We start from the raw sequence: 56,591 nt of genomic DNA on the forward strand, positions 1-56,591 counted from the left end.
TGGCCACGGTTGGGCTCGGTCGCGTCCGGCTTCATCTCGTTCTCGGCGGTCACCATGTTGAACTCGCGTCCGGCGATCGTGCTGTAGGTCGAGTCACCGAGACGGCTCGCCGCGATCGCCGTGCCGAAGTACCGGCCCGACTGCGCGGCGGCCGCGCCCAGGGTGCTCGCCGCGTTCGCCGGCGGGATCACCATCATGACGCCCGCGGCCGCGACGATGGCAGCGGCACCGAAGATCATCGATCGGACCCGCCATGATCGACCGCCCGGGGAACCGGCGGAATGGGCAGGGAAAGCGGTTGCCACAATGGCCTCCATTCTCGATTCTGCGTACCGGCGGCCGAGTACCGCACGCCGGCGGATCGCAGCCGCCGTGCATGCGAGGGGAAGTCGGTGTATCGCGCCGCCCGGACCTGATAACGATGTACTTCAATTGCACGTCATGCTGGCACGGCAACACTCCCGAAACAATGGATTCCGGAGAACTTCCGGAAACTTCCAGCCCCTCGGCGGCGGAAGAATGCCATGGTTTGAACCATTCGTCAGAATATTTGTCCCATATATCGGGGCTTGAGAGATCGGGCCGCGATAGTTTTCCTCGGGCGGCCCGCCTCCGGGCAACGGTGTCAAGCCGAAAGTTACGGGATCTGAAGATCCTCAACTTCCTACTGAATTGTTGTTATGAACGGCGGCCGGTCGCGTTGGCGTAGCATTCACTTGAATCTATGGGAGCGCTCCCGTAACGTTCGCGACATCGCGCTGTTAACGTTCACTTCCCCCATTGCCCGAGCATTCCCTCTCCCGAAGGGTTCCCTTCTCATGCCCATCCCCAGGCACGGTCGTCTCATGCTTCTCGCGACCGCCGCGGCGGGTGTCGTCGTCGCGGCGAGCGTCGCCGTGATCGGCACCGCGGACGCGGCGTCCACGCTCGGCGCGTCGGCCGCGCAGAGCGGCCGTTACTTCGGCGCGGCGATCGCGGCCGGCAAGCTCGGCGACTCCACCTACACCGGCATTCTCAACCGCGAGTTCAATGCGGTGACCCCGGAGAACGAGATGAAGTGGGACGCCACCGAACCGTCCCAGGGCCGGTTCACGTACACCAACGGCGACCGGATCCTCAACCAGGGCATCTCGATGGGCGCCAAGATCCGCGGGCACGCCCTGCTCTGGCACGCCCAGCAGCCGTCGTGGGCGCAAGGACTCTCCGGCAGCGCGCTGCGCAGCGCCGCGTTGAACCATGTCACCCAGGTCGCCACCCACTACAAGGGCAAGATCTACGCCTGGGACGTGGTCAACGAGGCCTTCGCCGACGGCGGCAGCGGCGGTCGCCGCGACTCCAACCTGCAGCGCACCGGCAACGACTGGATCGAGGCCGCGTTCCGCGCCGCCCGGGCCGCCGACCCCGGCGCCAAGCTCTGCTACAACGACTACAACACCGACGGCGTGAACGCGAAGAGCACCGGCGTGTACAACATGGTCAAGGACTTCAAGGCCCGCGGGGTGCCGATCGACTGTGTGGGTTTCCAGTCGCATCTGGGCACCGGCATCCCCGGCGACTACCAGTCCAACCTGCAGCGTTTCGCCGACCTCGGAGTCGAGGTGCAGATCACCGAACTGGACGTCGCGCAGGGCGGCAACCAGGCCAACATCTACGCCACGGTGACCAGGGCGTGCATGGCGGTGTCCCGATGCGGCGGCATCACCGTGTGGGGCATCCGCGACAGCGACTCCTGGCGTACCGGCGAGAACCCGCTGCTGTTCGACTCCTCGGGCAACAAGAAGGCCGCGTACACGTCGGTGTTGAACGCCCTCAACGCCGGCGGCCCCACCAACCCGACGACGCCGGTCACCACCACCCCGACGAACAGCCCGCCGACGAGCAACCCGCCGTCCGGGGCCTGCGCCGCCGGCGTGTCGCTGAACTCCTGGAACGGCGGCTACGTCGCGACCGTCCGGGTCACCGCCGGTTCGGCCGCGGTCAACGGCTGGACAGTCAGCCTGGCCCTCCCGTCGGGCAGCGCGGTCACCAGCACCTGGAACGCCACCAACAGCGGTACGACGGGCACGGTCAGCTTCCGCAACGTGAGCTACAACGGCCAGATCCCGTCCGGCGGATACACCGAGTTCGGCTTCCAGGGCACCGGCGCCGGACCGACCGCCACACCCTCCTGCGCGGCCGGCTAGCCCGGCCCATCTCCCCGTGCTCTCCGGTCCGGGCCCTCGGGCCGGAGAGCGCCCCCGAACGAGGAGTCACCGCATGAAAAGACAGTTCTGGCTGGCGTCCGGCCTCACGCTCGCCGTCGCGGCCGGCCTCACCGCGGTCGCCACCACCGCCGAGGCCGCCGCCGGATGCCGGGTCGCCTACACCGTGACCAGCCAGTGGCAGGGCGGCTTCGGCGCCGACGTGACCATCACCAACCTCGGCGACCCGCTCACCGGCTGGCAGTTGTCCTGGACCTATGCCGCGGGCCAGACGGTGACGCAGCTGTGGAACGGCACGGTGACCCAGTCCGGCTCGCAGGTGACCGTCACCAACGCCGCGTACAACGGCGGCGTCGCCACCGGCGGCACGGCGAGCTTCGGCCTCAACGGAAGCTGGACCTCCAGCAACCCGGCGCCGGCCGGGTTCACGCTCAACGGCGTCGCCTGCACCGGATCCACCGCGCCGACCACCCCCGCGACCACCGCGCCGACCACCCCCGCGACCTCGGCGCCGACCACCACCCCGGCGACCTCGGCGCCGCCGACCAGCGCGCCGAGCACCTTTGCCAATCCGGTCGTGTGGCAGGACTTCGCGGACGGCGACATCATCCGGGTCGGCGACGTGTACTACTACTCGGCGTCGACCATGCACTACTCGCCCGGCGCGCCCATCCTGCGCTCCTACGACCTGGTCAACTGGGAGTACGCCGGGCACTCGGTGCCACGGCTGGACTTCGATTCGAACGCGTACGACCTCAACGGCGGCCGCGCGTACGTGAAAGGCATCTGGGCCTCGGCCTTCAACTACCGGCCCGCCAGCAGCACCTACTACTGGCTCGGTTGCACCGAGTTCAACCGCACCTATGTCTACACGTCCACGTCGATCGGCAGCGGCTGGTCGAAGAAGGCCCGGATCAACAAGTGCTACTACGACGCCGGGCTGCTCTTCGACAACGACACCCCGTATGTCGCCTACGGCAACAGCACGATCAGCGTGGCGCAGCTGTCCGGGGATCTGACCTCGGAGGTGCGGTCGCAGACCGTCTACACCACCCCCTCGAGCATCGGCACGCTGGAGGGCTCGCGCATGTACAAGCGCGGGAACTACTACTACATCTGGCTCACCCGCCCGGCCAACGGCCAGTACGTGCTGCGCTCGACCAGCCCGTGGGGACCGTACGAGCAACGCCAGGTCCTGCTGAACCTGCCCGGCCCCATCTCCGGCGGCGGCGTGCCGCATCAGGGCGGGCTCGTGCAGACGCAGAACGGCGACTGGTGGTACATGGCGTTCACCGACGCGTACCCCGGTGGGCGGATGCCGACCCTGGCCCCGATCACCTGGAGCAGTGACGGCTGGCCAGTCCTGCAGACCGTCAACGGCCGGTGGGGCGCCAGCTATCCGAGGCCGAACCTGCCCTGGCACCCGCTTGCCTCGATGACCGGGTCGGACAGTTTCACCGCCGGAACGCTGGGACCGCAGTGGGAGTGGAACCACAACCCCGACACCAGCAAGTTCAGCGTCGGCAACGGGCTGCGGCTGTCCACGGCCACGGTTACCAGCGATCTGTACAACGCGCGCAACACCCTGACCCGCCGGATCCAGGGCCCGTCCTCGACCGCGACGATCCAGCTGGACTACGCCGGCATGGCCAACGGCGACCGGGCCGGCCTGGCGATGCTGCGCGACCAGTCGGCCTGGATCGGCATCCGCAAGGACAACGGCGCCACCCGGGTGTCGATGACCAGCGGGCTGACCATGTCGACCAGCGGCTGGACCACCACCGGCACCGGCGCCGAGCAAGCCGGCGCGACGGTGTCCGGCGGAAGGATCTGGCTGCGGGTGTCGGCCAACATCCAGCCCGGCTCCGGCCGGACCGCCACGTTCTCGTACAGCACCGACGGCAGCACCTTCACGTCGCTCGGGCCCGCTTTCACGCTCAACAACGACTGGCAGTTCTTCATGGGCTACCGGTTCGGCGTCTTCAACTACGCCACCACCGCGCTCGGCGGTTCCGTCACCGTCAACCAGTTCGTCGTCTCCTGAATCTTCGTCGTCTCCTGAATCGAGGAATCGTGATGTCCATCCGTAAACTCGCCGGGGGAGTGGCGGCGGCCGCACTGGCTGCCGCCGCGGCCCTGGCGATCGTGACAGCGGTGCCCGCGGACGCGGCCGTCACCGCCGGCTGCGGCAAGGCGCCGACGCTGACCAGCGGCACACGTACGATCTCCAGCGGCGGCCAGAACCGTTCGTACATCCTCCGGGTCCCGGACAACTACGACCGGAACAAACCGTACAAGCTGATCTTCGCCTTCCACTGGCTGAACGGAACCGCGAGCAACGTGGCGAGCGCCGGCTACTACGGGCTCCAGGGGCTGTCCAACAACTCGGCGATCCTGGTCGCGCCGCAGGGCATCGACAACGGCTGGGCCAACACCGGCGGCCGGGACCTCACCCTCGTCGACAACCTGACCTCGTTGATCGAGGGCGACCTGTGCGTCGACACGACTCAGCTGTTCGCCCTCGGGTGGAGCTACGGGGGATCGATGAGTTACGCCGTCGCGTGCGCCCGGCCGACGGTCTTCCGCGCGGTCGCGGTGCTCTCCGGCGCCAACCTCAGCGGCTGCAGCCCCGGCACCCAGCCGGTCGCCTACCTCGGGATCCACGGCATCCACGACAGCGTGCTCAACATCTCGCTCGGCCGGTCGATCCGGGACACGTTCGTCCGGAACAACGGGTGCACGGCGCAGAACCCGCCCGAGCCCGCCCAGGGCAGCCTCACCCACATCGTGACGGCGTACGCGGGCTGCCGCGCCGGATACCCGGTGGCGTGGGCGGCGTTCGACGGCGACCACACCCCGGAGCCGGTGGACGGGTCCACCTCGACCAGCGGGGCCCGGACCTGGGTGGGCGGCGAGGTCTGGAAGTTCTTCTCGCAGCTGACCAGCACCACGTCGTCCTCGCCGTCGACGCCGACCTCGCCTTCGACGCCGACCTCGCCGAGCTCGTCGCCCACCGCCCAGCCCGGCGCCTGCGCGGCCGTGTACCGGATCACCGGGCAGTGGCAGGGCGGATTCCAGGCCGAGGTCACCGTGACCGCCGGCGCCGCACTGACCGGGTGGCGGGTGAGCTGGACGTTCGCCAACGGCCAGACGATCACCCAGATGTGGGGCGGCCGTAACACCGCCGCCGGCGGCGTGCAGAACGTCGCGAACGAGACCTGGAACGGCAGCCTCGCCGCGGGGGCGTCCACGACGTTCGGCTTCCTCGGCACCTGGAACGGAACCAACAGCGCCCCGTCGCCGACCTGCACCTCGGCCTAGCCGACGGCGGAGATGACCTGCCCCGTGTCTCGATGAGGCCCGGCGCCGCAGGGGGATGAGGGGTGCCGCCGGATGGTCCGGCGGCACCCCGTCCGCGTGGGCTGGGCGGCGGCATCCGCGACGCGGAGCCAGCCATCTGGAGCCAGTCCGGCGCTGATGACTGTCCGGCGGGTGCCGTCGGGTCAACCGAGGGCGCCCGCCGGACACTGTGCGAGACGGGAATTGCGGCTTGCGGGGACGTCAGGCGGTGCTGCAGGTGCTGCCGTTGAGCGCGAACGCCGACGGCTTGCCGGCATTACCGGTGTGGGTGGCCTGGAAGCCGATGGTCACCGAGCCGTTGGCGAGGATCGCGCCGTTGTACGCCGCGTTCCTGGCCGTCACCTGGCCCGAGGCCGGCGAGTAGGTGGCGTTCCAGCCGGACGTGATGGTCTGGCCGCCGGGCAACGTGAAGACCAGCGACCAGCCGTTGATGGCGGTGGCGCCGGTATTGGTGATGGTGAGGTTCTCGGTCAGGCCGGTGTTCCACGCGTTCACGGCGGCCGTCACCCGGCACGCGCTCGAGGACGGCGGGCTCGTCGGCGGGGTCGTCGGGGGCGTGGTGGGCGGTGTGGTCGGGGGCGTGGTGGGCGGAGTCGTCGGTGGTGTGGTCGGCGGGGTTCCGCCGGCGAGGCCGAAGAACGAGATCGCGTATGCGGCCATGCCGGTTCCCGGCAGGCTGTGCCCGGCGCCCTGGATGCTGTACGCCTCGACCTGGACTGTGCCGGAGCTGTCGGCATAGCGCCGCCGGTTCCAGCCCGCCTGCGGCGTGTCGCTCGACGACGGTGTCTGGCTCAGCCCGAACACGTTGGTCCACTGGTCGATCTCTTCCTGCAGCAGCGAGTACGGCACGAGGGTGTCGCTGGTGCCGTGCCACAGCTGGACGCGGGGACGGGGCCCGCTGTACCCCGGGTAGGCCTGCCGCACGGCGTCGCCCCACTGCTGCGGGCTGCGATCCATGCTTCCACCGGTGCACTTGCTCGAGCCGGGCGGGTAGTCGGCGGCGTTGGCGAAACAGTTGAACGGCACGCCCATGAACGCCGCGCCCGCCTTGAAGACGTCGGGGTAGAGGGCGAGCATCTCGTTGGTCATCATGCCGCCGGAGGAACTGCCGGTCGCGTAGACCCGGTTCGGGTCGGCGCTGTACTGGCGTTCGGCGTACGTGACCATCGAGACGATCGACACCGGATCGCTGCCGCCGCCACGCCGTTTGGCGGCGTCCGACCAGGTGTCGAAGCAGTTGCCGAAGCCGGCCTGCTGGGTCGCGCTGGGATAGATGACGAGGAACCCGTACCGGTCGGCGAGCCCGGCGAACTCGCTGCCGGAGTAGAAGCCCGGTCCCGAGCCGCCGCAGCCGTGCATGGCGACCACGACGGCGGGGTTGGCCGGACGCACATCCGGGACGTAGATGTGCATGCGCATGCCGCCGGGGTTGTCCCCGAAGTTGGTCACCTCGGCCAGCGAGGCGGCGAACGCGGGCCGCACCCCCGGCACGGCCAGCCCGGCGACGGCGAGGGCGGTGGCCGCGGCGAGCAGGAGCTTGCGTCTGATCTTCATAGCCTGACTCCTTCGTGTCCCGCGCGCAGGCGGGGATGGCCGTGCGCGCGGTGGACTGCGCGGACGGCTGCCGCTGCGGCAGGTGGGGATAGGAAGTACGCGTGGGGGCGCCGGCCGAGGAAAGGCCGCGCCGAGGTGGTGCATGACATGCCGTGTGTATCGCGCATCAGGACAACGTGCGTGACCCCGGTCCACCACCATCGCGTGACACATATCCTTCACCCGGGACCGAAAACTGTCAATCGACAAACCTCGATCAACTGAGGTCGTCGGCCCCTTAGAGTCGTTCTTGTGACCAGCCCGTACGACATCGACGAGATCTTTCCGCAGGACGCGGCCGGCCCGGTGCGGCTGCCACGGCGGCAGGCCGGCAACTCGCCGCAGGGCCTGACGGTCACCTTGCTGGCGGACTACACGCTGCGATCGCGGGCCTGGCTCCCGTCCGGGGCCATCGTGGCGCTGCTGGCCGAGGCCGGTGTCAGTGAGGCCGGCGCCCGGACGGCGATCAGCCGGCTGGCCCGCCGCGGCGTGCTCGAGGGCCACCGCCGGGGCCGGCGCAGTTCCTACCGCCTGACCCCGGCGGCGGCTGCCTTCCTGGTCGTGGGCGGCAGCGCCATCGTCTCGCCGGCCGGCACGCGGCCCTGGGACGAGCAGTGGACGCTGATCGCCTTCTCGCTGCCGCAGGAGGAAGGCACGCTCCGGCGCGGGCTTCGCAGCCAGCTCCGGTGGATGGGCTACGCGCCGCTCTACGACGGGCTGTGGATCTCCCCGCACGACGTCAGCGAGAAGACCAAGTCCCGCCTCGCCGAGCTCACCCTGGGAACCTTGACCGTCTTCCGCGCCCGGCACGTGGAACTGGATGCCGCGATCCGCCGGAATCCCCTCGACGCCTGGGACACCGCCGACATCGCCCGGCAGTACGAATCCTTCATCCGGCGCTGGACCGCGACGCTGCCTCGGGCGGTCGCCGGACAGATCATCGGCGCCGACGCCGTCCGCGCTCGCACCGAGGTGATGGACACCTACCGGCGGCTGCCCATCCTCGACCCCCAGTTACCCGCCCGGCTGCTGCCGCCGGGATGGTTGCGCGAGCCCGCGCGGAACCTGTTCACCGCCGTCTACGACGGCTTGGCCGAGGCCGCCCAGGACCACGTGCGCGCGGTGGCGAGCCGGTACGCCGAGGGCAAGCTCGCCGGGATCGGCGCGCACACCGTCGCCGACCTGGTGACCGGCTTCTCCTGAGCCGGCGATGCGGTCGGCCGTTGATCGACCCCGGCTGTAGAGTGCTTGTCGTAAAGCGCTTTGCGGCGGCGGGCCGCGGCGACGGGACGAACCGGGGCGGGGCGTTGGCGGCGGGACATCGAGTCACGATCTACGAGGTCGCCGAGCGCGCGCAAGTCAGCATCTCGACCGTCTCCAACGTGCTGAACAAGCCTGACCGGGTCAGTCCGGCGACCCGCGAGCGGGTGCTCGCGGTCGTCGACGAGCTGGGTTTCGTGCCCAAGGTGCAGGCGGTGAGCCTGGCCCGGCAGGGTACCGGCCGGATCGGCGTGATGGCGCCGTTCACCTCGTACGGATCCTATCTGCGACGGCTGTCCGGACTGCTCACGGTGGCGACCGAGCTCGAGATCGACGTGGTGGTGTTCGATCACGAGTCGGCCGCCCTGGCCTCCTCGCCGGTGCTGGCCAGCATGCCGGTGCACGGGCGGCTGGACGGCTTGATCGTGATGGGCCTGCGTATCGAGGACGCGATCGCCGACCGCCTGCGCGAGCGGCGCCTGCCCACGGTGGCGGTCGACGCCGACAGCGCGTTGTTCAGCCGAGTCGTGATCGACGACCGCGGCGGGGGGCGGTTGGCCGGCGAACATCTGCGTGACCGCGGCCATCGCCGGGTCGGTTACGTACTCGAGCGGCAGGTCTCGGACTACGAGTCGCAGGCGATCAAACGCCTGGCCGGGTTCCGTGAGGTGGTCGCCGGGGCCGGTGGCGAGGTTTCGGTGACCCACAGCGACAACTCCGTCGACGCCGCCCGGCGGGCCGCTGCGGACCTGCTGGACCGGGCCGACCGCCCCACGGCGGTCATGGCGCACCACGACGCGCTCGCTGTCGGCGTGTTGCTCGCGGCGCGTGACCGCGGGCTGCGCGTCCCGCAGGACGTCGCCGTCATGGGCTTCGACGACGGCGAGATGGCGACGGCCGCCGATCTGACCACCGTTCGCCAGCCGTTCGAGGAGTCCGGCAGTACCGCTCTGAGTGTGCTGCTCGGTCATCTCGGGGGGTTCGACCTGCGATCGACGACCGTGCTCGACGTCCGCCTGGTCGAGCGCTCGACCACCTGACCGGCGATCCAGCCCCCGCGCGGGGTGCCCGGCGACCACGGAAAAAAGTGCTTCTAGAGAATCTCTTGACACTGTCTTCGCCGTGCGGTTTCGTGCATGTAACGCGGAGATGCTCGCTGCGCCCGCTGGTTCGCCGAGGAGGTGCCGTGGACCTGGATCCGGCCGTACGGAAGTTTCTGGACACCAAGCCCGACTCGGGCGACGCGGACCAGCCCATCGCGTCCCGTCGCGAGCTGATCCGGCAGGGCTCCGATTTCCTGTTCGACGCGTTCGGGCAGGAGGTGGAGCCGGTGCCGCTGGAGCGCGACTTCACGCTGCGCCGTCCGGGCGCCGAGATCCGGGTCCGGGTGTACCGGCCCGGCGCCGGGCACGACCTTCCGATCCACGTCTTCCTGCACGGTGGCGGGTTCTGGCTCGGCTCCATCGACGAGCGGGTCAACGAGGCGATCTGCCGCGACCGCAGCCGGCGCGCCGGCTGCGTCGTGGTCGCCGTCGACTACCGCCTCTCCCCGGAACACCGGTTCCCGATTCCGGTCGACGACTGCTCGGCCGGGTTGCTCTGGGCCTACGAGAACGCGTCCGAGATCGGCGGCGATCCCGCGAACATCTCGATCGGCGGAGTGTCGGCCGGCGCGACACTCGCCGCCGCAGCGACGCTGGCGGCTCGCGATCGGCAGGTTCCGGCGCTACGGCTGCAACTGCTGGAGGTTCCCGCGCTGGATCTGACGCTGCAGGGAATGCGTAACTCCGGGGTAGGGGATGAATACGGCATTACGGTCAGCGAGATGGAACTGTGCCGTGACCTCTATCTGCCTTCCGCCGAGAGCGCGCGAGATCCGCTGGCCTCGCCGTTGCATGCCGGTGATCTCACCGGGTTTCCGCCCACGCGGATCATGACTGCGCAGTTCGATCCGCTGCGCCACGACGGTGAGCGGTTCGCCGCCCGGCTCGGTCAGGCCGGGGTCGACGTGTCCCACCGCCGGTATCCCGGGGCGGTTCATGGCTCGCTGGCCCTCACTCGTACCTGGCCGCCCGCGCAGCAGTGGCACGACGACGTGGTAGCGGCGCTCCGCGAGGCGCACGCCCGCTAGGTTCCGCACTTCCGGCAGACCTGAATCCACCGGCCTCCCTCCGGCCGGAGAATAACTTCTCGCAAGGAGTAGCAATATGTCAGCAAAAAGGATAAGAAAACCTCTCCTGGCGGCGCTGGGCTGCGCCGGCCTGGTGTTCGCGACCGCCTGCAGCGCGCCCGGCAGCGGCACCGGCACGACCGGCACGGCCAGCAGCACGGCCGCCGTGGCCACGTCATGCGGAAGCGAGCCGGTCACGCTCAAGGGGTATTTCGAGACGGGCTTCCCGCTGCCCAAGCAGCTGGCCGACGAGTTCACCAAGCAGTTCCCGAACGTCAAGTGGGACATCCGTGAGGACCAGTTCGCGGTCATCACGCAGAACGCGCCGCGGGTGCTGGCCGACGACCCGCCGGACCTCATGCGCCTGCCGCAGGTTTCCGAGCTGGTCAAGGACGGTCTGCTGAAGAACCTCGACGGCTACGCGCAGGCGTACGGCTGGGACAAGTGGCCCGCCTCGCAGCTGGAGCAGATGCGGGTCGGCTCCAACGGCCAGCGTGGCGACGGCCCGCTCTACGCCCAGGGCTTGAACTTCAGCATGACCGGCCTGTTCTACAACAAGAAGCTGGCCGCGCAGATCGGCATGACCCAGCCGCCCGCCACGCTGGCCGACCTGGACTCCGTGCTGCAGAAGGCCAAGGACGCCGGCATCACGCCGATCAACCAGTTCAACGGCGGCGCCACCGGCGGCCTGGCCTTCCCGCTGCAGAATCTGATGGCCGCGTACGGCGAACCGGGCCCGATCAACGACTGGATCTTCCAGAAGCCCGGCGCCACCATCGACACGCCCAGCAATCTGCAGGCCACTCAGCACCTCGAGAAGTGGATCAAGGCCGGGTACTTCGCGTCCGACATCAACTCGCAGGACTACGCGACGATGATGAGCCGGTTCATCGCGGGCAAGGCGTTGTTCATCTTCGACGGGGACTGGGAGTCCGGCAACCTGGACAAGCAGATGGCCGGCAACGCCGGCTTCTTCCTGATGCCACCGCCGCAGGCCGGCGGCAAGCGGGCCGCGATGTCGGCGCCGCTGACGTACGGGATCAGCGCGAAGGCCGCGCACGCCGACTGCGCCGCGTTCTTCCTCAATTGGGTGGCGGCCAACCAGAAGGCCCGCGACATCGACGTGTCGGTGGGCGGCTCGCACCCGATGGGCCCCTCCGACGCGTACATGCCGGCGGTCAAGGAGGGCACCGTCACCGCCGCGACGCTGGAGGCCGGCGCCACCATCGGCAAGGACAACGGGTCGATGGACTTCATCGCCAACGCGACCGGCGCCATCTACGCCAAGAGCTGGACGCCGCAGCTGCAGAAGCTGGCGGCCGGCCAGCAGACCCCGGACGCCCTGCTGAAGTCGGTGCAGAAGGACTACGTGAGCCAGGTCAAGGGCTGATGCCGGCTCCAGTCACGGGGCGGCGCGCACGACGCGCGCGCCGCCCCGGCGCCTGGCTGGGCTGGCTGTTCGTGGCCCCCGCGGCTGTCATGTACGCCGTCTTCGTCCTGCGCCCGCTCGGCCTCACCGTCCAGTACTCGTTCTACGACTGGAACGGCATCGGCGCTTCCACGTGGGTCGGGCTGGAGAACTACACCCGCCTGTTCACCGAGCCCGAGCTGTTCGCGACGATCGTGCACGCCTTCGAGCTGATCCTGTTCTTCAGCCTGATCCCGGTGCTGCTGGGGCTGTTCGTGGCGGCGACCATTCGCGGCATCGCGCAGAGCCGCCTCGCGGTGGTCGCCCGCACGGTGCTTTTTCTGCCGCAGGTCATTCCCCTGGTCGCGGCCGGCATCATGTGGAGCTGGCTGCTGTCCTCCACCGGCCTGGCGAACGAGTTGCTGTCCGCGGTCGGCCTGGGCGGCGTCACCCGCGCCTGGCTCGGCGACTTCGACACCGCCCTGCCGGCCGTCGGCGTGATCGGCGCCTGGGTGCTGGTCGGCCTGTGCACGCTGCTCCTGCTGGCGGGGATGAGCAAGATCGATCCCGCGCTGTACGAGTCGGCCCGCCTCGACGGCGCCGGACCGGTCCGCGAGTTCTTCGCCATCACGCTGCCCAGCCTCCGCCAGGAGATCGGCGTCTGCGTCACGGTGACCGTCATCGCCGCCCTGGCCAGCTTCGACGTCGTCTACATCTCCACCCAGGGCGGCCCCGGCAACTCCACGATGGTCCCCGGGCTCGAGATCTTCTACCTGGCGTTCTCGGAGCGCGAGGTCGGACGGGCCTCCGCGCTGGCGGTCGTGCTCGTCGTCCTCGTCCTGGCCTGCGTCCTGCCCATCCAACGGCTCACCAGGGACGGATCCCGATGATCGTCAATCGCCGCGAAGCCCTGACCGGGCGCATCCTGCTCGTCCTGCTGATGGCGATCACCGTGGTGCCGTTCCTCAGCCTGTTCGTCACGGCGCTGCACCCCGCCGGGACGTACCCGTCCGGGTTGTCGTGGCCGGCCCAGCCGCACTGGGGGAACTTCGCCGATGCGTTCCAGGCCGCGCACATGGGCGAACTGCTGCTCTCCAGCGTTCTGATCGTGGCCGGCGTCGTCCCGATCTCGTTGCTGCTGGGCACCATGGCCGGCTTCGCCTTCGGTCACCTCCGCATGCCCGGCCACCGCGCCGGATTCCTGATCTTCGTGCTGGGCCTGACGCTGCCGTTCGAGGGCATCATCACGCCGCTCTACTACCAGATCCGCGACCTCGGGCTGCTCAACACCCGGTGGGCGATCATCCTGCCGCTGATCGGCCTGTTCATGCCGTTCTCGGTGCTGTGGATGCGGGCGCACTTCGTCGCCATGCCCGACGACCTGTCCGAGGCCGCGCGCATCGACGGGGCCACGACCTGGCAGCTGTTCTGGCGCGTCCACATCCCGCTGGCCCGCCCGGCGCTGTCGTCGCTGGCGATCCTGCTGTTCCTCTGGACCTGGAACCAGTTCCTGCTGGCCATCGTGCTCGTCGACGACCCGGCGAAACGGACGATGGCCGGCGCGCTCGGCGCCTTCCAGGGCCAATGGGGCACCGACATCCCGCTGCTGTGCGCCGGATCGTTGCTCATCCTCGCCCCCACACTGGCCGTCTTCCTGATCTTCCAGCGCCGCTTCGTCGCCGCGCTGCTGCAGGGCTCGATCAAGGGATGACCCGCATGACCACCACGCAGCGCATGACCGGCGCCCAGCGCCGGGAGTTCATCCGTTACACCGACACGCGGCGCTGGCCGCTGCTCGGGCGCTTCCCGATCGAGGAGGACCTGCACGCCGAACTGCTCGCCCAGATGCTCGACTGCCCGCGCGACACCGTACGGTCGATCGTCGGCGAGCTCACCGGGCTGGCCCGCGAGACCGCGGCCGAGATGCTGGCCGGCGCCCGCTTCCGCGACATGGTCCGAGCGCTGCCGTTCCGGCCGCAGGAGCGGATCGTCGCGGTCGGCGACTCCATCACTGCCGACCGGCTGGGCTGGTTCGAGCTGCTGTCGGGCGCGGTGGCGCTGGACGGACGACCCACCGGTGAAATGATCAACCTCGGCGTCAGCGGGAACACCACGGCCGACGTCCTCGAGCGATTCGACCTGCTCGAGGCCGCCCGCCCCAGTCACGTGCTGCTCATGGTCGGCACCAATGACGCCCGCTCACACGGGCGCGCTGTCGCGTACCGCATGGCCACGCCGGCGGAGACCGAGCGCAACCTCCGGGCGCTCGTCGACCTGATCGTCACCGGGCTCGGCGCCGCCGTCACCGTGATCACCCCGCCCGCGGTCGACCAGCGTCGCATCGACGCGTCGTTCGCCGATGCCGCCGTGGGATGGCGCGCGGACGACATCGCCGAGGTCGCCGGCGTCATCCGCAACGTCGCGCCGACCGGCGTCGACCTGCACGGCCACACCCGCGATCACATCGCGGGTGACTTCCTCGAGGCCGACGGCGTGCACCCCACCCCGGCCGGGCAGCGGCTGATCCTGACCCACATCGTCGCCGCTCTGGCTGCGGGGCCCGGATGACTCGCGGCTTTCCCCGCCGGGTGCGGCTCATTGGCCGGCATCATTGGCCGGCCGCCTCGTAACAACTTTCAGTACGTTCTCGAGCGTGGTTCAGCCCAATGGCGGGCGAACGAAGAAGGAGCCGTCCGACCGGAATGCCGTGCTTCCGTCGTACTGGTCGATCCACATTTGATCGCCGACGTGGCGCAGGAAGAAGCCCCGGTAGTTGAACGACTCCAGCGACAGCGAGCCGCTGACGAAGCCGGTCCGGGCGCAGAACGTCGCGTCCTGCCGGAACAGGACGGTTCCTTCGTCCGGGCTCAGCCGCAGCCGGAACGACGAATGCCGGAAGTAGGTGCCGTCCGGGCGGCGGAACGAGAAGCACGACGGGTCGGCCAGTCCCGCGACCACCTGCAGGCCGGCCCGTTCCCGGGCCGCCGCGTCGTTCCCCGGCCCGACCGCGGTCAGCACCCCCGAGCCGTCGGCCACGGCGACGTATCGCCCGGCGATCCCGGCCGATTCCAGCGACACCCGCCCGATCGCCAGCGTTCCGGCCGAGGAGCCGGCCGCGGGCGCGGCCGTTCCGGTCAGCCCGTGCGGAGGCGACGCCGAAGTGGCCCATCCGGTCGTGGGCAGCGTGACGCCGACGGCCAGGACCCCGGCGGTGACCGTCGCCGCGACCGGGTGCGCCGCGGCCGCCTGGATCGCGCGGCCCAGCCACGTCGCGACGCCCGCCGCGACCTTGACCCCCGAGCCGGCGGCCGCGGCGCCGGAGAGAGCCTTGATCGCCAGGGCGGCTCCGAGCGCGGCCGGGACGGGCAGCAGGACCAGGCCGGCGAGCAACCGGTCGCTGGGCAGCAGGCGTCCGGTGGCGCGTGCGCACACGGGGCAGGACGGGACATGACGTCCGAGCCGCTTTCGCCAGTACGGGCTCGGCCTTCCGTCCCACTCGGCCGCGATGTCGCCGAGCAGGTCGCAGCCGGGCATGGCCTCGAGCGCGGCCACGATCTGCCGGCTCGCCTCCAGCTGCTCACGCATCCGCTGCATCCGTACCCCGGCATGCGCGACGCTCGTCCCCAGCGCCCCCGCAACGTCGGTGCGGGACAGTTCGCCGATCATCTCCAGCCACCACAGCGAGAACGCCGCCCGCTCGTCGGCGCCCATCCATCGCAGCGCGTGCCCGACCTGCTGCCGTTGACTGGACAGCTCGACCCGCAGCAGCGCCGGCCCTTCCACATCGGCGCCGGGATCGGGGCGGCCGAGCGCCGTGTCCAGCGGCGCCGAGCGGCGGGCCGCGCTGTCCACTCGCGCCAGGTGGCTGCCGATCTGGCGTACGGCGATGGCGGCCAGCCAGGGCCGGAAACTGGCCGCCGACCGCAGGTCGGGAATCTGCCGCAGCGCCCGCACCAGCACGTCCTGCACGACGTCGTCGGCGGCCGCGTCACCGGGCAGGGCCCGTCGGACGAGGTTGTAGACCATCGGTAGGTGACGGCCGAACAGCTCGTTCAGCGCGGCCCGGTCGCCGGCCCGCGCGGCGACGACGAGTGCCTCCTCGCGACCGGGAAACGGCTGAGCCAATGGATGTCCTGACTCCGGAAAGGAATAGTGAACGCTCACAATCTGTGCCACATGCTATGAGCGTCGCACCGCACATTCAAGACGATAGTCGCGGGTGACCTGGCCGGTTACGTTTCAATCCGTTGGTCGAATTCCATTCTCGGGCACCGAGAGAAAGTGAATGCCGCCGGCAAGGCCGGCGGCATGGACTCGCGATTCAGATCAGGCCGGCAGGTCCACCGGCGCCGGGGCCGTCCGGTTGACGGTGGTGCCGTCGCCGACCTGGCCGGCCGGGTTGTAGCCCCAGCACCACAGGCTGCCGTCGGTGCGGGCCGCGCACGCGTGGTAGGCGACGTCGAAGCTGTTCGTCCACGTGGTGGCGGTGCCGACCAGCGTCGGGGCGTACCGGTTGACCGTCGTGCCGTCGGCGAGCTGCCCGGCCATGTTGTTGCCCCAGCACCACAGCGTGTGGTCGGTGCGGGTCGCGCAGGTGGTGTTGAAGCTTGCGCCGACGGCGGCCCAGGTGGTTCCGTCGCCGACCCGCATCGGTGTCGTCTGGTACGTCGTGGTCGCGCCGAGCTGGCCGTATCCGTTCTCGCCCCAGCACCACAGTGTCCCGTCGGACCGGACCGCGCAGGTGAAGGCGTAGCCGGCCGTCACACCGGTCCACGTTGTGGCGGTGCCGACCTGCGCCGGGACCGCCGTGTAGCTCAGGATGCCGATGCCGAGCTGTCCGGTCGTGCTGTCGCCCCAGCACCACAGCGTTCCGTCGGTGCGGGTCGCGCAGGTGTGCGCGAAGCCGGTCGTGACGTTCGACCACGTGGTCGCCGTGCCGACCTGCACCGGCGAGGTCGCGTAGTAGACGTCGAGGCCGACGCCCAGCTGGCCGAGCCGGTTGAAGCCCCAGCACCAGAGGGTGCCGTCGGTCCGGACTGCGCAGGTGTGGCTGTCGCCGGCGCTGACCCGGGCCCAGGTCGTGGCCGTGCCGACCTGAACCGGGGTGTTCCGGTCCGTGGTGGTGCCGTCGCCGAGCTGACCCCGGCGGTTGCTGCCCCAGCACCACAGGCTGCCGTCGGTGCGTACCGCGCAGTTGAAGCTGGTGCCGGCGTCCACGGCGGCCCAGGTGGTGGCATCGCCGACCCGGGCCGGGGTGGAGTGGCCCGAGGGCGTGCCGTCGCCGAGCTGACCGCTCTCGTTGCTGCCCCAGCACCACAGGCTGCCATCGCCGCGGACCGCGCAGGTGTGCGAGTAACCCGTGGCGACGGTGCCCGGCCCGGGGCTGGCGGCCGCGATGGCCGTCCCCGTCGTTCCCCAGCCCAGCACCGCGATCGCGACGGCCGTCAGTGCCGCCGCGATGATCGATCTTCTCATGTGGTTCCCCCAGCGAGTTGACGCGTGAACGGTGGGGGCGACGTTGCCCCGGCGGGTCCGGGCCACCCACCAGTTCATAGCACTGACGTCGCGACATTGACCAGGAGCAATGCACAAAGTGCCGCGCGACTCCGGCTCGGCAATCGTCGTAACGGTTTTTCAGCAACCGTCTCGACAACGATAATGGATCGGAAGTTTCGCTCGCCGAGGCCGTGTTTGGTATTGACCCGGCCGACTTCAGCTCGTAACCTGCCGCTAACGACACCAAAAGGTATCGATGAATCTCCGAAACTTCCGCGGCTTGCGTGTTCCGGCCGCCGATTCCACGTGTGTATGAGCAGGTGCCGAAAGGGGAGCTCACGGTGACGGGTCAAGCGCGCTTTGGTCGCAGATCATTCCTAGAACTGACCGCCGCGGCCGCCGCCGGGGCGGTCCTCGCCGGTTGCGGCGACGACGACGGCGGCAAACCGGGTTCGGCCAAGAAGATCCGGTGGTGGCACATCGCCAACACCGACCCGATGCTGTCGGCGTGGGCGCAGATGGCTCACCAGTTCGAGGCCGCCCACCCCGGCGTGAAGTTCGAGATCACGCCGCTGGAGAACGAGGCCTTCAAGACCAAGCTGACCACCGTCGTCCAGGCCGGCGATCCACCGGACATCTTCCACACCTGGGGCGGCGGGGTGCTGTTCCAGCAGGCCGACGCGGGGATGGTCAAGGACATCACCGCGGACGTCGGCGCCTGGAAGGGCACGCTGATCCCGACCGCGCTCGACGCGTACACGAACGGCGGGAAGACGTACGCGTCCGCGGTCGACACCGGGATGGTCGGCTTCTGGTACAACAAGGAGCTCTTCGACCGGGCCGGGGTGAGCACCCCGCCGGCCACCTGGGCGGACTACCTCGAGGCCGTCCGCAAGCTGAAGGCCGCGAAGATCACGCCGATCGCGCTGGCCGGCAAGGAGAAATGGCCGGGCCACTACTACTGGGCCTACCTGGCCATGCGGGTCGCCGGTCTGGACGCGCTGCGGCAGGCCGGCGCCGACAAGAACTTCAACACGCCAGACTTCGTCGCGGCCGGTGACCGTCTGGCGGAGCTCGTCGCTCTGCAACCGTTCCAGACCGGCTACCTCGCCGCGGGATACTCCACGGCCGACGGTCAGGCCGCGACCATGGGCAACGGCAAGGCCGCCATGGAGCTTATGGGCCAGTGGGCGCCGGTCGTCGAGCGGGACAACTCGGCCGGCAAGAAGGGACTCGGCGGCAAGCTCGGGTTCTTCACGTTCCCGGCGGTCGACGGTGGCAAGGGAAAGATCACCGACGCGTTCGGGGGCGGCGGTGGTTTCGCGGTCGGCAAGGACGCGCCGCCCGAGGCGATCGAATTTCTGAAGTTCATCGCCCAGCCCGAAAACGCCCGCATCGAGGCGAAGACCGCGGGCGTGCTGCCGGTGGTCAAGGCCGCGCAGGACGCCGTGACCGATCCCAACCTCAAACTGGTGGGCGACACGATGGTCAACTCGACTGGGTTCCAGCTCTATCTGGACCAGGCCTACGCCCCCGCGGTCGGTCAGCAGGTCAACGACAGCGTGGCCGAGCTGCTGGCCGGCAAGTCGTCTCCGCAGCAGGTCGTCCAGGCCATCACCACCGCGGCCAAGCAGGGCTGACGAGCGGTGCTCACCGACGAACGCCGGCCCGCGCCGGCCGCGCCGCCGCCGGTCGAGGCCGCCCCGCGCCGGCGCCGGCGGCCGTGGCTCACCATCGTGGCCTTCCTGAGCCCGGCACTGGTGCTGTTCCTGCTGCTCGTGCTCACCCCGATCGTGGTTGCCGCTTACGGCAGCTTCTTCAACTGGAACGGCTTCGGCGCGCCGACGCAGTTCGTCGGACTGGAGAACTTCCACCGGTTGCTGGCCGACGACATCTTCGCCGGCGACCTGCGCCGGGCGCTGCTGCTGGTGGTGCTCTCGCTCGGCATCCAGCTGCCGGTGTCACTCGCCCTGGCCATGCTGCTCAACCAGCCGTTGCGCGGCCGCCGGGCGTACCGAATGCTGTTCTTCACGCCCTTCGTCCTGTCCGAGGTCGTCACCGCGGTTCTCTTCACGATGATCTTCTCGCCCAACCAGGGCCTCGCGAACCATGTCACCCGGCTGATCGGGCTCGGCGACCTCGGCGCCACCTGGCTGGCCGACCCGGACACCGTGATGTACTCGCTGTTCCTGGTCATCTCGTGGAAGTACTTCGGATTCCACACGATCCTGTTCCTCGCCGGCCGGCAGGGGATCCCGCAGGAGTTGCACGACGCGGCCGCCATCGACGGCGCCGGCGGCTGGCAGGCGTTCCGGCACATCACCCTGCCCCTGCTCGGGCCCACCATCCGGATCTGCGTCTTCCTCTCGGTGCTCGGCACGATCCAGCTGTTCGACATGGTGTGGGTGCTCACCGGCGGCGGCCCGATCCGATCGTCGGAGACCCTGGCCGTGACGATGTTCCAGGAGGGCTTCAAGCGGTTCCACGTGGGCTACGCCAGCGCGATCAGCATGGCGATCTTCCTGATCAGCCTCGCCTTCGGCCTGCTGTACCAGCGTTTCGTCCTGCGCCGCGATCTCGAGGGCGCGATCACGACGATGGGAGACCGGCGATGAGTCACGCCACCGGAGCGCGCCGGGCCCGGCACGGCGCCCTGCATCTGCTCAGCATCCTGGTCGCCGCCGTGGTGGTCGTGCCGATCGTCTTCGGCGTCCTGGGCGGGTTCAAGGACAACGGCCAGCTGTTCACCAACCCGTTCGGGCTGCCCGACCCGTGGGTGCCCGGCAACTACCTCGACGCGCTGCGCTCCTCGGCGTTCTGGCAACAGGCCACCAACAGCCTCGTCATCGCCGTCGCGAGCACCTTCCTGGTGGTCGGGGTCGGCGCCATGGCCGCGTACATCTTCGCCCGCTACGCCTTCCCGGGGCGGGAGTTGCTGTTCATGCTGTTCGCGATCGGGCTGATGTTCCCGTTCGCCGTCGCGATCCTGCCGCTGTTCATCCTGCTGCGCGAGATGAACCTGCTGAACAACCCGCTCGGCGTCATCCTGCCGCAGGCGGCGTTCGGCCTGCCCATCACCATCGTCATCCTGCGCAGCTTCTTCCGCGGCATACCGGCCGAGGTCGAGGAGTCCGCGGTGCTCGACGGCTGCGGCCCGTTCCGCTTCTTCTGGCGGATCCTGCTGCCGATGGCCAGGCCCGCCCTCGGGACCGTCGCGGTCCTCGCCGTGGTGGGCAGCTGGAACAACTACCTGCTCCCGCTGATCGTCTTCAGCGACTCCCAGTGGTGGACGCTGCCCCTGGGCGTCCAGCAGTTCCAGTCGCAGTACTCGGCGGACACCGCACGCATCCTCGCCTACGTCACCCTCGCGGTGCTGCCCTCGCTGGTGTGTTACGCCTTCGCCGAGCGGCAACTCATCAGCGGCCTCACCAGCGGGATCGGCAAAGGGTAACAGGGGTTCGGGTCAAGGGGTCGGACCCTGAGCGGAGACGGTCGCGCCGATTCCCTTTATCTGCCACCGCGACCGGGCGGCGGGGGCGATGGCGGTCGATGCGCCGGGCGCCTGGGGACGCTCTGCGTAGCCGTCGACGACGACGCTGCGGTGCACGAACGCGTCCTGCGTCCACGGGATGAACTCCAGCAGCGGGGTGGTCTCGCTGAGGAACGTGCCGGCTAGATGCTGGTGCACCTGCATCATGTCGCCGGCGTGGGGGACGACGCGGAGGCCTTCGGCGGCGGCGTGCTGGGCGACCTGCATCCATTCGGTCACGCCGCCGACCCGCGTCACGTCGACCTGGATGACGCGCAGGGCGCGGGCGGCCAGGAAGTTCGCGAAGGCCTGGTACGAGTACAGGCTCTCGCCGGCGGCGATGTCGACCGGGCGCGCCGCCTGCAGACGCCGGTGGGCCGTGATGTCGTCGGCGTGCACCGGCTCCTCGAACCAGTCCATGCCCACCTCGGCCAGCACCGGCAGCATGCGGTTCGCGGTGCTGAAGTCCCAGCGCTGGTTCGCGTCGCACATCAGGGTGATGTCGCTGCCGACGGCCTGGCGCGCGGCGCGGACCCGGGCGGCATCCTCCCGCCAGTTCGCCTTGCCGACCTTGACCTTGACGCGCTGCCAGCCGCGGTCGACCAGCGAGCCGAGGTCGCGGGTGAGCTCGGCGACGCTGAGGTTGAGCCAGCCGCCGTCGGTGTTGTAGGTCTCGATGGGGCCGGCGGCGCCGCCGAGCAGGCGCCACAGCGGCAGGCCGGCGCGCTGGGCGGCGAGGTCCCACAGCGCGATGTCCACCATCGACAGAGCCATGTGTACGGGTCCGGCCCGGCCGATCCAGTGTGTCGGCAGCCAGTAGAGACGCTTCCAGGTGCCGAGGATGTCCTCGGACGACGCGCCGAGCAGGGCCGGCGCGTAGTAGTTGTCGATCACCTGGGTCAGCAGTTCGGCGCCGCAGTGCACGCCGGAGATCCCGGTGCCGACCCGGCCGTCGGCCGTGCGGATCTCGACGACCGGGACCGTCCAGGCCGTCAACTGGGCGGTCGCGTCGGACAGGGTCTGTGGCAACGGCACCGCGAGGGCGTACGTCCCGACGGAGGTGATCACGGCTCCCTCGTCGCCGGGGGCCAGCTCGGCCAGCGAGGGGGAGAGCAGCCCCCGGACGTCGTGTGCCATGTCGTGCTCCTCGTCAGGTGCGTGGTTCCGGGAGGGCCGGGAACTCCCCAGTCGCCGGCCCTCCCGGAGGTCATCGGGTGGTGTAGCGGATGACGTCGGTGCGCATCACGTCGCCCGACACCTTGACCGCCTTGAAGGTGTGCTGCCCGTTCTTCAGTCCGGAGGCGCTGAACGCCTTTTGCTGGGTTGCGCGGACGGCGCCGTGGGTGTCGACGCTGCGGACGAGCTTGCCGTCGATGTAGACGTCGACGAGCCCCTGGTCGGGTGCGGTGGCGGTGATCCAGTCGACGCCGGTGCCGGTGAACGTGTACGAGACCGCGTCGCCGTTGCGCGAAGTGGCGTGTACGTCGTCCAGACGGTCCCCGCGGAACGCGAAGTCCAGCTGGGCCGCGCCGACCGGAAGGCCGGCGAGGTAGGCCGAGCGCAGGGTCACGGTCGACCCCGACAGGGTGTAGTCCCTGCCCGGCGTCAGGGCCGCGCCGCCGTTCGAGACGCCGGCGAACTCGCTGCCGTCACGCAGGAGCGCCACCGGTACGTCGGCGGGCGCCTGGCGGTCGAACGATGCCGTGGGCGGGTCGAGCAGGCTCGGCTGCAGGACGTCGATCCGGTCGACCAGCATGAAGGAGCCGGACTTCTTGACGGCCCGGAGCGTGTGGCTCCCGTTGGGCAGGTCGTTCACCGTGAAGACGGTCTGCTGCGCGAGGCGCGGCTGCCCCTGGTCCCGTCCCGTGTTCACGGTCTTCACGAACTGGCCGTCGACGTAGATGTCGACGTTGCCCTGGGACGTGTCCATCTCGGTGAGGTACGAGACTCCGGTGCCCTGGAACGTGTATTCGAACGCGTCGCCGTCGCGCTCGGTGTAGTGCACGCCGTCGCCGTAGTCGCCGAGCCCGCGACCGGTGCTTGTCGACCACGATCCCACGTATGCGATGCCCTGGTCGGTGTCGTCGTGGGTGATGGTGCGGACCGGGCCGGTCGTCGACGGCGGCGCGGTGGCGCCGGTGTCGGTGACGGTCAGGGCGAGCGGCTGCGAGGTGGCGGCGACCTCGTTGCCGCCGTTGCGGGTCCAGGCGCCCTGGTAGCCGACGCGCAGGGCGTCGTCGTTGACGGCGACGGACGCGCTGGACTGCGGCGTCACCTTGAGCAGGCGTACGCCGTGGATCGGCACATCGGCGGCGGTGAACTTGCCGGCGAAGCGGCCGAGGTCCGTGCGGGCCCACAGGTCGCGTACGGTGGCGGCGCCGGTCAGCCCGATGTCCGAGAAGTTCGCGGTGATGTCCTTGTCGGTGCGGCCGAGGTTGAACAGCGCGACGGTGTAGCTTCCGTCGGCGTCGAGCGCGTACCAGATCGGTTGCTGCGCCGACGCGTTGACCGGGCGCGCCGGGGTTCCGGCCTGGTCGACCGCGATCACTTCCGGATTGGTGACCAGGCTCAGGCCGTACGCGTCAAGGTTTGTCAGGTCGTTGCCCAGATAGAGCGGCGCCGCCGAGATGGACCACAACGTCATCGCGGTCCGTCGCTCGTCCTTGGTCAGGCCGTCCATCGAACCGTTGCCGACATCCAGCGAGTCGAGGTCGTTCCACCCGCCGTTCCCGCCGTTGCGCCACCAGGTCGCCAGGTCGGGGAAGAGCCGCGCGATGTTCTGCCACTGGGTGAGCGCGTCGTTGGCGCAGTAGCACTCGACGTCCCAGTCGATCCGCCAGCCGTTCGCCTTGGACCGCCAGTAGTCGGCGTACTTGGGGTCGAGCGCCCAGGACAGCTCGAACCAGATCTTGTGCTTCTTGAGGGCCGACGACCACGCGGCGACGTCGTCGCGGGCGTCGAGCGAGAGATCGCTGATCCCGGAGCCCGGCGTGACGCTGTCGAACTTGACGAAGTTGACGCCCCACTGGGCGAACAGGTCGGCGATCGAGTCGATGTACTTCTGCGAGCACGGATTCGAGAAGTCGATCTTGTAGCCGATGTTCCAGTAGTCGGCCTGCTGCGTCGGCTGCTTGACGATGTCGTGGGTGGTGCAGCCGGGCGCGCCGGCGATCGGCAGGCTCGCGTCGTACACGGCGGCCGAGATGCCGGGGATCATGTAGAGCCCGAACTTCTGGCCGTTGGCGTGGACGTGGTCGATGACCTTCTGGAAGTCCTTCATGGGTTTCGGCCGGCCGTTGGCGTCGACCCCGTCGTTCCAGCCTGCGTCGACGTTGATGTAGTTGTAGCCGTACTTCTGGAGCTTGGCGTGCATGGCGTCGGACTGACTGATGAGCTGGTCGGGCGTGATCCACTTACCGTTGCCGGAGTAGACCTGCATGCTGTAGCTGCTCCAGCCCATGTACGGCTTCACGGCCCACGGGTCGGGGGCTGAGGCGGCGGTCGGGGCTGTTGTTGTGGCGGGTGCGACGGCCGCCCGCGCGCCCGGCGGTGGACTCGGCTTGGGTCCGGTGTCGGCCTGCGCCGGATAGGCGCCGGCGCCCAGGAGCAGGAGCATCGCGGCGCCCAGGACGGCCGCGGAACGAGTTGACCTCAATGTCATACCTTCCTGGTTTGGGGTGCGGGGTATCGCCGGGCGGCGGTGGGCCGTCCGGTTCTCGTCGGTTTTGTCAGGTTCTTCTCAGGATGCGACGAAGGCCTGGATGCTGACGGTGGCGGCGCCGCGCGCCCACTCCTCGAAGGGCAGCGGCCGGATGGAGAGCGGGCAGTCGGTGGCGGCGCCGAACGCCTGGCGCTCGAAGCCGGCGCGGATGTGCGTCTCGAACAGGTCGTACGCGGCCAGGCCCTCGCCGGAGACGACGATGCGGGCCGGGCCGACCAGGTTGGCCACGGCGGCGATGCCGCAGCCGATCGCGTTGCCGGCCTCGGCGAACACGGCGCCGACCCGCTCGTCGCCGCCGCGGGCGAGGGCCACCGCGTCGTCGAGGCCGAGCTCCGGCCGGCCGGAGCGCTCCCGGGCCCGGCTGACGATGGCGTGGGTACCGGCGATGGCCTCGACGCAGCCGCGCCCGCCGCAATGGCACACGGGGCCGCCGACGTCGACGCCGATGTGGCCGATCTCGCCGGCGACGCCGTGCGAGCCGGAGACGAGCCGGCCGTTGACGACCAGGCCGCAACCGATGCCGGTGCCCACGGTGATCAGGGCGAATGACTCGGCCCCCACGCCCTCGCCGAACCAGTGCTCGGCGGTGGTCAGCGCCTTCACGTCGTTCTCGACCGTGACCGTCAGCCCGGTGATCTTCTCGGCCAGATCCTGCAGCGGTACGTCGTGCCAGTGCAGGAACGGCGAGTACCGCACCAGGCCGGTGGCGCGGTCCACGTCGCCGGAGACGGCCAGGCCCAGCCGGCGGGTACGGGTGCGGTAGTCGCCGGGACCGTCGAGCAACTCGTCGACGAGGTGGCCGAGTTCCGTGAGGACCTGCTCGACCTCCGCGTACGGCAGGGGGCGGTGGGCCGACGCCCGTACCTGTGCGCCGAGATCGCAGACCACGCCGATCAGCTCGTCGGCCGTGATCTTCACGCCGACGAAGAACTCGCGATCGGCCCGGATGGCGAGGGGGCTGGCCGGCCGGCCGGCGCCCGGGCCGGACCGCTCGGTTGCGGCCAGCTCCTGCAGGTAGCCCTGCTCGATGAGCGGCCGCGCGGCCTTGGTGACGGCGGCCGACGACAGTCCGAGCCGGCGGGCGAGACCGACACGACTGAGCGGTCCCTCGGTCAGAACCGCCGTGAACACGGCGGTCATGGCCGGTGCGACGTTATCGGCCTCGGTGAACATGGCCGAAACGTAGGTCAGCGGCTTACGGAAATCAATACTTGACGAAGGAAATTATTGAGCCTAGGTTTCGGCCATGTTTCCCGAGACAGGCACTCGGCCGCGGTAACAGGAGGCCTGATGGCGACAACCACGCAGCATCCGATTCCGCCGCCGAGTGCGGCCGAGCGGCCCGCCCGGCCGTCGGGGCCCGCCGGCCCGGCGGTGCGCCGGCGCAGCCGCTGGTCCCAGGCGCAGCGGTCCTGGCGGCTGCACTGGCAGCTGTACCTGCTGGTGAGCGTGCCGTTGGCCTACTTCGTCATCTTCAAGTACATCCCGATGAGCTTCAATGTCATCGCGTTCACGGACTACAGCCCCGTGCTGGGCCCGTGGGGCAGCCCCTGGGTCGGCCTGCGGAACTTCCAGCAGCTGTTCAGCAACCCGGTCTTCGGCACGCTGCTGAAGAACACCTTCATCCTGGCGTTCTATCTGGTGCTGGCCAGCTTCCCGGTGCCGCTGGCGCTGGCGCTGGCGCTGAATGAGATCCGCAACGGCTGGTTCAAACGCACGGTGCAGATGGTCACCTATGCGCCGTACTTCATCTCCACTGTGGTGGTGGTCTCGATGACGATCCTGGTGCTGTCGCCCCGGATCGGCGTCGTGAACCAGGGGCTCGACGCGGTCGGGGTCGGCCCGATCAACTTCCTCGGCGATCCGGGCTTCTTCCGGCACATCTACGTGTGGACCGACGTCTGGCAGACCGCCGGATACGCGGCCGTCATCTACCTGGCGGCGCTGGCCGGCATCGACCCGGCGCTGCACGAATCAGCCAAGATCGACGGGGCCGGGCGGCTGCAACGCATCCGCCACGTCGACCTGCCCGGAATCATGCCGACCGCGGTGGTCATGTTGATCCTGGGCGTGGGAAACATGATGGCGATCGGGTTCGAGAAGGCCTATCTGCTGCAGAACAACCTGAACCTCGCGCAGTCGGAAATCATCCCGACATACGTCTACAAGACCGGCCTGATCAACGCGGACTTCAGCATGGCCACCGCCGTCGGCCTGTTCAACTCGGTGGTCAATCTCTGCCTGTTGCTGATGGTCAACTTCGTGGCCAAGCGGATCACCGGAAACGGATTGTGGCGATGACGACCATCACTGTGATATCGAAGCTGCGGCGCGATCGCCGGACCGCCGCGAAGGTCCGCGAACCATTCGGTGACCGCGTTTTCCTGATCGTTGTCAAAATCATGCTGGTCATCGCGCTGGTGCTGGTTCTGCTGCCGCTGATCTACATCGTGTCCAGCTCGTTCAGCAGCCCGGCCGCGGTCAACTCGGGCCGAGTGAGCTTCTGGCCCGTCGACTTCTCGCTGGAGGCGTACCGGTCCGTCCTGAGCAACTCGGAGGTCCTGCAGGGCTACTACAACTCACTGATCTACGCCGTCGCCGGCACGGCGATCAGCGTCACGCTGACGGTGGCCATCGCGTACCCGTTGTCCCGCAAGACCTTCTACGGGCGCAACGTGCTGATGACGCTGCTCATCTTCACCATGCTGTTCTCGGGCGGCCTGATCCCGACCTACATGGTCGTGCACGACCTCGGCATGCTGGACACCCGCTGGGCCCTGCTGATCCCCAACGCGATCGGCGTCTGGCAGGTGATCATCGCCCGCACGTTCTTCGCCAACTCGATCCCGGACGAGCTGTACGAGGCGTCGATGCTCGACGGGGCGAGCGAGTTGCGGACCCTGCGGTCGGTGGTGCTCCCGCTGTCCAAGCCGCTGCTGGCCGTCCTCGCGCTGATGTACACGATCTACCAGTGGAACACCTATTTCGACGCCCTGGTGTACCTGAGGGATCCCGATCTGTATCCGTTGCAGATCGTGCTGCGCAACATTCTCCTTCTCAACACGCCCCGCACGGGTGCCACGGACCTGGCACAGCAGATGCATCAGATACAGCTGGCCAATGTTCTCAGGTACGCGCTGATCGTCGTTTCGAGCCTCCCCGTGCTCATCATCTACCCGTTTGTCGCGCGCCACTTCAGCAAAGGCGTTCTGGTGGGCGCCGTCAAGGGCTAGTGGTAACTCAAGAATGGAAGGAACCATGGCACTGCGTTCCCCTGGAAAAATAGCAATCGCATTGACGGCCGCCACCGCATTGGCGGTGACGGCGGGCTGTACCTCCAGCAGCGAGGACAGCGCCCCCCAGGCGAAGATGGACGGCGACAAGGTCGTCATCTCCGTCTTGGCGCCGGCCGACGCCGACACGAAGCTCGACACCAACGCGATCACCACGCTGCTCAGCGACAAATACAAGATCAAGTTCCAGTTCCAGACCACCACGTACGACGGCGGGCCGGCCAAGGAGAAGCGGCAGATCGCGATCTCCAGCGGCGACTACCCGGACCTGTTCATGCTGATTCCCTGGGTCGACGCGTTCACCAAGACCGACGTCCAGAAGCTCGGCAAGCAGGGCGTCGCGGTGCCGCTGGAAGACCTGATCAAGCAGTACGCGCCGAACATCCAGAAGGCGCTGGACTCCAACAGCGTGCTCAAGGCGATGTCGACCACGCCGGACGGCCACATCTACGCCCTGCCGCAGTGGTCCGACTGCTACCACTGCACGTACCACGACAAGCTCTGGATGAACTCCGCGTGGTTGAAGAAGCTGCACCTGCAGACGCCGAAGACCACAGAAGATCTGCGTACGGTTCTGAAGGCGTTCAAGACGCAGGACCCGAACGGCAACGGCAAGCCCGACGAGCTCCCGATGAGCACCGACGCGCAGGACAGCACCCTGATCAGCTACCTGATGGGCGCGTTCACCTACGTCCCGTACGGCGGCAACAACGGCATGCCGGCGCTGCTGGCGCTCAACGGTGACACGGTGACGACCCCGGTCGACAAGCCCGAGTGGCGCGGGGGCCTCAAGTACATCAACTCGCTCTACAAGGACGGTCTGATCGACCCGGGCTCGTTCACCCAGAACCCCGAGGCGCTCCAGACCATCGGCAACAACCCGTCGGCCGTCCAGCTCGGCTCCGCGCCGGTGCTGTGGCCGGGCATCTTCGTCCAGCTCGGCTCGAAGGACGGCCGGGACAAGCAGTACGACGCCGTGCCGCCGCTGACCGGACCTTCGGGCAAGAGCTACACCGGGTACAACAATCCGACCTCGACCGGCTACACCTTCATGCTGACCAACAAGTCCAGCAAGGAGGCGCGCATCGCCGCGATCAAGATGCTCGACTACATCTACACCGACGAGGGACAGGTCATCGTCAACACCGGGCCCGAGGGGGTCGGCTGGGTGAAGCCCGGCGCCGGCGACGTCGCGCTCGACAAGACGGTGAAGCCGACGTGGAAGCCGATAACGGGCCCGGACGTGCCGAAGAACATCGCCTGGCAGGCCCTGGGGCAGTACAACGTGACGCTCGCCCTGCGCAACGCCCAGGCCGTGCCGGAGGACATCTACTCCGAGGCCGGCCTCGAGCGGCGGCTGTTCGAGGCGACGAAGCAGTACGAGCCCCACGTGGACAAGGCGCAGGTCTTCCCGGAGGCCCAGATCTGGGCCGATGAGACCGCCGTCTCCGAGATGGCGACGCTGAAGACCAACCTCGACAGCTACGTCAGCCAGGGCGTGCTGGCCTTCATCACCGGCACCAAGAACATCGACACCGACTGGGACTCCTGGGTGCAGGGCCTCGACGGGCTCGGCATGAAGCGGTACCTCGAGCTCAACCAGAACGCCTACGACAAGTTCAAGTCCGTCAAGTAATTCCGCCAAGTGACGGACGGGCCCAGCCGGTTGGCGACAGCCGGCTGGGTTCCGGCGCGGTCAGGCGGGCTTGATGCGGTAGCGCTCCGTCATGAACAGGTAGACCGCCGAGCGTCTCGAGAGTCATCGCTGGGGCAACCCGGCAGAGCCAACGAAGCCGCAGCTGGGCTCGGCGGCAACGTGGAATGATCAACTCATGCCATTCCTGAACGCCGCGGGGGTCGATGTCCACTACATCGAGCGCGGTCCCGCCGTCGGTGACGCCGTGTACACGGTCGTGCTGTTGCACGGGTTCCCGCCGGATCATCGGATCATGACCGGCTGCTTCGAGCCGGTGTTCGAGAACCGGCCGGGCTGGCGCCGGTTGTATCTCGATCTTCCCGGGATGGGGCAGACCATCGCGCCGGAGACGGTCCGCAGCACCGATGACGTCTTCGCTCTGGTTCGCCGTCGCGATCGGCTTCGCGCGGGGGCCGACCGGGAGGTCCGTTGGATCAGCATCGGGCTGCGCTGCCTCACCGACGGCACACTCGGCGTCTACGCGGACTGGAAGATCGACTACACACCCACTGCCCATTTACTCACCAGTGCTTGACCGATCGAACCAAGTACCCGCGGCGACAGCCGTCCCGCACGACTCGCGGCAGATCCGTGTACCTGCTACCGGCCACGTCGGCTGCGAGCCGAGCCGCCTCGGAGCATGCTGGGGGTATGGGAGCGATGACCCGGCAGGAAGCGATGGACTTCATCTGTGTCGGAAGCCGCACGGGCAAGCTGGCGACCGCGTCGCCGAGCGGGAGTCCGCACGTGGCGCCGGTGTGGTTCGTGGTCGATGGCGAGGATCTGGTGTTCACCACCGGCGAGCAGACCGTCAAAGGGCGCAACCTGCGGACCAATCCGCGCGCAGCACTCGCCGTGGACGTGTCTGAGTACCCCTATGCGTTCGCCGTGATCCGTGGTTCGGTCACTCTCGAACGGCAAGCTCCGGACCTGCTCACGTGGACCACGAGGATCGCTGAACGGTATGTCCCGGCCCGGCTCGCGCCCGACTTCGGCAAGCGTAACGCCGTTGAGGGCGAGGCGTTGTGCCGTCTGCACATCGACCGCATCAGCGGCGTCGTGGACATCGCCCTGTAACCTGCCGGTCCGCTGACCGCCGCCGAAGCCGTCGTACAGATCCAGCGAGGACGTGTCTTTTCAGTGCAGACGCGCCTGGAGGGCCGCGAACTCCTCCTCGCTGATTGCTCCGGCGTCGCGCAGGCTGACGAACCGGGCCAGCGCCTGCGTCCGGTCCGGCGTGGGACTGGGCGAGGTCACGAAATCGGCAGTTCCCTCCGACGATCCGGTTCGGGAGTGCGTCTGGCGGTGGGTTTCCCATTTCAGTTGTGCGGTGCGGCGCTGCATGGCCTCGATGATGGAGACGCCCGGCCGGCGCTTGGCGGTGCTGCTCGCGCCGGGCAACGCCGGCAACCGGCTGACCCGCGCCCCACCGCCGCCGCCCTGGCCGGCCGCGGCCTCACCGTGCTGCTTCTCGGCTATCGCGGCTACGGCGGCAACCCGGGCAGCCCGAGCGAGGACGGGCTCGCCCGCGATATCGAGGCCGCGCGGACGTTCCTCGTCGAGCAGGCCGGCCGCGCGGCTCGGCGGCAGATCAGTGCGGCCTGCGCGGTTGGTGTAGGCCCGGGTCCGAGGGGCGACCGCCGGACGGCTCGTACGAATCTGCTAGCGGACCCAGACCCTCAGCTCGCCGAGGGGCGTAAAACCGCCGTCCTGTGCGGCCGCGAGCGCATCCCCACGCTCGTAACCGACAAGGGGGCGGCCCGGGAAGAACGCCGCGACAACGTCGGCCAGCTCCGCCCAATCGACACGATGCCCGGATACGGCGTACACGTTCGACACATCGACAGCGCCACTGCCCAGCCGGGCGACCGCGCCGGCCACGATGCGATCATCGACGTACCGGGCCAGGATGCGGAAATGAGCGCGCCGCAGCAGCGGCGGTAACAGAACATCACGGGTGTCATGCTGGCCGGTCCACTCGGAAAGCTGATCCGGGTCGGTCACCGCAACCCACCCGGCAGGCACTGCACGTCGCCGGCCCGGCTCGGCTTCGCGGTGGATCCAGGTGGCCGAGAACAGCAGCTCCATACCCTCGCCGGCCAGGTCCACAGTCGCAAAGCTGTCCTTGACCCCGCAGCGCTCTCGGCCATCAAGGCGAGCGAGGACTTGCTCCGCGGTCACCTCAGGCTCCACGACCACTGCATCCGAATGCAGCGGCGGCGGGGCATCCAGCGCGCTCCACAGTCCGTCAGCCAGAATCGACCCGACCCGGTGCAAGGCGCAGAGGTCGTCGTACCATCCCACACTCGCATCGACCGCACTACGAAGCCGCAGATCCATCACCCCACCCTGCCCTTCCCGGGGACGACCTGCGCCCCTCATCTCGGCAAATCCAGAGATCGGCTCCATCGGGCGGGCTGCTACGGATCGTGGCGCTCTCAGCGGGAAGTTCGACCGTTCGTTGACTATGACCACGACGGCTGGAGCGCCGGGCGCCCCGGGCCATGGTGCGCCCGGGGCGACTTTCGTTCCGGCCGTAGTCGTGTGGTGGGCCGACAGAGTCGAGCAACAGCGTCAGGTGCGAGGGCGCCGACAGTCAGGACGGGGAGATCTCGCCCGGCGCGCCGATCGTGTAGAGCAGAAGTGCGAGCGTGGCCAGGCTCAGGGCGGCCAGCACGATGTGCCGCCAGGTCAGGGTTCGGGTCATGGTGGAGCCTCCTTGTCAGCGGGCGGCGGGGATCGGTCGGGTGAGCGTGAAGGTCAGCCCCCGCTGACGTGCGGGGCGCCGACGGTGTAGAGCAGCAGGGCCAGGCTGGCCAGGGTGCTGGTGGCCAGGGCCAGGCGCCGCCAGGTGAGCTTGGTGGTCATGGACCTTCTCCTTTCGTCAGGCGGTGGCGGGCGCGACGGCAGGTGCGGGTGTCACGTGGTCGCGGCGGGTTCTGCGCATCGCCAGCACGACCAGGGCGACGGTGCCGCCGCTGATCAGGACGTCGCCGGGGCTCGCCACCTTGCGGATCAGCGGCACCGCAATGATGTCGCCGAGCGGAGCCAACCGGGTGCCGGCGCCGGCGGGCGCGTTCTTCGGGCCTTCGAGTCCGGGCGCGTTCCCGACCGCCGCGGACGCCGCCGGGTCGTACGGCATCCGGCCGTTCAACCCGATGACCAGGGCGTTCATGGACGCGCCCAGGGTCCCTCGTTTCTAGCCCGCGGTATGCCACGTCACCATCGTCAAGACGACATCCCCGGGCTCCGGACACCATGGGCGACCAATGATCCGGGACGGGTATCCTGCCGGATCCGCTGGTCGAGATTGCCGCCAAACATCGTCTGCACGTAACAATCGCCATTCACGGAATGACCGCCGCCTAAGACTCGGGTCGAACAACAAGATGGGATGCGAACCTTGACCTACTTCTCCCGGGGCAAGCAACCAGATCAGGCGGCTCGGGCGATGCAGATTCGGGCGCTCAGCCGCGGGCCGGCCTCGTAGAACATGTACTGCGCCCCGCCGTCCGTGCCGAACGACGGCGCCGCCGCCCGGCCGTTGTCCGAGGCCCCGGGGGCGTAGAAGACGCCCAGATGGTTCTCTCGGTCGAAACTCGGCCCCACCTCGGTAAGCCGCATCTTGCCGTCGTTGCCGTGGTACGCCACGTAGACCGTGCTGTTGCGGAATACCAGCGACGGCCCGGAGATGTCGGTGAGGCCGTCCGGCTCGGGGTTCACCAGCGATGTCTGGGCGAACTGCCACTGGTCCCATCCGTTCGGCGACCAGCCGTGATAGATGCGCCGCCGGCCCGAGAGCACCCCCATGTAGACCATCGTGTATCTATTGCCCCGCCCGGGGATCGCGTATTCGAAGACCCTCGCGTACGAGGTCTCGGTGAGGCCGGGCACGAGACGCGTACTCAGAATGGGAGTCTCGTCGCGGAACGAGAGGCCGTCGGACGACCGGGCCACGCGGGTCGTGGTGTTCTCCCCGTGGAAGTAGAGGAAGAACTGTTTCGTGGCCGCGTCCCAGGTCACGTGCGGCGACGACACGTGTGAGACGGTCGTGCTGGGCAGCACGTTGTCGATGATCGGGTTGCTCGCGTACTCGGAGAACGGCCCGTTGAGCGAGTCGGCCCCGGCAACGCAGATGCCGCCGGGCTTCTCGTGCGGTGCGTAGTACAGGTAGTAGCGGCTGCGCGCGCCGCTGATCTTGTCGTAGACGCCGCGGATGCAGGGGAAGATGAACTCCCCGGTCGGGTTGTAGCGCAGCGGCGTCTTGAGCGCGTCACGCAGATAGGTGTAGGTGGGCATGCCGGCGGGCCCGGCGGCCTGCGCGGCAGCGGGCACGCCGACACCGGCCAGGCCTGCAAATCCCGCAAATCCGCGGAGCAAAGCGCGTCGTTCCATACGGCGACCTCCAAGAGCGACGAGGCGCCGGAGGGGGCGGCCGACGCCGGAGGGGACGCATCGAAGTTTCGCCGTCGTCAACGATGGCAGTCAATATGATAATACCTATTAGTACAGGCAATTCCTTTGACGCCTGCGGAGTCGGCCCGTTCAGGCTCCGAAGGTGAGCTCCTCCGCCGGTTCCCAGGCGGCGTCGGTGACGGTGTCGCGGTAGCGGACGCGGGCGCCGGCGGCCGCGTCTGAGCGGATCCGGGCCTGGTGCAGCCGGCCGCCGCGCCAGGTCAGGTCGACGGTGAAGCCGCCGCGGGCGCGCAGCCCGCGGACCGAGCCGTCGCGCCAGGCCGAGGGCAGCGCGGGCAGCAGCTCGATCTCCTCGCCGTCGGATTGCAGCAGCATCTCGGCGATCGCGCCGGTGCCGCCGGAGTTGCCGTCAAAGGAGTAGATGTTCTCCGGCGCGCCCGCGATGCCGCCGGCGGAGTAGCTGAGCAGGTTGGCCTCGCTGGCGTCGGCGATCAGCCGGGTGACGTGGGCGAGCGCCCGGTCGCCGTCGAGCAGGCGGGCGTAGAAGGCGGCGAAGTTGGCCTCCACCCATTCGGTCTGCTCCCACCCGGGCGCGGCCTGCCGGCGCTCGATGGTGACCGCCGCCGCGCGGGCCAGCGAAGGGGTGCCGCGCGGGGTGATCTGCCGCTCGGGAAACACCGCGACCAGGTGCGCGGTGTGCCGATGGGCCGGATCCGCCTCCTCGAAATCCTCGAGCCATTCCTGCAACTGGCCGTGCCGTCCGATCCGGAACGGGGACAGGCGTTCCCGGGCCGCCGCTACCCGCGCGCGCAACGAAGGGTCGACGTCGAGGATGGCGGCGGCCCGGCCGCAGATGCGCAGGATCGCCTCGGCGAAGACGCGATCGGCGGTGGTGCCCATCGCGACCGAGCACTGCGCGCCGTCCGGGGCCAGGTACCAGTTCTCCGGTGACTCGGCCGGCCCGGCCACGAGCCAGCCGTGGGTCGGCTCGGGCACCAGATAGGACAGCATGAACAGCGCGGCGTCGCGGAGGACCGGGTACGCCTGCTCGCGCAGATACTCCTCGTCGAGGTTGTACTCGTAGTGCTCCCACAGCTGCAGGGCGATCCAGGTCCCGGCGGTGACGTTCAGGCCCCAGCCGATGCCGCTGCCGGGCGCGGTGTAGCCCCAGGCGTTGGCGACAGTGTGCGCAACCCAGCCGTCCGCGCCGTACATCTGCCGGGCCGTGGCGCGCCCGGTCTCGGCGAGGCGCCGGACGTACCGGACCAGCGGGGCGTGGCATTCGGCGAGATTGGCCGACTCGGCGGCCCAGTAGTTCTGCTGGGTGTTGATGTCGAGGTGGAAGTCGTTGCTCCAGCCCATGCTGCTGGCGAACCCGTCGTTCCACACGCCCTGCAACGCCAGCGGCAGCGGCGAGTCCTCCCGCGAGCCCGCGATGGTGAGGTAACGGCCGTACTGGAAGTAGAGGGCGATCAGGTCGTCGTCCCGCTCGCCCTGGGCGAGCCTTTCCCGCCGTACGTCGGTGGGCAGCGCGACGGGTTCGCCGAGGTCGAGCGACACCCGCCGGATCAGCCGTTGATGGTCCTCGAGGTGCGCGCTACGCAGCACGTCGTACCCGGTCGCGGCGACCAGCTTCTCGGCCCGCCCGACCGGGTCATCGCCGGCCCAGTCGGTGCCGACGGCGATCACCACGACCACCGCGTCCGCGCCGGTGACCGTGACCGTGTCGCTGTCGCGCCGTAGCGTTCCGCCCTCGGTCTCGAACCGGGCGCGGATCTCGACAGCCGCGCCGTCTTTCCCGTTGCTGTGCAAGGACTCGACGGCGCGGCCACTGAACGCGAGACCGGCCTCGGTGGACGTGGTCACGCCGGGCAGCACGGTGTCGTCCAGCGTGGCGGTGAAGCTGACGGCCGCCGGGCGGTCCGCGGTGAGGCGCAAGGCAATGACGCCGTGCGGGTGAGAGGCGAAGATTTCGCGTACGTGGTGAGCACCGTCCCGGTCGAACTCGACGCGGACGATGCCGGTGTCGAGGTCGAGCTCGCGACGGTAGTTCTCGGCCGCGCCGCCGTCGAAATCGAGGCGCAGCCGGGGGAGCGGCACGTTGGTGCCGAACGACGCCGGGCGGCCGGTCAGGTGCTCCTCGGCCAGCCGCTGGGCCTCGCCGTACTGCCCGGCGAACAGCAGCCGCCGGATGGCCGGGAGTTCGCGCAGGGCGGTCGGGCTCACATCGGTGTCCGACGGCGCCCCGGACCACGCGGTCGACTCGGACAGCCGGACGGTCTCGGTGCCGGTGCCTCCGTAGACCATGCCGCCGAGCCGGCCGTTGCCGATCGGCAACGCCTCGAACCAGCGTTCCGCCGGTCGATCGTAGAAGAGAACGGTGGACGACATCGGCGGTCTCCTCAGGCCAGCTGATCGCGAAGCCAGGGCAGCTGGACCGGCGCCTGGAACGTTCCGCCGCCCTCGTGCCGGTTGTACGGCCAGACCTGGATCCACTTCGGACCGGCGTAGTGATTGAAGGCGGCGTACACAGTGGACGGCGGGCAAACGTCGTCCATGAGGCCGACGGAGTACAGCGCCGGCGCCGTCGCCCGGGCGGCGAGGTTCACGCCGTCGAAGTAGGCCAGGGTGTGGAAGACCTGCTCGATCCGGTCGCGGTTGGTCGCGCAGAAGACCGACAGCTCCTGGTACGGGTACGAGTCGGTGATCTCGGTGGCGCGCCGGAAGTGGGTCAGGAACGGCACGTCGATCAGCGCGGCCCGGACGCGGTCGTGCAGGCCGGCCACCGCCTGCGCGATGCCGCCGCCCTGGCTCGCGCCGGCCACCACGATGCGGTCGGGGTCCACATCGGACAGGGTGGCGGCCAGGTCGACCGCGCGTACGGCGTCGGTGAACAACCGGCGGTAGTAGTACTGCTCAGGGTCGAGCACGCCGCGGGTCAGCACGCCGGTGTGGTGCGGCGTGCCGTCGCCGGGCAGGTCGGGGGTGTCGCCGTCGCCCTGGCCGCGGGAGTCCACCACGAGCACGGCGTATCCGGCGGCCGGCCACAGCAGCCACTCGTGTGGGCGGCCGCGCCCACCGCCGTACCCGATGAATTGCACGACGCACGGCACCGGCGCATCGGCCCTGGCCGGCACCAGCAGCCAGGCGGCCACCCGTTGACCGTCGTAGCCGGCGAACCGTACGTCGAAGACGCGCACGCCGGGCAGCAATGCGTCGAACGGCGTCAGCTCGGCCGCCAGGTCGTGCTTGCGGGCGGCGGTCAGCGTGCGGGACCAGAAGGCGTCGAAGTCGCGGGGCTCGTCGAGGGCCGGGCGGTAGTCGCGCAGCTGGGCGAGGGGAAGGTCGAACATGGCCATGGCGTCAGTCCTCGATGCGGATGAGCTGGACGAGGGCGCTGGCGTGGTCGCCCTCGGGCAAGGGGAGGGGAAGGCCGGACTGCAGCAGGACGGCTCCGGAGTGGACGGCGCCGGTGTCCTGATCGCGGTAGGTGGCATCGGGGTCGAGCGCGGTCAGCCGCAGCGGGGCGGGTTCGTGGCCGTACGGGCGCGACGGGCACCAGGCGAGCACCACGAACTGGTCCTCGTAGGCGTACCCGACCGCGGTCAGCGCGCCGTCGCCGGCCAGCCGGTACGCGGCGCCATGGTGGACCGCGGGCCGGATGCGCTTGTACGTGGCGATCAGCTCGGCGGCCTCCTTCAGCTCGTCTTCGGACCACGTGGCGAGGTCGCCGCCGACGCCCAGCGCGCCGGCCATGGCGACGTGGAACCGGAAGCGCAGCGGCGTCGCGCGGGCGGTGGCCACGTTCGGGCTGTCGGTCACCCACGCCCCCATCACCTGGGCCGGGAAGAGCTGGCTGAAGCCGTGCTGGATGCCGATCCGGTCGACCGGGTCGGTGTTGTCCGACGTCCACACCTGGTCGGTGCGGGCGAGGATGCCCAGGTCGGCTCGTCCGCCACCACCGGCGCAGGCCTCGATGCGCAGGCCCGGATGGTCGGCACGCAGCCGGTCCATGATCTGGTAGACCGCCCGCGTGTGCTCGATCCACAGCCGGTCGGGGTCGGCGTGGCCCGGCCATCCGGCCTCGGTGAACGGGCGGTTGGCGTCCCACTTGAGAAAGTCGATGTCGTGTTCGTCGACCAGCCGGTCGAGCCAGGAGTGGGCCCATTCGCGAGTGTCGGGCCGGGCGAGGTTGAGCACAAGCTGGTGCCGCATCTCCGTACGCTCGCGGTGGGCCATGTGCAGCACCCAGTCCGGATGTTCCCGGTAGAGGTCGCTGTCCGGGTTGACCATCTCCGGCTCGACCCACAGCCCGAAGAGCATGCCGAGCCGGTGCACCTCGGCCGAGAGCGGCCGCAGACCCTGGGGAAAGCGGTCCGGGTTGGGCGTCCAGTCACCGAGGCCGGCGTGGTCGCTGACCCGGCCGCCGAACCAGCCGTCGTCCACCACGAAAAGCTCGACGCTGAGCCGTGCGGCCCGCGCGGCCAGCGCCGTCTGGCCGGCCTTGTCGACGTCGAACCCGGTCGCCTCCCACGAGTTGTAGAGCACCGGCCGCGGCTCGCCGGGCTGGGGGAGCACATGCCGGCTGACGTACGCGTGCCAGGCACGGCTGGCCGCCCCGAACCCGCCGGTTGTGAAGACCCCGGCGAACACCGGCGTCTGGAGGGTCTCGCCGGGCGCCAGCGACCACGTGAGCCCCTCGTGGCCGTGGCCGCCGGTCCACGTCGTCCGGCCGGCCGGGTCGCGGTGCAGGGTGATCCGCCAACTGCCGCTCCAGGCCAGCGCCGTGCTCCACACCTCGCCGTGCTCCTCGCCGGCCGTGCCGTCGTCCAGGGCCAGCCAGGGGTTGGCGTGGTGGCTGGTCATGCCGCGCCGGCTGGTGAAGACGGTCTCGGCGGTGGCGACCTCGGCCCGGCGCAGCTGGAACTCGCTGTTCCAGCCGCCGACCAGGTGGCTCACCCGGTAGCCGCTGCGGTGCGGCAGGGTCCACGCCGCGCTGTCGCAGCGCTGCACCGTGATCGGGAGCCGTTCGTCGCGGTTCTCGACGGTCGTCCACCGTTCGATCACGTCGCTGTCGTCGTGCACCCGGTAGTGCAGGGTGAGGCGCAGCGGGTAGTGCCGGTCGTCCAGGTGGATCCGCAGGTGTCCGTCCTCGGCGTCGTGGCCGGCGTAGCGCCACTCGACGCCGCGGGTGCCGTCGGCGAAGCGCACCTGAAGGCTGGGCGGCCCGAAGCGGGCGCCACCCTCCACGGCCAGCTCTTCCGCCCCGCCGGCGGCGTCGAAGCTGCTTCCGGCCGGCGGTGTTCGCTCGGCCAGCTCCCGCGCCTGATCCGGTGTCAGCGCCGCACCCCAGTGCACGTGCCGCACGTTGTCGTCCTCGTCGAGCCGGACGGCGTACGACGTGGACGGGGTGCGCAGCAGCCACAGGCGCTGATGGGGCTCGAACAGCAGGTGGGGCATCTGGATCCTCGGTGGTGATCGTGGGAGGGTGACCGATGGGTGCGGCCGAGCGAGCGTATGGCGGCGTTCTCGGCTAAATCAATACTTGACGAAGGAAATTATTGAGCCTAGATTTCGTCCATGTTTCCCGACGTCGAGGCCGTCGCGCCCGCGGTGACCGCCGTGTTCACGGCCGTCCTGACCGAGGGTCCCATCAGCCGCGTCGCGCTGGCCCGTCGACTCGGCCTGTCCTCCGCCGCCGTCACCAAGGCGGCCCGTCCACTCATCGAGATGGGCTACCTCGAGGAACTGGCCGCGACCGAGCGGACCGGGCCGGGGGCCGGCCGCCCGGCCAGCCCCCTGGCCATCCGGGCCGACCGCGAGTTCTTCGTCGGCATCAAGATCACCGGTGACGAGCTCATCGGCGTCGTCTGCGACCTGCGCGCCGAGGTCCGGACGGCGGCGCACCGGCGGCTGGCCGTTCCGCACGTCGACCACGTCCTCACCGAGCTCGGTGAGCTGGTCGACGAGCTGCTCGACGGTCCCGGCGACTACCGGGCCCGCACCCGCCGGCTCGGGCTGGCCGTCTCCGGCGACGTCGACCGTTCCACCGGCCTGGTGCGGTACTCGCCGTTCCTGCGGTGGCACGACCTGCCCCTGCAGGAGCGGGTCGAGAAGATCACCGGGCTGACCGTCACCGTGGAGAACGACGTGAAGGCGCTGACCACCGCCGAGCACTGGTTCGGCGAGGGCGTGGGCGCCGAGTCGTTCGCGCTCGTGACCGTCGGCGCCGGCATCGGCTGCGGCCTGGTCGTCAACGGCCGGCTCGTCTCCGGCTCGCACGGCGTGGCCGGCGAGATCGGCCACATCGGCATCGACGTGAACGGCCCCGCCTGCCACTGCGGAGGCCGCGGCTGCGTCGAGGCCATCGCGGGCGCCGATGCCATCGTCCGGCAGGCCCGGGAGGCTGCCGGCCGGCCGGAGCTCACGTTCTCCGACGCGGTGGCGCTGGCCCGTGCGGGCGATGCCCCGATCGGCGCCGTCTTCGCCCGCGCCGGCGACGCGATCGGCTCCGGCATCGCCGCGGTCGCCAACCTGGTCGGCCCGTCGCGCATCGTCGTCTCCGGCGAGGGTCTGGCCGCCTACGACCTGTTCGAGCCGCACATCCGGGCCGGCTTCCAGCGGCAGGCGTTCGGCGCCGCCGCCGACTGCCCGCTCTCGATTCGCCCGCTGCCGTTCGAGGAGTGGGCGCGCGGCGCGGCCACCGTCAGCATCCAGGCTCTCGTCGCCGCCTGAGCACCCACGATCCGCGCTGCCGGTCCGGCGCGTAGGTCAAGAGCCCGGCACGACCAGGCCCGATTCGTAGGCGACCATGACCGCCTGGGCGCGGTCGCGCAGAGCCAGCTTCGCGAACAGGTTGCCGACATGGGTTTTGACCGTGTGCTCGCTGAGCCGGCGGCGGGCGGCGATCTCGGCGTTGGACAGGCCCGCGGCGATCAGGCGCAGCACGTCGGTCTCGCGGGCGGTCAGCGTCGAGATCGCCGCGGCCAGAGCGGGATCGGGGTGCCCGCGCCGGTACAGCTCGCCGAGCACCCGCGCGGTGACGGCGGGGGCGAGCAACGCGTCGCCGGCGGCCACCACGCGCACAGCGTTGACCAACTCGGCGCGGGGCGCGTCCTTGAGCAGGAAGCCGCTCGCGCCGGCGCGCAGCACCGCGTACAGGTAGTCGTCGGTGTCGTACATGGTCAGGGCCAGCACCCGGCTCGTCGTGCGCTCGCAGACCTGCCGGGTGGCGGCCACGCCGTCGAGGATCGGCATGCGCATGTCCATCAGGACGACATCGGGCCGATGTTCGACGGCCGCCCGCACCGCCTCGGCGCCGTCCGGGGCCTCGGCGACCACCTCGATGTCGGGCTCGGCGCCGAGGATCGTCGCGAACCCGGCCCGGAACAGGTCCTGATCATCGGCGAGGACGACCCGCAGCATCAGGCCCTCACCGGGGCCGGCACGGGAAGGGTGGCCTCGACCCGGAAACCCCGCCGGCCCACGGCCGCCCCGGTCAGCAGCGTGCCGCCGCAGGCCTGGGCCCGCTCCCGCATGCCCACGATGCCGTAGCCCCGCCGACCGGACCTGGTCGCGCCGCGCCCGTCATCGGTGATCGATACGGTCAGCGACCGGGCCGCGTAGTCGAGCCGCACCCGCACCGAGGCGGCGTGCGCATGGCGCACCACATTGGTCAGTGCCTCCTGCACTATGCGGTAGGTGGCCACCCCGACGTCGGCCGGCGGGGTGAACGGCGTTCCCGAGACGGCCAGGCTCGCCTCGAGACCAGTCGTGCGGACCCGGTCGACCAGGGTCGGCAACTGCGGCAGCCCGGGCTGGTCGAGCGGCCCGTCGGCGGCCTCGCGCAGACTCCCGACCGCCCGCCGCAACTGCACCACCGCGTCGCGTCCGGTTGCCGCGATGGCGGCGAACGCGGTGTCCGCCCGGTCGGGATCGCTGCGCACCAGCAGCGGCCCCGCCTCCGCCTGCACCACCATCACCCCCACCGCGTGGGTGAGGATGTCGTGCAGATCGCGCGCGATCCGGGTCCGCTCCCGCAGCACCGCCGATTCCGCCCGCTCCGCCTGCGCGATCGCCTGGGTCCGGCGGGCCCGCGACGCGGTGCCCAGCGCGTACGCCAGGACGTAGGCGATCGCCAGATAGCGCAGCACCTCCACGTCGGGGTGGGGGTAGAACAGCGAGAACACCAGGCCGGCCGCCGTGGCCGCGACGCCCAGCAGCCGGACCGGCAGCGACGAGCGTGCCGCGAACGTGTAGACACAGACCAGCGGCCCGACCGGCAGCAGCGGCGGCGCGCCGAGCGACGCCGAGACGGTCGTCGCCACGCCCACGACCAGCGCGACCGGGATCAGCGCCCGGTCACGCCACAGCACCGGCACCGACGAGAGAACCGCCAGCGGCAGCACCCACCAGTCATGCGGCCCACCCAGCAGGGCGGGCAGCACGGTGGCCACCACAGCGGCCGCGGCGACGGCGAGATTGACGTACCGGCTCATCCCGGCAGTATCGTCCGGGGCGCCGGGCGGGCGCCTCCCTCCACGGGACCAGATCCGGATCCCGCCGCGCACCGATCCGCCGGCCGTCGTTCCGGCCGAGCCTTGGCTGATGCTGACCATCGTTGCCGCCGCGCTGAGCGGCCTGCTCTGGCTCACCGGGCAGGGCCTGCACCCGATCGCCGCACTGACCTGGGTGGCCCCGCTCCCGCTGCTGCTGACTTCCCTACGCGTACGCCCGAAGTCCGCTCTCCTCGCGACGATCGTCGCCTGGACGATCGGTCAACTGGGCGCGCTGCCGTACTACCACGGAACCCTGCGGATTCCCCTGACGGCGGTGACGGGCGTGCTCCTGCTCGGCGCCGCCCTGGCCGCCGGCACCGTGCTGCTGGCCCGCGCCCTGCTGCTGCGCGGCCGTACGGTGACGGCGATCCTCGCCGCCCCCGCCTTGTGGGTCCTGGGGGAGTACGCGGCATCGCTGTTGCTCCCACACGGCGCCTGGTGGAGTCTCGCCTACACCCAGGCCGGCCTTCGCCCGGTCGTCCAGCTGACTGCCGTCACCGGCGTCTGGGGCGTCACCTACCTGCTCCTGGCCGTCCCGATCGCCGTGGCCGCCCTGATCACCCGCCCGCGACCCGCTCTCGCCTGCCTGCTCGCCCTGATCGTGACCACCGGCGGCGCGGCGGCCTGGTCACTGGCCCGGTCCCCGGCCACGCCGGAGCTGACCGTCGGCCTGGTCGCCCTGGAACAGGCGGACGACGGGCTGCCCCTCGACCAGAGCTCCGGCCGCGAGCTGCTCGCCCGATACGTCCCGCGGGTCGAGAGCCTGGTGGGCCGGGGCGCCGGGATCGTCGTGCTGCCCGAGAAGGCGTTCGGCGTCACCGACACCACCCTGCCCCGGCTCGTGGACGCGTTCCGTCCCGCCACGTCCCAGGGCGCCCGGCTGGTGGTGGGCGCGGTCCTGAAGCACGACGACACCGACCGCAACGTCGCGTTGGTGCTGGGCCCGGGCGGGGCCGTGACGACGTACGCGAAACAGCATCTGATCCCGGGCCTGGAGGACTGGCTGACCCCGGGCGCCGCCGACCTCGTCGTCGACGGGCGGTTCGGCGTCGCCATCTGCAAGGACCTCGACTTCCCCGCCCTGGTCCGCGGCTACCGGCGGGACGGCGCGACGATGATCCTGGTCCCCGCCCTCGACTTCACCGCCGACGGCTGGCTGCACAGCCGCATGGCGCTGGTCCGCGGCGTCGAGAACGGCATCACCGTCGTCCGCGCCGCGTCCTACGGCCGTCTCACCGTCACCGATCCGACCGGCCGGGTGCTGGGCGAGGCGGTGGCCGGCGATGCCGAGCTCCTCGTCGCGGCTCCGGTCACAGCGAGAAGCACAATCTATTCGCGTACGGGTGATTGGTTTCCGCTCTTGGCAGTGTTCTTGCTGGTGGCCGCCGTCGTGGTCGCCAGGAACTCGGCGGAATCCCGGCGAGTCAGCGCGAGCGCAGCTCGACGCAGCAGCGGCCCGAGTGCGGGGACAGTACCGGCGCCACGTCCTGCACGCCGAGGCCGTCGACCAGGCCGGACAGGAACGCGTGGTTGAGGCCGCAGACCAGCGCGGTGTGCCGGGCGGCCAGGGCGTGGAACGGGCAGTTGTGCAGCGTGACCGCCCCGGGGTCGGATCTCGGCTCGAAGCCCAGGGCCGCCAGCGCGCCGACCACGTCCGGCCCGGGCGGCACCACCACCGACAGGTCCCGCCCGCGGCGGTAGGCCAGGCGAGCGGCGGCCTCCGCGGTCGGCTGCTCACCGCCGGCCACCGCCTCGGCCAGGATGTCCGCGATCAGCTCGTAGCGCCGCTCGGGAATGGTCACCGCCAGGCCGTCGCCGGTCGCCTCGTAGACCTTCGGCGCCCGGCCCCGGCCGCGCGCCTCGCCGGCGGGCGCCGCATAGCGGGCCGACAGCAGGCCGACCTCGACCAGCTTGTCCATGTGGAACGCGGCCAGCGCGCGGGACATCGCGGTGGCCGCCGCCGCTTCCTCCCGGGCGACCGGGTGGTCCTGACGGCGGACGTAGTCGTACAGCGCACGCCGCGACGGCTCGGACAAGGCCGTGACGGCGTTCCACCGGTCGTCCATGCCGCCAGAATATCACCAATGGATACTCTTGAAATTTGCCTTCCACGGGCGCACGCTCGCTATTAACGCAAACTTGTGTTGGTGAAAATGGAGGCCCCGGATGACGATGGCGGCGGAACGCGTGTACCCGGTCCGGACCGAACCCGACCTGCTCGCCGCCGAGCGTGCGGCCGAGTCGTTCCTGACCGCGGTCGGCGTGGACCTGGGAGCACCCGGCCTGGCCGGGACACCCATGCGGATGGCCAAGGCGTACGCCGAGTTGCTCACCCCGCGGGAGTTCGCGCTCACCACGTTCGACAACGACGAGGGGTACGACGAGCTCGTCCTGGCCCGGTCGATCCCGGTGCGCTCGGTCTGCGAGCACCACCTGCTGCCGTTCGTCGGCGTCGCGCACGTCGGCTACCTGCCCGGCGATCGCATCCTCGGCCTGTCCAAGCTGGCCCGGGTGGTCGAGCTCTTCGCCCGCCGCGCCCAGGTTCAGGAACGCCTCACCAAGCAGGTGGCCGACTGGCTCGACACCCACCTGCGGCCGCGTGGCGTGGGTGTGGTGATCGAGGCCGAGCACTTCTGCATGAGCTTGCGTGGCGTCCAGGCCATCGGCGCGAGGACGGTGACGTCCACGCTGCTCGGCACGCTCCGCGACGACGCCCGCTCGCGTGCCGAGTTCTTCGCCGTGGCCGGCCTGGGCTCCAGCTGAAAGGAAAACGACAAGGAGGTCGTCATGCGTACACCCGTCATCTTCCTCGCCACCGGCGCCATGCTGATCATCGGCAGCCCGGCACAGGCAGCCGGATGGACCACCGTCGCCAGCCCCAGCGAGGTGCCGGGCGACAACTACCTGTACGGCGCCGACTCGTCCGGCGCGAGCAACGTCTGGGCCGTGGGGGTGGTCTACCCTCCGACCGGCGGCAGCTCGCACAGCCTGGCGTTGCGGTACGACGGGACGGCCTGGCGCCCGGTCCCGCGCACCGGCCTGCCCAGCGACGACACGCTCCGCGGCGTCGACGCGGTCTCGACCGGCGACGTCTGGGTGGTCGGCGAACATCGCGCCGGAATCGGCCGCTACGAAACCATGGCGGCCCACTGGAACGGGACGACGTGGACCCGGGAACCCACCCCGAACGGCAACCCCGACGGCATGAACCACGTCTACGGCGTCGCGGCCGCGGGCGGCACGGTGTGGGCGGTCGGCAACTATGCCGACCCGAGCTCGCCGGCCAACCGGCGGAAGCTGATCCTGCAGCGCGCGGGCGGCGCCTGGCGCGTCTCCGCCGCACCGGCACGTGCGACGTACGAGAGTCTCGCGGCCGTCGACGCCACCGGTCCGGGGGACGCCTGGGCGGTCGGTTCGGCCACCACCGACATCGCGAGCGCGCCACTGACGCCGCTCACCTTGCACTGGAACGGCACAAGCTGGGTTTCGATGACGCTGCCGGCCCCGGCCGGCACCGCGCTGACCGGCGTCGACGCGCGGACGCCCAGCGACGTGTGGGCGGTCGGGTCGACCTCCGGCGCGCAGCCCTACGTCGCGCACTTCGACGGCACGTCCTGGCGTCGCGTGACCACGCCGGCCATCGGCGGCGAGCTCACCGACGTGGTGGCGTTGTCGCCGTCGACCGCCGTCGCGGTCGGGCGGTCCAACGGCGCCCCGCTGATCCTGCGCTGGAACGGCACATCCTGGATCCGGGAATCCACCCCGGCATCGTCGAACCCCTTCCTCACGGGCGCCGCCGCGGCCGGTCCCGGCTCGGTCTGGGCGATCGGGTACCGGTTCGAGCTGAACGCGTACGCGAACCGGACGTTGACCTTGCTCGGCAGCTGAGGCCGGCGGGATTCGAACCGGTCCCGGTGAACCGTTCGCCCTGCTCGGTACGACGAACAGGGCGTGGATGGCAGCTACCTCGCCGGGCATGTGACCCTGTACCTCGCCGAGCTGCGGGCGCCGGGAGAACGAGCATGCTGACGCGACCACCGGATCCGCGGGAGGATGCCCAGCTTCTCGCGGCGGTGACCGAGGGTGACCGGGAGGCGTTCGCCGAGTTGTATCGGCGGCACCTCCCGTGGCTGCTGGTGCGGCTCGGGCGGCGGTGCTCGTCGCCGGAACTCGTTGATGAAGTCGTGCAGGACACGTTCGTCGCGGTGTGGCGGTCGGCCCGGCGGTGGGACCGCCGGGGCGAGGTGGCCGCGTGGATCTGGGGAATCGGCATCCGCCGTCTGGTCGACGCGCTGCGGCGCAGCCGGCCGCCGTCCGACGAGCTGACGGAGTTCGCCGGCGTCGAGACGTCGGCCGAGGAGCACGTGCTGCTGGCCGTCCAGTACGGCGACGTGGGCGCGGCCCTGGCAAATCTGTCGCCGGAGCTACGGGCCGTCGTGCAGGCAACTGTCCTGGATGGACTCACGACCCGGGAGGCCGCCCACTTGCTGGGCATCCCGGCCGGCACGGTCAAGACACGGATGATGCGCGCCCGCGCCCTGTTGCGGGAGCGGCTGGCATGACGGGGAGGCTGGGATGACGGGGAGGCTGGGATGACGGCATGGCACCTGGATCCGGAGGCGATCCGCCGGTACGCACAGGGAGCTGTCCCGCCGGAGCTGGCCGCCTCGGCCGAGGCGCACCTCATGAAATGTGCCGCTTGCCGGGGCGCGATCTCGGCCCATGTCGATACCCGGCGGGCAGAGGCGATCTGGCACGAGGTGGTCGACCGGGTCGACGCGCCCCGGCGGAGCGTGCCCGAGCGGATACTGGCCCGGCTCGGCGTGGGCGAGGCGACGGCGCGCCTCGTGGCCGCGACGCCGACGTTGCGGGGTCCGTGGTTGCTGGCGGTCGCGGGCGTGCTCGCGCTCGCGGCCTGGGCGGCTCAGGCCGATGAGCGCTTCCTGCTGATGTTCCTCGTGGTCGCACCCCTCGGGCCGCTGGCGGGTGTCGCGGTGGCCTTCGCGGCGGGCCTCGACCCGACCCGGGAGATCGGGCTGGCCGCGCCGTACCCGGGGCTGCGATTGCTGCTGATCCGTACGGCCGCCGTCCTGGCGGTCACTGTGCCGATCGTGGCGACGGCCGGGCTCGCGCTACCGGGCTCGAGCTGGGTGGCCGCCGCCTGGCTCCTGCCCACGGCCGGGCTCACCTGCGCCGCGCTGGCTCTGACCGGCCGCATGACGCCCGTCGTCGCCGTCGGCGTCGTGGCCACGGCATGGGTGCTGGTGACCGCCCCGGCCACCATCGCCGGTCGCCTCGACCTCGCCTTCGGCATCGGCGCTCAGGTCTTCTGGCTCGCCCTGGCAATCGGCGCCGGCGCCTGGCTCGCCGTCGCCCGCAACACCATCACGATCAAGCTGGGAAGAGGCGCATGACCACCGTACGCGTGCAGAGCGCGACCAAGTCCTTCGGCCGTACGACGGCGCTGGACAGCGTCGACTTCGAGGCCGGCCCCGGGGTGACCGGCCTGCTCGGACCGAACGGGGCGGGGAAGACAACCCTGCTCCGGATCATCGCCACCGTCCTGGCGCCGGACCGGGGCACGGTGACCCTGCTGGGCCGTAACCCGTCGCGTCCGCACGACCGTACGTGGATCCGCGAACGCCTGGGCTACCTGCCCCAGGACGCCGGTTTCCATCGGGGGTTCACGGTCTTCGAGTTCATCGACTACGTGGCGATTCTCAAGGAGATGACCGACCGGCGGGCGCGCCACGACGAAGTCCGCCGGGTCATCACGCTGACCGGATTGACGCCGGTCGGCGCCAAGCGGATCCGCGCCCTCTCCGGCGGGATGCGCCGGCGGGTCGGCCTGGCCCAGGCCCTGCTCGGCGATCCCGACCTGCTCGTCCTCGACGAGCCGACGGTCGGCCTCGATCCCGAGCAGCGGCTGCGGTTCCGGGAGATGATCTCGCACGCCGGCGAGGGGCGCACGGTGGTCATGTCCAGTCACCAGACCGAGGACATCACCGCCCTGTGCACCAGGATCGCGGTGATCCACCAGGGCCGGGCCCGGTTCACCGGTACCCCCACCGAGCTGACCGCGCAGGCCGTAGGGCGCGTGTGGACCGGCGCGCAGCGGTCACCGGCCGCGCTCGCGGCGTGGCGCACCGGCGACGGCGCCTACCGCAACGTCGGCGACCCGCCCGCCGGCGCGGAGCTGATCCCACCCACGCTGGAGGACGCGTACCTCCTGCTCATGGGCGAACCCGAGCTGGAGGTATCGCAGTCGTGACCGCCGTGTCCCGCAGCCAGGCGCCCCTGATCGGCCGGGAGGCCCGCCGCCTCGTCCGGCATCCCGTGGTGTGGCTGGCGCCCGTCATCGTCGTCGCGGCCATCAGCGTCGAGACGCCCAGCGACGGCCGGACCGCCGGCTACTGGTACGGCACCATCTTCGTTGCCGCCGCGTTCTTCGGGCCCCTGATCGTTCTCTTCGCGGCGAACCTGGTCGCCGGCAGCGCCCGCCGCAGCCGGGCCGAGGAGATGCTGACGGTGACGCCGACCACCGACATCCGCCGGGCCTGGGCGATGTGCCTCGGCGTCGCACTTCCGTTGGCCGGAGCCGGCGCCGTCGCGGCGGGCGCCATGGCTCTCATCGACAGCGTCAGCGACATCCCGCCCGCGGATCTGCTGACCGCCGGCGAGCTCGCCCAGCTTCCGTTCGTCCTCGCCGGCGCCGGCCTGCTCGGCGTCCTCGCCGCCCGCTGGATGCCCTTCGCGGGCGGCGCGCTGATTGTCTTCGCGATCGTCACCCTGGGCGGCGTCGTCCTGTTCGGCCGGTTCGACTCCGGTATCTGGTGGATGTGGTGGACGACCGAGACCACGCTCGCGGACCGGCCGCCGGTGCCGGGCGAACCGTGGCTGCACGCCGCGTACCTGGCCGGGCTCTGCGCCTGCGCCTGCGTCGCCGCCGTCTACCGCGGCCGCACCCGGCGGCTGGCTCTGGTCGGTCTGCCGGTGGTGGCCGCGACGCTCATCCTCGGCTGGCTCCAACTGTCATGATCCCATCCGTGGCGTGGGAACTCGTTCGCAGCGGCCACCTGGTGCGCAGCCTGCGCCTGGCGCCGTTCGTGCCCGCCGCGACCGCCGTTGTGGTGCTCCTGGTGGCACGCCGCGGCGGCACGCACGACGTCGTCGGAGACCTGCGCGTGCTGGGCCTGCTGCTGGCGCTGGGCGGCGGGTACGTGCTCGACGACGGCGCGGCGATCACGCTGCAAGCCAGCCCGTACGGCCTGGCCCGCCGGCTCTGGCTGCGCGTCGGCTGCGCCGCGGCTGTCGTCGCTCCGCTCTGGATGGCCATGCTCGCCCGCCTCCTGCCCTCGGCGCCGACCGGCGATCGGTGGGCCCTCGGCCTCGGCCTCACGGTCGAGCTCGCCGCCGCACTCGCCGTGGTCTGGGCGGTCGCCGCCTGGGCGCGCCGCCACGGAGTCGAGCACCCCGGCATCGTCACCACTCCCGCACTCCTGGCGTCGCTGCTGCTGGCGGCGTCGGCCGCACGGGCGCCGATGCTGGTCGGCCCCGGCCCACAATGGACGTCTGCGCACCTGCGATGGTCGGGCATCCTGATCGGCGCGACCTGCGTGCTCGCCGCCGCAATGCGCGACCCGGCCGCGCGCCCGCGCTGGACGGTCGGGCACACGCGCGAAGAAAGGCAACGCCCGGGGGTCAGGCCCGGTTGTCGGCGTTCAGCAGGTGACGGCCGAGCGGGGTGATCGTGTGGACGACCGCCCGGCCTGCCCGGCTCGTCCGGATCAGGCGGGCCTCGCGCAGCACGGCGGTGTGCTGGCTCACCGTCCCCGGGCTCACACCCACCCGGCGGGCCAGTTCGGACGTGGTCCGGCCGTCGGCCAGCGACTCGAGCAGCGAGGTCCTGGTCCGGCCGATCAGCGCGGCAACGGCCGAACCGTGCGCGGGAGGACGAACGCCGGCGCTGAGCGTGAGGTCGTGCTCGATCGGATAGACCAGGACCGGCGGCAACGTCGGGTCGCGCAGGACGTCGGGCGTGTCCCAGGACAGGTACGACGGCACCAGCAGCAGGCCACGACCGTCGAGGTGCAGCGTCTGCTCGTACGGCACGTCGACGCTCAGCACCGGCGGGTCCCAGGTCATCATCGGCCGGAAGCTGCGCAGCAGGCCCTCGGTGCCCTCGTCGAGCAGGACGCGGGCCCGGCGGGAGCGCTCGGCCTCGATGAGGGAGCGGGCGTCCGCCCAGAACGGCGCCACCACCGCGTCGAAGTGCGACCGCACGGCCGCCGCCAGCCGGTCGACCGTCTCCCGGTCGCCCTCGGCCAGCAGCCCCAGCCACGACGGGGTGGGGCCGCCGGACGCGACGAGGTGGGCCGTGTCCCGCCGCAGCTGGGCGACCGGGGTCGACCGCAGCGCCTCGATCCCGGCGGGCAGCCCGGAGGCGGCCGCGGCGGGGGTGAGGAAATCGGGGTAGTAGGCGGGGCGGACCAGCGGCATCAGGATCTCGAGATCGGCCCGCTTGCTGGCCCGCAATGCGTGCCGGCGCCACCGCCCGAAGGCCAGCGCCGGCCCCCGGCGGCGGAGCCGGAACAGGCTGAGCACGGTTTCCCAGAGCGGATCGGGCTCGGCGGCGATCCGGACCCGGACGAGGTCGCCCGGACTGAAGTGGATACGCAACACGTGGGGCCCCCGTCGCCGCCGATGTATCTACGGGGATGAGTATATGGTCACCACCACGTCGTGCATTCGAAGCTCTGGTAGTTGTTCCAGGCGGGGCCGATGTATCCCCAGCCGTAACAGGCCCGCAGCGTACGGGTCCAGTTCGCCTTGGTGGTCCACTCCTGCGAGCCGTGGCCCAGTTGGTGTGTGTAGAGCAGCCCGTCGCTGGACTGCAGGAAGATGGCCGTGCCGTACCGGTTGTTGCCCGGCTGGGTCGAGCGGGCCCACGCCCCGTCGCAGTTGTCCGAGTACCGCAACTCGACGCGGATCCCGGTCTTCGAGGCCGTGAACTCCCGCACCGTGGTCGCCGGCGAGCACCCCGACGAGCTCGGGTCCTCGCCCTCGGCCAGCGCGGGCGAACCGATCATCAACGTCCCGGCCGCGGCCGTGACCACCACCAGCGCCATCCGTGCGATCCGGCGCCGTATCCCCGTCTGCACCATGTCCTCCAAAGAAGCTTCGACATCCGTACGGGATCGACGATCGTCATCGTCCCGGGGCCGGGCAAGACGTTTTAGGCAGTACCGAAACGTGTTGCCCGGGCGTGCGCCGCCACCGGAACCTCGTGACCATGTCCGTCACGATTCATCCGCGCTCGGTCTGGGCCGAGTACGTCATCACCGACCACGACAAGGCCGCCGCGCCGCCCGCGCCCAGCGACAATCCTGACTGGAGCCCGGTCGCCGGCGTGTTCATCCACTACCGCGGCGGGGACCTGCCGGGCAACAACTACGACGATCACCCCGCGTGCGAGCTCGACATCGCCGGGGTCTACTCGGAGCACACGTCGGACGACAAATTCAACGGCGACATCGCCTACAACTTTCTGATCTGCAAGCACGGCGAGATCTACGAGGGACGGGGATTCGAGCGCGGCGAGGCCAATCACTGCGGTCACATCGGGACCTACGGGCGCAACGCGAACTTCTACTCGATCTGCGCCCTGATGCGCTCCGACCACACCGCGACCGAGCCTATGCTGCGCGCCTACCGCGACCTCATCCAGTTCCTGCGTACCGAGGCGCCACTACGCACCGGCACGGAGATCCTGCCGCACTCCTTCCACTACGAGACCAAAGACTGCGACGGCGTCTCCGACTACCCGGAGACCGAATGCCCCGGCAACCTCTCGATGTACGCCAAGCCGGGCTCGACGATCGATCCGGCCGCTCCGTGGACCGGGCTTGCCGACATCTACGTCTACGCCGCCCAGAAATGGGTGAACGCGACGTACGCGAGCGCACCCGGCTATATCCGCTGCGCGGAGGACGGCCGGACCGGCTGGGGCACGGTTCTCTCCTTGACCCAGGGGCTCCAGCAGGAGCTCGGCATCTCACCGACCGTGCAGAGCTTCGGCCCCGGCACATTCAACGCGGTCAAGGCGCGCAACAAGATGCCGCAGGAGGAGGGCAACCCGAATCTCATCCACCTCTACAACGGCGCCCTCTGGTGCAAGGGCTACTGGACGTCGACGAGCCTGGGCGCCTGGACGCTGGACTCGGCGGAGGCGCTGAAGCAGCTCTACACAGACGCCGGACTGTCCTGGTCGGACACGACGATGCGCAGGAAGATGTGGCCGTACATCTGCAAGGCGCTGATGCGGATGGACCAGTTCAAGCGGGTGCCCGGCGGTGACGTCGAGATCCAGCACATCCAGCAGCGGCTGAACGCCCGATACGTCGCCCAGGTCGGCATTCCGGCGATGGGGCTGGTTCCCTGCGACGGCTACTACTCCCGGGACGTCCAGCAGGGCTTCATGATGGCCGTGCAGTACGAGCTCGGCATCGCGCTCGGCTCGATCAACGGATACTTCGGCCCCGGGACCCAGGCCGCCCTGCGCGGGAAGGGATCCGGCACGCTCACCGGCGACCTGCGCTACCTGTTCCGCTCGGCCTGCTACTTCAACTCGCCGACGATGGAACCGGATGGGTCGGGCGGGCAGCAGCCGTACGCCTACAACGCATCGGACATCGGCACCGACCTGCCGACCGGCAGCCACCAGAGTTGGTTGCAGGCGTTCCAGCGCTTCTCGCAGATCCCGCTGACCGGCACCAACGAGTACACGACCTGGGCGCAGCTGCTCGTCTCGTCCGGCGACACCGACCGGCCGGCCACCGGCTCCGACTGCATCACCGAGATCACCGCGGCGCGGGGGCAGCAGCTGTACGCGGCCGGCTACCGGATCGTCGGCCGCTACCTCGACGAGCACCTGCCGCCGACCGATCCGTACTACCTCGGCAAGGCGCTCAAGCCGACCGAGCCGCAGACGATCCTCAACGCCGGGCTGCGGCTGTTCCCGCTGTTCCAGTACAACGGGACCCAGCTGGCCAACTTCACCTACGACAAGGGCTTCGACCAGGGGACCAAGGCGCACCTGAAGGCGATCGGGTACCGGCTGCCGGGCGGGACGTGCATCTACTTCGCGGTCGACTACGACGCGCTGGACGTCGACATCGACAGCAACGTCAAGCCGTACTTCCGCGGCGTGAAGGACGCGCTCGCCGAGGCCGGCAACTACTACTCGTTCGGCGTCTACGGATCCCGCAACGTGTGCACCCGGATCTCGCACGAGGTCGGCGCGCGCTGGTCGCTGGTCTCGGCGATGTCCTGGGGATACTCCGGCAACCTCGGGTTCCCGCTGCCGGACAACTGGTCGTTCAACCAGATCCGCGAGTACAGCTTCCAGCCCGGCTGGGGCCTGGACCACGACGTCTGGCGGGAGAACGCCGACCCCGGCGTCTCCTTCCTCGAACCCGGTCAGTGAGGATCACGATGGTCACCCGACGCAGTCTTCTCGGCGCCGCGGCGCTGGCGTTCCTCCCCGTCCCGCCGACCCGTGCCACCCCCGTCGCCGGCTGGACCCCCGACGCCGGTGCGATCACCACGTACCGGATCGAGGGCTCGCGGGCGTCGGTCGCCCTTCGCGAGGGCGACGCGGGCGCGGTCCTGCTGCACGTCGCCCGCCGCTGGCACTACGAGATCGCTCCGCTCGACACCGGCGAGGGCGGCGGCGTCGAAGGTTACCGATCCGGGGGTACGGGCAAAGCCGCGTACGAATCCCACTACCTTTCCGGTACGGCGGTGGCACTGCACCCGCGCGCCTACCCGATCGGCGGCAGCGAGTCGTTGTGGCCGCACCAGGAGGCGATCGTCCGCGACATCCTGCTCGACTGCGAGGGCACGATCGCGTGGGGAGGCGACCTCAAGCCCGCGTCGGCCGGGCATTTCCACGTCGCGGCCGCTCCGGGCGACAAGACGCTGGCCCGCGTCGCCGCACGAGTTTCCCCGGCGGCGCAGGCCAGGTCCCGGACCCAGCGGGCCGGCGCGGTCGCCGACCCGGCCATCCCGTCCCGCCGCCGGCGTGCGCTGCTCCAGCCACGCGCGCGGTGACCGCGCCGGTTCGGCCGACACGGTGGTGACGCGGAGGTGGTCGGTTCCTGGCAGGAGGCGCGGGCCGCAGCCGGCGTCAGCCCTTGACGGCGCCCTGGGTGAGGCCGCTGACGAAGTGGCGCTGGAAGGCCAGATAGACGACCACGATCGGGCCGATCACGATGAGGCTGGCCGCCGAGACGAGCGGGATGTTGGTGGAGTACTGGCCGACGAAGAAGGCGAGGCCGGTGGGTGCGGTGCGCCGGTCGGGGTCCTGCATCAGCACGATGATGAGCAGGAACTGGTTCCACGACCACATGAAGTACAGCACCCCGAGCGTCGTGATCGCCGGCCAGGAGATGGGCAGCAGGACCCGCCTCAGGACGGTGAAGCTGCGCGCGCCGTCGACGCGGGCGGCTTCGAGCAGCTCGGCCGGGATGGACGCGAAGTGGTTCTGCATCCAGTAGACGCCGAACGGCATGAACAACGCTGTTTCGGCGAGGATCGCGCCGGCGTACGAGTTGGTGAGGCCGACCTGCTGGAGGTCGAAGTACAGCGCGACCACCACCAGTTCGATCGGTAGCGTCAGGCCCAGGACGAACGCCACGGACAGCGCCCGGCCGCCGAGCGGGTTCAGCGTGGCCAGCGAGTAGCCGGCGAGGGCGGCCAGGACGAGCGCGAGCGGCACCACGCCGGCGGCGATGAGGACGCCGGAGAGCATCAGCCGGCCGAGGTTGGCGGCCTGCCACGCGTCGGCGAAGTTCGTCCAGGTCCAGGTCGGGGGGATGCTGATGCCGGAGACCTGCGCCCCGGAGGGCTGCAGCGCGGTGAGCACGATGCTCACGAACGGGAGCAGCACGGCCACGGCCATCAGGGTCAGCACGAGGTATCGCGCGGTGGTGGCTGCTCGCGGCGTCATGGCCTCTCCCGGGTGAGCCGGCGGATCGCCGTCACGAAGACGATCACGACGATGGTGAGCACCACGGCCAGCGCGGCGGCCCGGCCGATGTCGCTCTCGTTGAAGGCGAGCCGGTAGACGAGCAGGCCGGGCACGGTGGTGCGGTTGACCGGGCCGCCGTTGGTGGTGACGAAGGCCAGGTCGAAGCTGGCGAGCGCGGCGATGGTGGTGATGACGCTGGCGATGGTGATCTCGCCGCGCAGGGCGGGCAGCGTGACGGTGAAGAACCGGCGCACCGCCCCGCCGCCGTCGAGGGCGACCGCCTCGTACAGCGAGACGTCGATCTTCTGCGCCCCGGCCAGGAACAGCACCATGCACAGGCCGCTCATCGCCCAGGTGCCGATGAGGCCCAGCGCGATCAGCGCGAAGTTGTAGTCGCCCAGCCAGGCTCGGGTGACGCCGCCGAGGCCGACGGCGCGCAGGGCCTGGTTGACCAGCCCGTCGTCGGCGTACAGCCACCGCCAGGTGATGCCGACGGCGACCATCGGCAGCACCTGGGGGAGGAAGAAGACGACCCGGAACCCGGTCATGCCGCGCACGCCGCCCTGCAGCAACGCCGTCAGCAGCAGCCCGATCGCGCACGGGATGACCGCGAAGAACCCGATCAGGACGATGGCGTGCCACAGCGCGGGCCCGATCGCCGGGTCGGTGAGGACGCTGCGGTAGTTGGACAGGCCGGCCGGGGTGGCCGCCGAGATGCCGTCCCAATGCAGGAACGACATGTACGCGGTGTGCACCGCCGGCCAGAGCGCGAAGCCGGCGTACACCAGCCCGGCCGGCGCCACGTACGCCAGGGCGGTCAGCCGGCGTACGCGGCGCGCGGTGGTGTTGCCGTCAGGCAT

At 70.2% G+C, this 56,591-nt stretch carries 51 protein-coding genes (1 of these 51 running past the window's edge); 29 read left to right on the top strand and 22 right to left on the bottom strand.

Translation table 11 applies throughout. The features are described from left to right. On the bottom strand, nucleotides 1-239 hold a 239-nt coding region (locus tag ACIA5D_RS38900; RefSeq protein WP_396035507.1), incomplete at its 3' end, for an endo-1,4-beta-xylanase. A 579-nt stretch (nucleotides 240-818) separates the two neighbouring features. Between ACIA5D_RS38900 and ACIA5D_RS38905 the strand changes: the two genes are divergently transcribed. From ACIA5D_RS38905 to ACIA5D_RS38915, 3 genes are all read left to right on the top strand, one after another. Then, a complete protein-coding gene (locus ACIA5D_RS38905; protein ID WP_396035508.1) occupies nucleotides 819-2,183 on the top strand; it encodes an endo-1,4-beta-xylanase in 1,365 nt (454 codons plus the stop codon). Between the two features lie 73 nt (nucleotides 2,184-2,256). Continuing rightward, nucleotides 2,257-4,245: a family 43 glycosylhydrolase gene (locus tag ACIA5D_RS38910; protein WP_396035509.1), complete on the top strand. Its 1,989-nt coding sequence runs from the start codon at nucleotides 2,257-2,259 to the stop codon at nucleotides 4,243-4,245. A 32-nt stretch (nucleotides 4,246-4,277) separates the two neighbouring features. Beyond that, on the top strand, nucleotides 4,278-5,522 hold the full coding sequence (locus ACIA5D_RS38915) for a cellulose binding domain-containing protein (RefSeq protein ID WP_396035510.1): 1,245 nt from the start codon (nucleotides 4,278-4,280) through the stop codon (nucleotides 5,520-5,522). 240 nt (nucleotides 5,523-5,762) lie between these two features. On the opposite strand, the gene ACIA5D_RS38920 is transcribed toward ACIA5D_RS38915, so the two are convergent. Beyond that, nucleotides 5,763-7,115, bottom strand: coding sequence for a PHB depolymerase family esterase (locus tag ACIA5D_RS38920; RefSeq protein WP_396035511.1), 1,353 nt, complete (start codon nucleotides 7,113-7,115; stop codon nucleotides 5,763-5,765). 291 nt (nucleotides 7,116-7,406) lie between these two features. Here ACIA5D_RS38920 and ACIA5D_RS38925 point away from each other — a divergent pair, with 291 nt between their 5' ends. The 7 genes from ACIA5D_RS38925 (at nucleotide 7,407) to ACIA5D_RS38955 (ending at nucleotide 14,560) form a co-directional block, all read left to right on the top strand. Further along, nucleotides 7,407-8,357: a PaaX family transcriptional regulator C-terminal domain-containing protein gene (locus ACIA5D_RS38925; protein WP_396035512.1), complete on the top strand. Its 951-nt coding sequence runs from the start codon at nucleotides 7,407-7,409 to the stop codon at nucleotides 8,355-8,357. A 20-nt stretch (nucleotides 8,358-8,377) separates the two neighbouring features. Next, entirely contained in the window at nucleotides 8,378-9,454 is a 1,077-nt protein-coding gene (locus ACIA5D_RS38930) for a LacI family DNA-binding transcriptional regulator (RefSeq protein WP_396035513.1), read from the top strand. Nucleotides 9,455-9,600: 146 nt separating this feature from the next. Next, nucleotides 9,601-10,545: an alpha/beta hydrolase gene (locus ACIA5D_RS38935; protein WP_396035514.1), complete on the top strand. Its 945-nt coding sequence runs from the start codon at nucleotides 9,601-9,603 to the stop codon at nucleotides 10,543-10,545. Between the two features lie 76 nt (nucleotides 10,546-10,621). Next, the gene (locus tag ACIA5D_RS38940; protein WP_396035515.1) at nucleotides 10,622-11,974 is read left to right on the top strand and encodes an ABC transporter substrate-binding protein; all 1,353 of its coding nucleotides are present in this window, start codon (nucleotides 10,622-10,624) and stop codon (nucleotides 11,972-11,974) included. Further along, nucleotides 11,974-12,882 (top strand): carbohydrate ABC transporter permease, encoded by a 909-nt coding sequence (locus tag ACIA5D_RS38945; RefSeq protein WP_396035516.1) that lies wholly within the window; start codon nucleotides 11,974-11,976, stop codon nucleotides 12,880-12,882. Before ACIA5D_RS38940 ends, ACIA5D_RS38945 begins: the two co-directional genes overlap by 1 nt. After that, a complete protein-coding gene (locus tag ACIA5D_RS38950; protein WP_396035517.1) occupies nucleotides 12,879-13,703 on the top strand; it encodes a carbohydrate ABC transporter permease in 825 nt (274 codons plus the stop codon). The genes ACIA5D_RS38945 and ACIA5D_RS38950 overlap by 4 nt, the downstream gene beginning before the upstream one ends. Before the next feature lie 5 nt (nucleotides 13,704-13,708). Then, complete coding sequence (locus ACIA5D_RS38955) at nucleotides 13,709-14,560, top strand: SGNH/GDSL hydrolase family protein (protein ID WP_396035518.1); 852 nt, start codon at nucleotides 13,709-13,711, stop codon at nucleotides 14,558-14,560. A 90-nt stretch (nucleotides 14,561-14,650) separates the two neighbouring features. Here the strand turns inward: ACIA5D_RS38955 and ACIA5D_RS38960 are convergent, their stop codons facing one another. After that, entirely contained in the window at nucleotides 14,651-16,117 is a 1,467-nt protein-coding gene (locus ACIA5D_RS38960) for a sigma-70 family RNA polymerase sigma factor (RefSeq protein WP_396035519.1), read from the bottom strand. Between the two features lie 201 nt (nucleotides 16,118-16,318). Further along, complete coding sequence (locus ACIA5D_RS38965; RefSeq protein ID WP_396035520.1) at nucleotides 16,319-17,467, bottom strand: RCC1 domain-containing protein; 1,149 nt, start codon at nucleotides 17,465-17,467, stop codon at nucleotides 16,319-16,321. 362 nt (nucleotides 17,468-17,829) lie between these two features. On the opposite strand from ACIA5D_RS38965, the gene ACIA5D_RS38970 reads away from it, so the two are divergent. The 3 genes from ACIA5D_RS38970 to ACIA5D_RS38980 are packed head-to-tail and all read left to right on the top strand — an operon-like array spanning nucleotide 17,830 to nucleotide 20,939. Next, a complete protein-coding gene (locus tag ACIA5D_RS38970; protein WP_396035521.1) occupies nucleotides 17,830-19,128 on the top strand; it encodes an extracellular solute-binding protein in 1,299 nt (432 codons plus the stop codon). 6 nt (nucleotides 19,129-19,134) lie between these two features. Then, nucleotides 19,135-20,103: a carbohydrate ABC transporter permease gene (locus tag ACIA5D_RS38975; RefSeq protein ID WP_396035522.1), complete on the top strand. Its 969-nt coding sequence runs from the start codon at nucleotides 19,135-19,137 to the stop codon at nucleotides 20,101-20,103. Further along, nucleotides 20,100-20,939: a carbohydrate ABC transporter permease gene (locus tag ACIA5D_RS38980; RefSeq protein WP_396035523.1), complete on the top strand. Its 840-nt coding sequence runs from the start codon at nucleotides 20,100-20,102 to the stop codon at nucleotides 20,937-20,939. Before ACIA5D_RS38975 ends, ACIA5D_RS38980 begins: the two co-directional genes overlap by 4 nt. Before the next feature lie 12 nt (nucleotides 20,940-20,951). On the opposite strand, the gene ACIA5D_RS38985 is transcribed toward ACIA5D_RS38980, so the two are convergent. The 3 genes from ACIA5D_RS38985 to ACIA5D_RS38995 form a co-directional block, all read right to left on the bottom strand. Beyond that, nucleotides 20,952-22,154 carry a mandelate racemase/muconate lactonizing enzyme family protein gene (locus tag ACIA5D_RS38985; protein WP_396035524.1) on the bottom strand — a complete coding sequence of 401 codons (1,203 nt, stop codon included), beginning with the start codon at nucleotides 22,152-22,154 and terminating at the stop codon, nucleotides 20,952-20,954. Nucleotides 22,155-22,224: 70 nt separating this feature from the next. Next, nucleotides 22,225-24,672: a X2-like carbohydrate binding domain-containing protein gene (locus tag ACIA5D_RS38990; protein ID WP_396035525.1), complete on the bottom strand. Its 2,448-nt coding sequence runs from the start codon at nucleotides 24,670-24,672 to the stop codon at nucleotides 22,225-22,227. Nucleotides 24,673-24,756: 84 nt separating this feature from the next. After that, complete coding sequence (locus ACIA5D_RS38995; protein ID WP_396035526.1) at nucleotides 24,757-25,878, bottom strand: ROK family protein; 1,122 nt, start codon at nucleotides 25,876-25,878, stop codon at nucleotides 24,757-24,759. A gap of 150 nt (nucleotides 25,879-26,028) precedes the next feature. Here ACIA5D_RS38995 and ACIA5D_RS39000 point away from each other — a divergent pair, with 150 nt between their 5' ends. The 5 genes from ACIA5D_RS39000 to ACIA5D_RS39020 all read left to right on the top strand — a co-directional run bounded on the left by ACIA5D_RS39000 (nucleotide 26,029) and on the right by ACIA5D_RS39020 (nucleotide 30,804). Continuing rightward, nucleotides 26,029-27,039, top strand: a complete 1,011-nt coding sequence (locus ACIA5D_RS39000; RefSeq protein WP_396035527.1) for an ABC transporter permease — start codon at nucleotides 26,029-26,031, stop codon at nucleotides 27,037-27,039. Next, nucleotides 27,036-27,971: a carbohydrate ABC transporter permease gene (locus ACIA5D_RS39005; protein WP_396035529.1), complete on the top strand. Its 936-nt coding sequence runs from the start codon at nucleotides 27,036-27,038 to the stop codon at nucleotides 27,969-27,971. The genes ACIA5D_RS39000 and ACIA5D_RS39005 overlap by 4 nt, the downstream gene beginning before the upstream one ends. Before the next feature lie 85 nt (nucleotides 27,972-28,056). Then, nucleotides 28,057-29,667: an extracellular solute-binding protein gene (locus ACIA5D_RS39010; RefSeq protein WP_396035530.1), complete on the top strand. Its 1,611-nt coding sequence runs from the start codon at nucleotides 28,057-28,059 to the stop codon at nucleotides 29,665-29,667. A 196-nt stretch (nucleotides 29,668-29,863) separates the two neighbouring features. Continuing rightward, a complete protein-coding gene (locus ACIA5D_RS39015) occupies nucleotides 29,864-30,262 on the top strand; it encodes an alpha/beta fold hydrolase (RefSeq protein ID WP_396035531.1) in 399 nt (132 codons plus the stop codon). Nucleotides 30,263-30,378: 116 nt separating this feature from the next. Next, on the top strand, nucleotides 30,379-30,804 hold the full coding sequence (locus ACIA5D_RS39020; protein ID WP_396035532.1) for a PPOX class F420-dependent oxidoreductase: 426 nt from the start codon (nucleotides 30,379-30,381) through the stop codon (nucleotides 30,802-30,804). A gap of 60 nt (nucleotides 30,805-30,864) precedes the next feature. Here the strand turns inward: ACIA5D_RS39020 and ACIA5D_RS39025 are convergent, their stop codons facing one another. The 7 genes from ACIA5D_RS39025 to ACIA5D_RS39055 form a co-directional block, all read right to left on the bottom strand. Next, entirely contained in the window at nucleotides 30,865-31,137 is a 273-nt protein-coding gene (locus ACIA5D_RS39025; RefSeq protein ID WP_396035533.1) for an SHOCT domain-containing protein, read from the bottom strand. A 252-nt stretch (nucleotides 31,138-31,389) separates the two neighbouring features. Beyond that, nucleotides 31,390-32,067: a hypothetical protein gene (locus ACIA5D_RS39030; RefSeq protein WP_396035534.1), complete on the bottom strand. Its 678-nt coding sequence runs from the start codon at nucleotides 32,065-32,067 to the stop codon at nucleotides 31,390-31,392. A 544-nt stretch (nucleotides 32,068-32,611) separates the two neighbouring features. Then, nucleotides 32,612-32,902 (bottom strand): DUF5317 family protein, encoded by a 291-nt coding sequence (locus tag ACIA5D_RS39035; protein ID WP_396035535.1) that lies wholly within the window; start codon nucleotides 32,900-32,902, stop codon nucleotides 32,612-32,614. A gap of 260 nt (nucleotides 32,903-33,162) precedes the next feature. Next, nucleotides 33,163-34,122 carry a hypothetical protein gene (locus tag ACIA5D_RS39040; protein ID WP_396035536.1) on the bottom strand — a complete coding sequence of 320 codons (960 nt, stop codon included), beginning with the start codon at nucleotides 34,120-34,122 and terminating at the stop codon, nucleotides 33,163-33,165. A 150-nt stretch (nucleotides 34,123-34,272) separates the two neighbouring features. Beyond that, complete coding sequence (locus tag ACIA5D_RS39045; RefSeq protein WP_396035537.1) at nucleotides 34,273-36,534, bottom strand: glycosyl hydrolase family 95 catalytic domain-containing protein; 2,262 nt, start codon at nucleotides 36,532-36,534, stop codon at nucleotides 34,273-34,275. An 11-nt stretch (nucleotides 36,535-36,545) separates the two neighbouring features. Next, nucleotides 36,546-37,502: an acetylxylan esterase gene (locus tag ACIA5D_RS39050; RefSeq protein WP_396035538.1), complete on the bottom strand. Its 957-nt coding sequence runs from the start codon at nucleotides 37,500-37,502 to the stop codon at nucleotides 36,546-36,548. A 4-nt stretch (nucleotides 37,503-37,506) separates the two neighbouring features. Then, complete coding sequence (locus ACIA5D_RS39055; protein ID WP_396035539.1) at nucleotides 37,507-39,603, bottom strand: alpha-galactosidase; 2,097 nt, start codon at nucleotides 39,601-39,603, stop codon at nucleotides 37,507-37,509. Between the two features lie 120 nt (nucleotides 39,604-39,723). On the opposite strand from ACIA5D_RS39055, the gene ACIA5D_RS39060 reads away from it, so the two are divergent. Next, nucleotides 39,724-40,878: an ROK family protein gene (locus ACIA5D_RS39060; protein WP_396035540.1), complete on the top strand. Its 1,155-nt coding sequence runs from the start codon at nucleotides 39,724-39,726 to the stop codon at nucleotides 40,876-40,878. A gap of 36 nt (nucleotides 40,879-40,914) precedes the next feature. Here ACIA5D_RS39060 and ACIA5D_RS39065 read toward each other — a convergent pair whose 3' ends face one another. Beyond that, nucleotides 40,915-41,568: a response regulator gene (locus ACIA5D_RS39065; protein WP_396035541.1), complete on the bottom strand. Its 654-nt coding sequence runs from the start codon at nucleotides 41,566-41,568 to the stop codon at nucleotides 40,915-40,917. Next, nucleotides 41,568-42,641 carry a sensor histidine kinase gene (locus ACIA5D_RS39070; RefSeq protein WP_396035542.1) on the bottom strand — a complete coding sequence of 358 codons (1,074 nt, stop codon included), beginning with the start codon at nucleotides 42,639-42,641 and terminating at the stop codon, nucleotides 41,568-41,570. Before ACIA5D_RS39070 ends, ACIA5D_RS39065 begins: the two co-directional genes overlap by 1 nt. A 109-nt stretch (nucleotides 42,642-42,750) precedes the next feature. Here ACIA5D_RS39070 and ACIA5D_RS39075 point away from each other — a divergent pair, with 109 nt between their 5' ends. After that, nucleotides 42,751-44,235, top strand: a complete 1,485-nt coding sequence (locus ACIA5D_RS39075; protein ID WP_396035543.1) for a nitrilase-related carbon-nitrogen hydrolase — start codon at nucleotides 42,751-42,753, stop codon at nucleotides 44,233-44,235. Here the strand turns inward: ACIA5D_RS39075 and ACIA5D_RS39080 are convergent. Continuing rightward, nucleotides 44,126-44,767 carry a helix-turn-helix transcriptional regulator gene (locus ACIA5D_RS39080; protein ID WP_396035544.1) on the bottom strand — a complete coding sequence of 214 codons (642 nt, stop codon included), beginning with the start codon at nucleotides 44,765-44,767 and terminating at the stop codon, nucleotides 44,126-44,128. The genes ACIA5D_RS39075 and ACIA5D_RS39080 overlap by 110 nt on opposite strands. A 100-nt stretch (nucleotides 44,768-44,867) precedes the next feature. On the opposite strand from ACIA5D_RS39080, the gene folE reads away from it, so the two are divergent. From folE to ACIA5D_RS39115, 7 genes are all read left to right on the top strand, one after another. Then, a complete protein-coding gene (gene folE / locus ACIA5D_RS39085; protein WP_396035545.1) occupies nucleotides 44,868-45,464 on the top strand; it encodes a GTP cyclohydrolase I FolE in 597 nt (198 codons plus the stop codon). 24 nt (nucleotides 45,465-45,488) lie between these two features. Further along, a complete protein-coding gene (locus ACIA5D_RS39090) occupies nucleotides 45,489-46,589 on the top strand; it encodes a hypothetical protein (RefSeq protein WP_396035546.1) in 1,101 nt (366 codons plus the stop codon). Between the two features lie 134 nt (nucleotides 46,590-46,723). Next, nucleotides 46,724-47,263, top strand: coding sequence for an RNA polymerase sigma factor (locus tag ACIA5D_RS39095; protein WP_396035547.1), 540 nt, complete (start codon nucleotides 46,724-46,726; stop codon nucleotides 47,261-47,263). A gap of 30 nt (nucleotides 47,264-47,293) precedes the next feature. Further along, nucleotides 47,294-48,115, top strand: coding sequence for a hypothetical protein (locus ACIA5D_RS39100; protein WP_396035548.1), 822 nt, complete (start codon nucleotides 47,294-47,296; stop codon nucleotides 48,113-48,115). Continuing rightward, complete coding sequence (locus ACIA5D_RS39105) at nucleotides 48,112-48,972, top strand: ATP-binding cassette domain-containing protein (protein ID WP_396035549.1); 861 nt, start codon at nucleotides 48,112-48,114, stop codon at nucleotides 48,970-48,972. The genes ACIA5D_RS39100 and ACIA5D_RS39105 overlap by 4 nt, the downstream gene beginning before the upstream one ends. Next, a complete protein-coding gene (locus tag ACIA5D_RS39110; protein WP_396035550.1) occupies nucleotides 48,969-49,739 on the top strand; it encodes a hypothetical protein in 771 nt (256 codons plus the stop codon). The genes ACIA5D_RS39105 and ACIA5D_RS39110 overlap by 4 nt, the downstream gene beginning before the upstream one ends. 8 nt (nucleotides 49,740-49,747) lie before the next feature. Further along, nucleotides 49,748-50,449 carry a hypothetical protein gene (locus tag ACIA5D_RS39115; RefSeq protein WP_396035551.1) on the top strand — a complete coding sequence of 234 codons (702 nt, stop codon included), beginning with the start codon at nucleotides 49,748-49,750 and terminating at the stop codon, nucleotides 50,447-50,449. Here the strand turns inward: ACIA5D_RS39115 and ACIA5D_RS39120 are convergent. Beyond that, on the bottom strand, nucleotides 50,403-51,383 hold the full coding sequence (locus ACIA5D_RS39120) for an ArsR/SmtB family transcription factor (protein WP_396035552.1): 981 nt from the start codon (nucleotides 51,381-51,383) through the stop codon (nucleotides 50,403-50,405). The genes ACIA5D_RS39115 and ACIA5D_RS39120 overlap by 47 nt on opposite strands. Nucleotides 51,384-51,430: 47 nt before the next feature. Continuing rightward, nucleotides 51,431-51,829 carry a DUF2690 domain-containing protein gene (locus ACIA5D_RS39125; protein WP_396035553.1) on the bottom strand — a complete coding sequence of 133 codons (399 nt, stop codon included), beginning with the start codon at nucleotides 51,827-51,829 and terminating at the stop codon, nucleotides 51,431-51,433. Nucleotides 51,830-51,993: 164 nt separating this feature from the next. On the opposite strand from ACIA5D_RS39125, the gene ACIA5D_RS39130 reads away from it, so the two are divergent. Continuing rightward, the gene (locus ACIA5D_RS39130; protein ID WP_396035554.1) at nucleotides 51,994-54,186 is read left to right on the top strand and encodes a glycoside hydrolase domain-containing protein; all 2,193 of its coding nucleotides are present in this window, start codon (nucleotides 51,994-51,996) and stop codon (nucleotides 54,184-54,186) included. Between the two features lie 8 nt (nucleotides 54,187-54,194). Next, the gene (locus tag ACIA5D_RS39135; RefSeq protein WP_396035555.1) at nucleotides 54,195-54,812 is read left to right on the top strand and encodes a hypothetical protein; all 618 of its coding nucleotides are present in this window, start codon (nucleotides 54,195-54,197) and stop codon (nucleotides 54,810-54,812) included. A gap of 76 nt (nucleotides 54,813-54,888) precedes the next feature. Here the strand turns inward: ACIA5D_RS39135 and ACIA5D_RS39140 are convergent, their stop codons facing one another. Then, nucleotides 54,889-55,710: a carbohydrate ABC transporter permease gene (locus ACIA5D_RS39140; RefSeq protein WP_396035556.1), complete on the bottom strand. Its 822-nt coding sequence runs from the start codon at nucleotides 55,708-55,710 to the stop codon at nucleotides 54,889-54,891. Continuing rightward, nucleotides 55,707-56,591, bottom strand: a complete 885-nt coding sequence (locus ACIA5D_RS39145; protein WP_396035557.1) for a carbohydrate ABC transporter permease — start codon at nucleotides 56,589-56,591, stop codon at nucleotides 55,707-55,709. The genes ACIA5D_RS39140 and ACIA5D_RS39145 overlap by 4 nt, the downstream gene beginning before the upstream one ends. Beyond that, nucleotides 56,584-56,591: the 3' portion of an ABC transporter substrate-binding protein gene (locus ACIA5D_RS39150; protein WP_396035558.1), read on the bottom strand. Its footprint extends 1,273 nt past the window's final position; only the last 8 of its 1,281 coding nucleotides appear in the window; its start codon lies off the right edge, out of view; its stop codon occupies nucleotides 56,584-56,586. The genes ACIA5D_RS39145 and ACIA5D_RS39150 overlap by 8 nt, the downstream gene beginning before the upstream one ends.

The sequence above is a fragment of the Actinoplanes sp. NPDC051513 genome, assembly GCF_044454685.1.
Classification (GTDB): Bacteria; Actinomycetota; Actinomycetes; order Mycobacteriales; family Micromonosporaceae; genus Actinoplanes.

What these genes read in the sequence shown, in the direction of transcription:
- ACIA5D_RS38905 (WP_396035508.1), top strand. Translation starts at nt 819, where the DNA reads ATGCCCATCCCCAGGCACGGTCGTCTCATGCTTCTCGCGACCGCCGCG.
- ACIA5D_RS38910 (WP_396035509.1), top strand. Translation starts at nt 2,257, where the DNA reads ATGAAAAGACAGTTCTGGCTGGCGTCCGGCCTCACGCTCGCCGTCGCG.
- ACIA5D_RS38915 (WP_396035510.1), top strand. Translation starts at nt 4,278, where the DNA reads ATGTCCATCCGTAAACTCGCCGGGGGAGTGGCGGCGGCCGCACTGGCT.
- ACIA5D_RS38920 (WP_396035511.1), bottom strand. Translation starts at nt 7,115, where the DNA reads ATGAAGATCAGACGCAAGCTCCTGCTCGCCGCGGCCACCGCCCTCGCC.
- ACIA5D_RS38940 (WP_396035515.1), top strand. Translation starts at nt 10,622, where the DNA reads ATGTCAGCAAAAAGGATAAGAAAACCTCTCCTGGCGGCGCTGGGCTGC.
- ACIA5D_RS38945 (WP_396035516.1), top strand. Translation starts at nt 11,974, where the DNA reads ATGCCGGCTCCAGTCACGGGGCGGCGCGCACGACGCGCGCGCCGCCCC.
- ACIA5D_RS38950 (WP_396035517.1), top strand. Translation starts at nt 12,879, where the DNA reads ATGATCGTCAATCGCCGCGAAGCCCTGACCGGGCGCATCCTGCTCGTC.
- ACIA5D_RS38955 (WP_396035518.1), top strand. Translation starts at nt 13,709, where the DNA reads ATGACCACCACGCAGCGCATGACCGGCGCCCAGCGCCGGGAGTTCATC.
- ACIA5D_RS38965 (WP_396035520.1), bottom strand. Translation starts at nt 17,467, where the DNA reads ATGAGAAGATCGATCATCGCGGCGGCACTGACGGCCGTCGCGATCGCG.
- ACIA5D_RS38980 (WP_396035523.1), top strand. Translation starts at nt 20,100, where the DNA reads ATGAGTCACGCCACCGGAGCGCGCCGGGCCCGGCACGGCGCCCTGCAT.
- ACIA5D_RS38985 (WP_396035524.1), bottom strand. Translation starts at nt 22,154, where the DNA reads ATGGCACACGACGTCCGGGGGCTGCTCTCCCCCTCGCTGGCCGAGCTG.
- ACIA5D_RS38995 (WP_396035526.1), bottom strand. Translation starts at nt 25,878, where the DNA reads ATGACCGCCGTGTTCACGGCGGTTCTGACCGAGGGACCGCTCAGTCGT.
- ACIA5D_RS39000 (WP_396035527.1), top strand. Translation starts at nt 26,029, where the DNA reads ATGGCGACAACCACGCAGCATCCGATTCCGCCGCCGAGTGCGGCCGAG.
- ACIA5D_RS39005 (WP_396035529.1), top strand. Translation starts at nt 27,036, where the DNA reads ATGACGACCATCACTGTGATATCGAAGCTGCGGCGCGATCGCCGGACC.
- ACIA5D_RS39015 (WP_396035531.1), top strand. Translation starts at nt 29,864, where the DNA reads ATGCCATTCCTGAACGCCGCGGGGGTCGATGTCCACTACATCGAGCGC.
- ACIA5D_RS39020 (WP_396035532.1), top strand. Translation starts at nt 30,379, where the DNA reads ATGGGAGCGATGACCCGGCAGGAAGCGATGGACTTCATCTGTGTCGGA.
- ACIA5D_RS39030 (WP_396035534.1), bottom strand. Translation starts at nt 32,067, where the DNA reads ATGGATCTGCGGCTTCGTAGTGCGGTCGATGCGAGTGTGGGATGGTAC.
- ACIA5D_RS39035 (WP_396035535.1), bottom strand. Translation starts at nt 32,902, where the DNA reads ATGAACGCCCTGGTCATCGGGTTGAACGGCCGGATGCCGTACGACCCG.
- ACIA5D_RS39040 (WP_396035536.1), bottom strand. Translation starts at nt 34,122, where the DNA reads ATGGAACGACGCGCTTTGCTCCGCGGATTTGCGGGATTTGCAGGCCTG.
- ACIA5D_RS39045 (WP_396035537.1), bottom strand. Translation starts at nt 36,534, where the DNA reads ATGTCGTCCACCGTTCTCTTCTACGATCGACCGGCGGAACGCTGGTTC.
- ACIA5D_RS39050 (WP_396035538.1), bottom strand. Translation starts at nt 37,502, where the DNA reads ATGGCCATGTTCGACCTTCCCCTCGCCCAGCTGCGCGACTACCGCCCG.
- ACIA5D_RS39055 (WP_396035539.1), bottom strand. Translation starts at nt 39,603, where the DNA reads ATGCCCCACCTGCTGTTCGAGCCCCATCAGCGCCTGTGGCTGCTGCGC.
- ACIA5D_RS39060 (WP_396035540.1), top strand. Translation starts at nt 39,724, where the DNA reads ATGTTTCCCGACGTCGAGGCCGTCGCGCCCGCGGTGACCGCCGTGTTC.
- ACIA5D_RS39065 (WP_396035541.1), bottom strand. Translation starts at nt 41,568, where the DNA reads ATGCTGCGGGTCGTCCTCGCCGATGATCAGGACCTGTTCCGGGCCGGG.
- ACIA5D_RS39070 (WP_396035542.1), bottom strand. Translation starts at nt 42,641, where the DNA reads ATGAGCCGGTACGTCAATCTCGCCGTCGCCGCGGCCGCTGTGGTGGCC.
- ACIA5D_RS39075 (WP_396035543.1), top strand. Translation starts at nt 42,751, where the DNA reads ATGCTGACCATCGTTGCCGCCGCGCTGAGCGGCCTGCTCTGGCTCACC.
- ACIA5D_RS39080 (WP_396035544.1), bottom strand. Translation starts at nt 44,767, where the DNA reads ATGGACGACCGGTGGAACGCCGTCACGGCCTTGTCCGAGCCGTCGCGG.
- folE (WP_396035545.1), top strand. Translation starts at nt 44,868, where the DNA reads ATGACGATGGCGGCGGAACGCGTGTACCCGGTCCGGACCGAACCCGAC.
- ACIA5D_RS39090 (WP_396035546.1), top strand. Translation starts at nt 45,489, where the DNA reads ATGCGTACACCCGTCATCTTCCTCGCCACCGGCGCCATGCTGATCATC.
- ACIA5D_RS39095 (WP_396035547.1), top strand. Translation starts at nt 46,724, where the DNA reads ATGCTGACGCGACCACCGGATCCGCGGGAGGATGCCCAGCTTCTCGCG.
- ACIA5D_RS39100 (WP_396035548.1), top strand. Translation starts at nt 47,294, where the DNA reads ATGACGGCATGGCACCTGGATCCGGAGGCGATCCGCCGGTACGCACAG.
- ACIA5D_RS39105 (WP_396035549.1), top strand. Translation starts at nt 48,112, where the DNA reads ATGACCACCGTACGCGTGCAGAGCGCGACCAAGTCCTTCGGCCGTACG.
- ACIA5D_RS39125 (WP_396035553.1), bottom strand. Translation starts at nt 51,829, where the DNA reads ATGGCGCTGGTGGTGGTCACGGCCGCGGCCGGGACGTTGATGATCGGT.
- ACIA5D_RS39130 (WP_396035554.1), top strand. Translation starts at nt 51,994, where the DNA reads ATGTCCGTCACGATTCATCCGCGCTCGGTCTGGGCCGAGTACGTCATC.
- ACIA5D_RS39135 (WP_396035555.1), top strand. Translation starts at nt 54,195, where the DNA reads ATGGTCACCCGACGCAGTCTTCTCGGCGCCGCGGCGCTGGCGTTCCTC.
- ACIA5D_RS39140 (WP_396035556.1), bottom strand. Translation starts at nt 55,710, where the DNA reads ATGACGCCGCGAGCAGCCACCACCGCGCGATACCTCGTGCTGACCCTG.
- ACIA5D_RS39145 (WP_396035557.1), bottom strand. Translation starts at nt 56,591, where the DNA reads ATGCCTGACGGCAACACCACCGCGCGCCGCGTACGCCGGCTGACCGCC.